This is a genomic window from Ruegeria sp. AL3 (assembly GCF_056536065.1).
This window is the reverse complement of sequence record NZ_JBQFJG010000001.1, coordinates 727711-772500: the sequence shown is the minus strand read 5'-3', so window position 1 is coordinate 772500 and position 44790 is coordinate 727711. Positions and strand designations below refer to the sequence as shown.

The 44790-nt window shown below is 56.0% G+C and carries 36 protein-coding genes, 2 tRNA genes and 2 rRNA genes (1 of these 40 only partly in view); 21 read left to right on the top strand and 19 right to left on the bottom strand.

All coding sequences use genetic code 11. From position 1 onward, the window contains the following. Positions 1-18: 18 nt before the first annotated feature. The 3 genes from ACR3E6_RS03895 to ACR3E6_RS03885 all read left to right on the top strand — a co-directional run bounded on the left by ACR3E6_RS03895 (position 19) and on the right by ACR3E6_RS03885 (position 3378). Positions 19-2883 (top strand): 23S ribosomal RNA (locus tag ACR3E6_RS03895). 188 nt (positions 2884-3071) lie between these two features. Next, positions 3072-3186: ribosomal RNA gene (gene rrf, locus ACR3E6_RS03890) — 5S ribosomal RNA — on the top strand. 115 nt (positions 3187-3301) lie between these two features. Next, positions 3302-3378 (top strand) — tRNA-Met (locus ACR3E6_RS03885). A gap of 369 nt (positions 3379-3747) precedes the next feature. Here ACR3E6_RS03885 and ACR3E6_RS03880 read toward each other — a convergent pair. Next, complete coding sequence (locus tag ACR3E6_RS03880) at positions 3748-4233, bottom strand: hypothetical protein (RefSeq protein WP_480485942.1); 486 nt, start codon at positions 4231-4233, stop codon at positions 3748-3750. A 404-nt stretch (positions 4234-4637) separates the two neighbouring features. On the opposite strand from ACR3E6_RS03880, the gene ACR3E6_RS03875 reads away from it, so the two are divergent. After that, positions 4638-4727: transfer RNA gene (locus ACR3E6_RS03875), tRNA-Ser, on the top strand. Positions 4728-5233: 506 nt separating this feature from the next. On the opposite strand, the gene ACR3E6_RS03870 is transcribed toward ACR3E6_RS03875, so the two are convergent. From ACR3E6_RS03870 to mgtE, 10 genes are all read right to left on the bottom strand, one after another. Further along, positions 5234-5488 carry a hypothetical protein gene (locus tag ACR3E6_RS03870; RefSeq protein ID WP_480485940.1) on the bottom strand — a complete coding sequence of 85 codons (255 nt, stop codon included), beginning with the start codon at positions 5486-5488 and terminating at the stop codon, positions 5234-5236. A 137-nt stretch (positions 5489-5625) separates the two neighbouring features. Then, entirely contained in the window at positions 5626-8772 is a 3147-nt protein-coding gene (locus ACR3E6_RS03865; RefSeq protein ID WP_480485939.1) for a type I restriction endonuclease subunit R, read from the bottom strand. Beyond that, a complete protein-coding gene (locus ACR3E6_RS03860; RefSeq protein WP_480485937.1) occupies positions 8769-10052 on the bottom strand; it encodes an anti-phage deoxyguanosine triphosphatase in 1284 nt (427 codons plus the stop codon). The genes ACR3E6_RS03865 and ACR3E6_RS03860 overlap by 4 nt, the downstream gene beginning before the upstream one ends. A 15-nt stretch (positions 10053-10067) precedes the next feature. Next, complete coding sequence (locus ACR3E6_RS03855; protein ID WP_480485935.1) at positions 10068-10958, bottom strand: DUF6615 family protein; 891 nt, start codon at positions 10956-10958, stop codon at positions 10068-10070. Beyond that, the gene (locus ACR3E6_RS03850) at positions 10955-12268 is read right to left on the bottom strand and encodes a restriction endonuclease subunit S (protein ID WP_480485933.1); all 1314 of its coding nucleotides are present in this window, start codon (positions 12266-12268) and stop codon (positions 10955-10957) included. Before ACR3E6_RS03850 ends, ACR3E6_RS03855 begins: the two co-directional genes overlap by 4 nt. Further along, a complete protein-coding gene (locus ACR3E6_RS03845; protein WP_480485931.1) occupies positions 12261-13826 on the bottom strand; it encodes a class I SAM-dependent DNA methyltransferase in 1566 nt (521 codons plus the stop codon). Before ACR3E6_RS03845 ends, ACR3E6_RS03850 begins: the two co-directional genes overlap by 8 nt. A gap of 365 nt (positions 13827-14191) precedes the next feature. Beyond that, positions 14192-15370, bottom strand: coding sequence for an AAA family ATPase (locus tag ACR3E6_RS03840; RefSeq protein ID WP_480485929.1), 1179 nt, complete (start codon positions 15368-15370; stop codon positions 14192-14194). Between the two features lie 1565 nt (positions 15371-16935). After that, positions 16936-17595 carry a hypothetical protein gene (locus ACR3E6_RS03835; RefSeq protein ID WP_480485927.1) on the bottom strand — a complete coding sequence of 220 codons (660 nt, stop codon included), beginning with the start codon at positions 17593-17595 and terminating at the stop codon, positions 16936-16938. Positions 17596-17692: 97 nt separating this feature from the next. Beyond that, the gene (locus ACR3E6_RS03830; RefSeq protein ID WP_480485925.1) at positions 17693-18991 is read right to left on the bottom strand and encodes a tyrosine-type recombinase/integrase; all 1299 of its coding nucleotides are present in this window, start codon (positions 18989-18991) and stop codon (positions 17693-17695) included. Positions 18992-19454: 463 nt separating this feature from the next. After that, the gene (gene mgtE / locus ACR3E6_RS03825; protein ID WP_480485923.1) at positions 19455-20819 is read right to left on the bottom strand and encodes a magnesium transporter; all 1365 of its coding nucleotides are present in this window, start codon (positions 20817-20819) and stop codon (positions 19455-19457) included. Between the two features lie 95 nt (positions 20820-20914). Here mgtE and ACR3E6_RS03820 point away from each other — a divergent pair, with 95 nt between their 5' ends. The 4 genes from ACR3E6_RS03820 to ACR3E6_RS03805 are packed head-to-tail and all read left to right on the top strand — an operon-like array spanning position 20915 to position 23641. Next, positions 20915-21193, top strand: coding sequence for a hypothetical protein (locus ACR3E6_RS03820; RefSeq protein ID WP_480485921.1), 279 nt, complete (start codon positions 20915-20917; stop codon positions 21191-21193). A 5-nt stretch (positions 21194-21198) separates the two neighbouring features. After that, a complete protein-coding gene (locus tag ACR3E6_RS03815; protein WP_480485919.1) occupies positions 21199-21699 on the top strand; it encodes an ATP-dependent zinc protease family protein in 501 nt (166 codons plus the stop codon). Further along, positions 21696-22601 carry a 30S ribosomal protein S6--L-glutamate ligase gene (gene rimK / locus ACR3E6_RS03810; protein ID WP_480485917.1) on the top strand — a complete coding sequence of 302 codons (906 nt, stop codon included), beginning with the start codon at positions 21696-21698 and terminating at the stop codon, positions 22599-22601. Before ACR3E6_RS03815 ends, rimK begins: the two co-directional genes overlap by 4 nt. A 5-nt stretch (positions 22602-22606) precedes the next feature. Further along, positions 22607-23641: a succinylglutamate desuccinylase/aspartoacylase family protein gene (locus ACR3E6_RS03805; protein ID WP_480485915.1), complete on the top strand. Its 1035-nt coding sequence runs from the start codon at positions 22607-22609 to the stop codon at positions 23639-23641. Positions 23642-23688: 47 nt separating this feature from the next. Here the strand turns inward: ACR3E6_RS03805 and ACR3E6_RS03800 are convergent, their stop codons facing one another. Together ACR3E6_RS03800 and ACR3E6_RS03795 are read right to left on the bottom strand one after the other, a co-directional pair. Continuing rightward, entirely contained in the window at positions 23689-24054 is a 366-nt protein-coding gene (locus ACR3E6_RS03800; RefSeq protein WP_171638642.1) for an SPW repeat domain-containing protein, read from the bottom strand. An 18-nt stretch (positions 24055-24072) separates the two neighbouring features. Next, entirely contained in the window at positions 24073-24321 is a 249-nt protein-coding gene (locus tag ACR3E6_RS03795; protein ID WP_171169366.1) for an EF-hand domain-containing protein, read from the bottom strand. A 255-nt stretch (positions 24322-24576) separates the two neighbouring features. Between ACR3E6_RS03795 and ACR3E6_RS03790 the strand changes: the two genes are divergently transcribed. The 4 genes from ACR3E6_RS03790 (at position 24577) to ACR3E6_RS03775 (ending at position 30105) form a co-directional block, all read left to right on the top strand. After that, the gene (locus ACR3E6_RS03790; RefSeq protein ID WP_171638643.1) at positions 24577-25428 is read left to right on the top strand and encodes a LysR family transcriptional regulator; all 852 of its coding nucleotides are present in this window, start codon (positions 24577-24579) and stop codon (positions 25426-25428) included. Between the two features lie 139 nt (positions 25429-25567). Next, on the top strand, positions 25568-26182 hold the full coding sequence (locus ACR3E6_RS03785) for a methyltransferase domain-containing protein (RefSeq protein ID WP_480485913.1): 615 nt from the start codon (positions 25568-25570) through the stop codon (positions 26180-26182). Between the two features lie 547 nt (positions 26183-26729). Next, positions 26730-28709 (top strand): phosphatase PAP2 family protein, encoded by a 1980-nt coding sequence (locus ACR3E6_RS03780; protein WP_480485911.1) that lies wholly within the window; start codon positions 26730-26732, stop codon positions 28707-28709. Positions 28710-28857: 148 nt separating this feature from the next. Further along, positions 28858-30105, top strand: coding sequence for a hypothetical protein (locus tag ACR3E6_RS03775; RefSeq protein ID WP_480485909.1), 1248 nt, complete (start codon positions 28858-28860; stop codon positions 30103-30105). Between the two features lie 7 nt (positions 30106-30112). Here the strand turns inward: ACR3E6_RS03775 and ACR3E6_RS03770 are convergent, their stop codons facing one another. Further along, positions 30113-31054, bottom strand: coding sequence for a YcaO-like family protein (locus tag ACR3E6_RS03770; RefSeq protein ID WP_480485907.1), 942 nt, complete (start codon positions 31052-31054; stop codon positions 30113-30115). Between the two features lie 68 nt (positions 31055-31122). Here ACR3E6_RS03770 and ACR3E6_RS03765 point away from each other — a divergent pair, with 68 nt between their 5' ends. Together ACR3E6_RS03765 and ACR3E6_RS03760 are read left to right on the top strand one after the other, a co-directional pair. Further along, entirely contained in the window at positions 31123-31434 is a 312-nt protein-coding gene (locus tag ACR3E6_RS03765) for a hypothetical protein (protein ID WP_480485905.1), read from the top strand. A 33-nt stretch (positions 31435-31467) separates the two neighbouring features. Next, positions 31468-33087 (top strand): hypothetical protein, encoded by a 1620-nt coding sequence (locus tag ACR3E6_RS03760; RefSeq protein WP_480485903.1) that lies wholly within the window; start codon positions 31468-31470, stop codon positions 33085-33087. A 7-nt stretch (positions 33088-33094) separates the two neighbouring features. Here the strand turns inward: ACR3E6_RS03760 and ACR3E6_RS03755 are convergent, their stop codons facing one another. Genes ACR3E6_RS03755 through ACR3E6_RS03735 form a run of 5 tightly spaced genes read right to left on the bottom strand, consistent with a single transcriptional unit; the run spans position 33095 to position 37067 of the window. Then, positions 33095-33478 carry a carboxymuconolactone decarboxylase family protein gene (locus ACR3E6_RS03755; RefSeq protein ID WP_152456719.1) on the bottom strand — a complete coding sequence of 128 codons (384 nt, stop codon included), beginning with the start codon at positions 33476-33478 and terminating at the stop codon, positions 33095-33097. Positions 33479-33495: 17 nt separating this feature from the next. Then, the gene (locus tag ACR3E6_RS03750) at positions 33496-34242 is read right to left on the bottom strand and encodes a sulfotransferase-like domain-containing protein (RefSeq protein WP_480485901.1); all 747 of its coding nucleotides are present in this window, start codon (positions 34240-34242) and stop codon (positions 33496-33498) included. Next, complete coding sequence (locus tag ACR3E6_RS03745) at positions 34239-35075, bottom strand: aspartate racemase/maleate isomerase family protein (RefSeq protein ID WP_480485899.1); 837 nt, start codon at positions 35073-35075, stop codon at positions 34239-34241. Before ACR3E6_RS03745 ends, ACR3E6_RS03750 begins: the two co-directional genes overlap by 4 nt. 19 nt (positions 35076-35094) lie before the next feature. Then, complete coding sequence (locus ACR3E6_RS03740; protein WP_480485897.1) at positions 35095-36183, bottom strand: aromatic ring-hydroxylating oxygenase subunit alpha; 1089 nt, start codon at positions 36181-36183, stop codon at positions 35095-35097. After that, on the bottom strand, positions 36180-37067 hold the full coding sequence (locus ACR3E6_RS03735; protein WP_171635121.1) for a MurR/RpiR family transcriptional regulator: 888 nt from the start codon (positions 37065-37067) through the stop codon (positions 36180-36182). Before ACR3E6_RS03735 ends, ACR3E6_RS03740 begins: the two co-directional genes overlap by 4 nt. 68 nt (positions 37068-37135) lie before the next feature. Between ACR3E6_RS03735 and ACR3E6_RS03730 the strand changes: the two genes are divergently transcribed. The 7 genes in view from ACR3E6_RS03730 to ACR3E6_RS03700 are tightly spaced (at most 1 nt apart) and all read left to right on the top strand, a layout consistent with a single transcriptional unit that may run on beyond the window. Then, positions 37136-39589: an FAD-dependent oxidoreductase gene (locus ACR3E6_RS03730; protein ID WP_480485894.1), complete on the top strand. Its 2454-nt coding sequence runs from the start codon at positions 37136-37138 to the stop codon at positions 39587-39589. Then, positions 39589-40671, top strand: coding sequence for an alcohol dehydrogenase family protein (locus ACR3E6_RS03725; protein WP_480485892.1), 1083 nt, complete (start codon positions 39589-39591; stop codon positions 40669-40671). Before ACR3E6_RS03730 ends, ACR3E6_RS03725 begins: the two co-directional genes overlap by 1 nt. After that, positions 40668-41246, top strand: coding sequence for a dimethylsulfonioproprionate lyase family protein (locus ACR3E6_RS03720; RefSeq protein ID WP_480485890.1), 579 nt, complete (start codon positions 40668-40670; stop codon positions 41244-41246). Before ACR3E6_RS03725 ends, ACR3E6_RS03720 begins: the two co-directional genes overlap by 4 nt. Beyond that, positions 41243-41545 carry a hypothetical protein gene (locus ACR3E6_RS03715; protein ID WP_480485888.1) on the top strand — a complete coding sequence of 101 codons (303 nt, stop codon included), beginning with the start codon at positions 41243-41245 and terminating at the stop codon, positions 41543-41545. Before ACR3E6_RS03720 ends, ACR3E6_RS03715 begins: the two co-directional genes overlap by 4 nt. Further along, the gene (locus ACR3E6_RS03710; RefSeq protein ID WP_480485886.1) at positions 41542-42648 is read left to right on the top strand and encodes a mandelate racemase/muconate lactonizing enzyme family protein; all 1107 of its coding nucleotides are present in this window, start codon (positions 41542-41544) and stop codon (positions 42646-42648) included. Before ACR3E6_RS03715 ends, ACR3E6_RS03710 begins: the two co-directional genes overlap by 4 nt. Further along, positions 42645-43748, top strand: coding sequence for a mandelate racemase/muconate lactonizing enzyme family protein (locus ACR3E6_RS03705; RefSeq protein WP_480485884.1), 1104 nt, complete (start codon positions 42645-42647; stop codon positions 43746-43748). Before ACR3E6_RS03710 ends, ACR3E6_RS03705 begins: the two co-directional genes overlap by 4 nt. Before the next feature lies 1 nt (position 43749). After that, on the top strand, positions 43750-44790 hold the 5' portion of the coding sequence (locus ACR3E6_RS03700; RefSeq protein ID WP_480485882.1) for an aspartate aminotransferase family protein. Its footprint extends 231 nt past the window's final position; the window shows 1041 of its 1272 coding nt (coding positions 1-1041); the start codon lies at positions 43750-43752; its stop codon lies off the right edge, out of view.

The following is a 44790-nucleotide window of genomic DNA, read 5'->3' as shown; positions in this document are numbered from 1 at the left end:
CTTTCTTTTTCTGGATCAAATCAAGCGCGAGAAGGGCGTTTGGTGAATGCCTTGGCAGCAAGAGGCGATGAAAGACGTGATACTCTGCGATAAGCCATGGGGAGCTGAGAATAAGCTTTGATCCATGGATCTCTGAATGGGGCAACCCACCTGAATGTTTGTTATTGTTAGCTGTGCTAATCAATAATGAGCATGAACAGGTACTTAAGACCTGAATACATAGGGTTTTAAGAGCAAACCCGGGGAACTGAAACATCTAAGTACCCGGAGGAAAGGAAATCAATTGATACTCCCCTAGTAGCGGCGAGCGAACGGGGACCAGCCGAGCCGGATAAGTGACTAGAACACGTTGGGAAGCGTGGCCATAGCGGGTGACAGCCCCGTATAGGAAGCTTTGACGGACGTATTAAGTAGGGCGGAACACGTGAAATTCTGTCTGAAGATCGGAGGACCACCTTCGAAGGCTAAGTACTCCTTGCTGACCGATAGCGAACCAGTACCGTGAGGGAAAGGTGAAAAGCACCCCGACGAGGGGAGTGAAACAGTACCTGAAACCGAACGCCTACAATCAGTCGGAGGCTCCTTGCGAGCTGACGGCGTACCTTTTGTATAATGGGTCATCGACTTGGTCTCACGAGCAAGCTTAAGCCGTTAGGTGTAGGCGTAGCGAAAGCGAGTCTTAATAGGGCGAATGAGTTCGTGGGATCAGACCCGAAACCGAGTGATCTAGGCATGGCCAGGTTGAAGGTAAGGTAACACTTACTGGAGGACCGAACCCACATCCGTTGAAAAGGATCGGGATGAGCTGTGCCTAGGGGTGAAAGGCCAATCAAACTCGGAGATAGCTGGTTCTCTGCGAAATCTATTTAGGTAGAGCGTCATCCGAATACCCCGGGGGGTAGAGCACTGGATGGGTAATGGGGCCCCACAGGCTTACTGATCCTAACCAAACTCCGAATACCCGGGAGTACTAGATGGCAGACACACTGCGGATGCTAACGTCCGTAGTGGAGAGGGAAACAACCCTGACCTACAGCTAAGGCCCCCAATTCATGGCTAAGTGGGAAAGCAGGTGGGACGACCAAAACAACCAGGAGGTTGGCTTAGAAGCAGCCATCCTTTAAAGATAGCGTAACAGCTCACTGGTCTAAACAAGTTGTCCTGCGGCGAAGATGTAACGGGGCTCAAGCCATGAGCCGAAGCTTAGGATGCCGTAAGGCATGGTAGCAGAGCGTAGTGTGACATAGAACTCATCCTGTATTGCCGCCGGTTATGTGGCGCGAGTAATCGCGCTCAAGTAGCCGAATAGGCGGTAGCGCAGGATAGAGTTCTTTCGATGAAGCCGGCCTGTGAGGGATCCGGTGGAGAGATCACTAGTGAGAATGATGACATGAGTAGCGACAAAGAGTGTGAGAGACACTCTCGCCGAAAGTCCAAGGGTTCCTGCTTAAAGCTAATCTGAGCAGGGTAAGCCGGCCCCTAAGCCGAGGCCGAAAGGCGTAGGCGATGGGAACTAGGTTAATATTCCTAGGCCAGGAGGATGTGACGGATCACAGGTGTAGTTCAATCTTATCGGATTGATTGGGCTGCTGAGTGGTTCCTGGAAATAGCCCTCCATCAGACCGTACCCTAAACCGACACAGGTGGACTGGTAGAGCATACCAAGGCGCTTGAGAGAACGATGTTGAAGGAACTCGGCAAAATACCTCCGTAAGTTCGCGAGAAGGAGGCCCGGTTCCTAGGCAACTAGGGGCTGGGGGCACAAACCAGGGGGTGGCGACTGTTTATTAAAAACACAGGGCTCTGCGAAGTCGCAAGACGACGTATAGGGTCTGACGCCTGCCCGGTGCCTGAAGGTTAAAAGGAGAGGTGAGAGCCTTGAATTGAAGCCAGGTAAACGGCGGCCGTAACTATAACGGTCCTAAGGTAGCGAAATTCCTTGTCGGGTAAGTTCCGACCTGCACGAATGGCGTAACGACTTCCCCGCTGTCTCCAACATCGACTCAGCGAAATTGAATTGCCTGTCAAGATGCAGGCTTCCCGCGGTTAGACGGAAAGACCCCGTGCACCTTTACTACAGCTTCGCACTGGCATCAGGATTGTGATGTGCAGGATAGGTGGTAGGCTTTGAAGCAGGAACGCAAGTACCTGTGGAGCCTCCCTTGAGATACCACCCTTCGCACTCTTGATGTCTAACCGCGGTCCGTTATCCGGATCCGGGACCCTGCGTGGCGGGTAGTTTGACTGGGGCGGTCGCCTCCTAAAGCGTAACGGAGGCGCGCGAAGGTTGGCTCAGAGCGGTCGGAAATCGCTCGTTGAGTGCAATGGCAGAAGCCAGCCTGACTGCAAGACTGACAAGTCGAGCAGAGTCGAAAGACGGCCATAGTGATCCGGTGGTCCCGAGTGGAAGGGCCATCGCTCAACGGATAAAAGGTACGCCGGGGATAACAGGCTGATACTGCCCAAGAGTCCATATCGACGGCAGTGTTTGGCACCTCGATGTCGGCTCATCTCATCCTGGGGCTGGAGCAGGTCCCAAGGGTACGGCTGTTCGCCGTTTAAAGAGGTACGTGAGCTGGGTTTAGAACGTCGTGAGACAGTTCGGTCCCTATCTGCCGTGGGTGTAGGAGACTTGAGAGGAGTTGCCCCTAGTACGAGAGGACCGGGGTGAACGATCCACTGGTGGACCAGTTGTCGTGCCAACGGCAGTGCTGGGTAGCTATGATCGGACAGGATAACCGCTGAAGGCATCTAAGCGGGAAGCCCCCCTCAAAACAAGGTCTCCCTGAGGGCCGTGGAAGACCACCACGTCAATAGGCCGGAGATGTAAGCGCAGCAATGCGTTCAGTTGACCGGTACTAATCGCCCGATAGGCTTGATTTGATCCAGTAATGGAAAGACAAATCACCAAAAGCATACACTGACCTTGATTATGGACAGCGTCGCAGCGCCAAGCCGCGATGTTGGTTGATTATATAACCGAGTGGCACCGCGCATTCGCAAGCGAATACGCTGCCTGCCAACCGTCGCTTTCTTGCTCCGCAAAAAAGTCGACATGGGCTTTTCCTCGGTTTGGTGGTCATAGCGCAAGTGAAACACCCGGTCCCATCCCGAACCCGGAAGTTAAGCACTGCCGCGCCAATGGTACTTGGGCTTAAGCCCCGGGAGAGTAGGTCACCGCCAAACCTAGAAAAAGCCCATATCTCTCTAACACGATGACACAATACCCGGCCTCAAATAGCGCAAGCGATAGGCCAACCAAAGACCTCAACTAGCGTAAGCGCTAGGTCACAAAAACTGTCGCGGGATGGAGCAGCCCGGTAGCTCGTCAGGCTCATAACCTGAAGGTCGTAGGTTCAAATCCTACTCCCGCAACCAATATTACCTACATAAAACAGTATGTTACGCACCGCCTCAAGGCGATGTTGCAATTTGTGCCAACCCCACTGGAAGCACTGTGGAAGCAAGCGGGCGTAATTAAGGTTGTGCTTTCGGGGTACGCTGTAACCGTCGCGTCATAGGGACCATCGGAGCTGTGCCAGAGCTCCTTCACCGGACGGTCACGTTCTTATTGATGGATTGCGCCAAACATAATCGAGACCCCGATCACATAACGAGGCGTTCTGAGGAGCCCGCTCCGACCGGTTTTGAGATCAAAAAGCAGTTCATAGCAGAGGCGGAAGAGGTCAGGTCAGCCGGTCTAGTATGCCAGCTGACTTTGAGAACAAATCAATCAACTTCCGGCAGCTAGAACCCACCACGTTCCCAACGGTAGACGCGGTCAACCAATTTCGACGGGCAACAATTTGGATCACCGTCAGCGAAGTCTTTTCCGACGATATGCATTCGGTTAGACGCGAGCGCTTCTATTGATATCAATCCGCGCGCAGGTATACCTACAAATTCAATTTCCGCCGTTGCCCACATGTCGACATGGGCCGCCGAAGGCCGGTATTCCGGAACACGTACTACGACCGGCGTGAATGCGCTTGTTCCAGCCCCACCTGCGCATCCGACATCTACAACCGGAAACGCAATATATGTAGTGACGTCAAAATCGTCAGTGCCAAGTTCCGCAAGCAAAGATTGTGCGGCTTCTGGATCCGCGCAGCCTACAGCGTCAACAAAACTACCTACTTTCTCGTTAATAATAGCCTCTCTGTCAGCATCCATTGCCATCGCATTCGACATGACCAATGCCATCGCTCCAGCGGATGCGAGAAATTTCTTCATTCTGTGCCCTTCTTGGATTTATTAACCACACCGCTCTTAATAAAGGCGAGGGTGGTCGTAAAGTGAGCCATTATTCGTTTGCATTGCCCTGCGCTGCCGCCGCTGCCCGGAGGAAATGTAATCTAATCGAAACAAGAGAGCTTCTTCGCTTTCAGAATGCGATCTCTCAATCGGCGCAGCAATGCAGAATGGGGATTCGATGTGCCCTGTCGTTTCGAACCAGGCGGTTCGGTGGTTTAACGTTGGAGAACGCCCCGGAAAAATTCTCCAATTCTGGCCGATGATTCATTTAAGTTGGCGCCTTTTACCGTGATTTCAACGGGTTCAGCAATTTTGTCAGAGAGAGGCACAAATCATATTTTTCGCCTTGTATTCCCGTCGCTTGCAAGGATATACCCGTCAGCGGAGACGTGGCCGAGTGGTCGAAGGCGCTCCCCTGCTAAGGGAGTAGGCGGGAAACCGTCTCGAGGGTTCGAATCCCTTCGTCTCCGCCACATATCATTGATTTTAAATGATATTTTTTCGATTAATCACAGATACCCGCCAAAAAGCCCGCCATCCTGAAGGCGCTTGGTTGCCGCTGTATGCGACGGGTGAATCAGCTAAGGCCAACATCATTAAGTTGGCCACTTCACGCATCGGATCTGAATCGCAAAAGCCGAATTTTGAGACAGACTCCATTGGACCGAAAATGGGAACAGCAGCAGTCGATTTGTAAGCGAGTAAAGAAGGAATATTCTATTTAACGGCTTGAAAAATATGGGAAAGGGAGAGCGAAATGGAGATCGCACGTTATCGAACCCATAGATGTCAGAATCGTCGGAGAAAAGCTTGGTTCGAGACTACGCTCTTGTTTGAGAAGAGATTTGCGACTCTGCGCTTAATCTAGAAAGCTCGCGCAACAAGGTACAGGAACTAAGGTGCGAAAGCTAAATTGACCCTCGATAAAGTGGATCCGCTGAAGTGGTCTTAAAAGACCTAACCTTCCTCTCCGAAGTGATTACCCAGAACGAAGCGTTAATTTGATACCAGTTGGCGCGGTAGAACTTGCCCCTTTGAATTGCACTGGGGTTGCATCGATGCCACGCTCGAAGAGTGCCGCGATAAGATCTCCTTCTTTAAACATTTCGACCGCTTGATCGCCGTATTTACGTTTAAATTCTACTTCCTGGTTAAAGGTTTGGGCACCGTCTTTGGCAATTCTTTCTGCCATTCTTTGGACCGCAGGGCTGTCCGCTTTCATATCCTCACGCATGTCTGCCTCTCCAAAATTCTTCTAATAAGTGCAATAAGTTAGTTTGTTGACGATTAAAATACTCCAGACGGGAAAATTGCCAACTTTTTCGGCGTCGCCGCTTGCGGGAAGATCAACTGATTCTCCTCGGCAGCCGTTTATCGAACGGCCTTCCAATGCAATAGCGTCTCGGCTTGACTCAACACGGTACTGATCGCGACAGGCGCCAAGTCAGGTGGATATCCATATTTCTTCAAGACTCTTCGGACGAGTACTCGAAGTTTTGCTCGTGCGCTTTCTTTTAGGTGCCAGTCAACAGTGACGTTCTTTTGAAGCTGTTCGACCAGCACATGAGCGATCTTGCGTAACTCTTCGCTACCTAGCATCTCTACTGCGCTCTGGTTTTGCGCCAGAGCGTCGTAGAAGGCCAGTTCCTCTTCGCCCAAGCCCAGGTCTTCTCCGCGTTCGACAGACGCCTTCAATTCTTTGGCCATGTCTATAAGCTCTTGGATCATCTCTAGGCTCGTGAGGGCGTTGGCGTGATAGCGTGCGACAGCGGCCTCCAGGCGCTCCGAAAAGGCTTTGGCCTCGACCACGTTCCGTTTCTGCCGGGCTTTAATCTCGCCAGCCAAAAGCTTCTTGAGAGCCTCCAGCGCAAGATTCTTTTGCTCCAGGTTCTGAATTTCAGATAAGAACTCTTCAGATAGCACTGAGATTTCCGGACTATCCATGCCTGCTGCTGCCAACACGTCGATGATACTGGCATCTGCAATGGCGTCTGAGATTAGTTGGCCAATGGCGAACTCTTTTTCGCGCTTGCTCATCCCGGTCTTTGGCGACGACTTGGATAAAGCCGCGCGAACAGCTTGGAAAAAGCCAACCTCTTCCTTGACCGATTGTGCGTAGTCGCTTGCGGATGCCAAAGCGAAGGCTTTGGACAAATTGGCCACTAGATCGGCATAGTAATTCAGCTCTGCTTTCTTAGCCTTTTCACCGCTCACTTTGTCTGCTCGGGTCTTTTGCTTCTCCAATGTCCATTCAATGGCACCAGCAAGCGCCTGAAGGCGATCTTGAGGCTCGCCGGCGATCCCAGCCCGGTAATTGAAACCAGAGAAAAAGTCTTGGCATCTCTCGACAAGCTCCTGAAGCGTAGCCACGGCTTCCTCCTCGTCGATTCCGGTTTGCTCGCGATCGGTTGCTGTGTAGTTCTGAAGGGCTTTCTTCAGGTTTTGCCCAATTCCGATGTAGTCAACTACCAGACCACCGGGTTTGTCTTTGAACACTCGGTTTACGCGAGCAATCGCCTGCATCAGACCGTGACCGCGCATTGGCTTGTCAATGTACATTGTGTGCATGCTGGGCGCGTCAAATCCCGTTAACCACATGTCGCGTACGATCACCATTTTGAGCGGGTCGTATGGATCACGTGCCCGCTTGGCTAGCAGATCACGGCGCATTTTGCTGCCGATGTGCTGCTGCCAGTCCAGCGGATCTGAAGCGGAACCGGTCATCACAACTTTGACCGCTCCTTCTTTATCGTCGTCAGAATGCCATTCTGGACGCAGCGCAGTGATCCGGTTGTAGAGGTCCACGCAGATTGCTCGGCTCATGCAGACGATCATACCTTTGCCCGCCATTGCCTCGATGCGGTCCTCAAAGTGCGTGACAATGTCTTGTGCGACCTTCTCCAACCTCGGAGGAGCACCGACAAGACGCTCAACGCTACTCCAGTTGGACTTAGCTTTTTCTTGCTCAGAAAGCGTTTCATCGTCGAAAAGAGCATCTACGGCCGCGTCGATCTCGGGCAGTTTTTCCTGCTCCAGCTCAACACGAGCGAGGCGGCTTTCGTAGTAGATTGGGACAGTCGCTTTGTCCTCAACCGCGCGACTGATGTCATAGATATCGACATATTCGCCAAAGACTGCGGGTGTATTAACATCAGCCGCTTCGATTGGAGTGCCCGTGAAGCCGGCAAAGGAGGCATTGGGCAGGGCTTGGCGAAGATAGTGGGCGTAGCCATATCGCCGCTTACCCGTCGTGCGATCCAGCTTAGCGTCAAAGCCATACTGGCTACGGTGAGCCTCATCTGCAATAACAATGATGTTGCGCCTGTCGGACAGCATGGGGAAGTCTTCTTCACCTGCCATCGGAGCGAACTTTTGCAGTGTCGAGAAGATCACGCCACCTGATTGCCGATCGAGCTTTTGACGAAGGTCGTCGCGATCTTCGATCTGCTCTGGTGTTTGGCGAATCAAGTCACGGCAGAGTGAAAATGTCCCATATAGCTGATCATCGAGATCGTTGCGGTCGGTTACGACAAGGATCGTTGGGTTTTGAAGCTCCGGCGCTCGCACCAACAGTCCGGCAAAAAAAGCCATCAGAAAGCTCTTACCAGAACCCTGAGTATGCCAGATCACGCCTACTTTGCGGTCGCCTTCAGCGCCAACCGCATCAACGGCACAACGCAGCGCTTTCCGCGCACCGTGGAACTGGTGGTAGCCGCCAATGACCTTAAAGACGCCATCACCCTTGTCACCAAATACAGTGAAATCGCGCATCAATTGTAAGAGCCGATCAGGCTGCATCACGCCTCGCAAAAGCGTGTCCATCTCCTTCGGACCTTCTGGTGTGAAATCGTCGTGGGCACCGGTGACCGTACGCCAGGGCATGAAGCGGTCTTCTCCCGCACTGAGCGAACCTATTCGCGCCAAAAGCCCATCTGACGTGATAAGGGCGGCGTTTGTTCGAAAGAGAGAAGGGATTTGATGCTTGTAGGTCTGTAGCTGATTGAACGCGTCTTCAATCGTGGCGTTCTCACTAGCGGCATTCTTCAGCTCGATCACCACCAGAGGCAAACCATTCACGAACGCCACCATGTCGGGACGACGGTTGTGCCCTGCCTCAACGACGGTGAATTGGTTCGTGACCATCAGGTCGTTGTTTAATGGATTGGCAAAGTCGATCAACCGAACTTTGTCACCTTTGATCGATCCATCGGGGCGGCGGTATTCGACGTCGATCCCGTCAACCAACAGCTTGTGAATGCGCCGGTTCTCTTCGATAAGCGAGGGAGTCTCAGAGACCGCCACCTGTCTGACAGCGGCATGCAGAGCCTCACCCGGGATGTCCGGATTCAACCGCTTTGCCGCGACTTGCAGCAACTCGTACAAGACCACCTCGCCATAAGATCCTCGCCGTTTCGCAGCCCCATCGGGCGCAATCGCCAAGGGGTCTTCGTATCGCCAGCCAAGGTCTTTCAGGATGCCAACAGCGGCTTGTTCGACCAGATCTTCATTAATGCTCACAACTCATCCCCACTGCTCCCAAACCCCGGTTGATAAAGCCGTTTGTAGAGTTTTTCGGCGTAGGCATCCGTCATTCCTGCGATGTAGTCGCAGACCCTGCGTTCTGTTGAGCTATCTGTGCAGCCGTCTTCCCATGAACTCTGAGGAATCAGCCCATTGGGGTTTGAAATTAGAACGTCGAATAGACGCTCAACTATCATCTGCCCCCGCCATTCAAGCTGCTGCAGCTTCGCCTTTTTGACAATCAAGTCGTAGGCCAAGCCTTTGAGCGCCTTTAAGAGATCGCGATGCTCGGCGGGAAGAGATGCATTGAACCTCAAAAGCGGGTGCTGGAACTCACTATGAGTGGATAACCTCACGTTCGTGATGAACAGATTTACAAGGCTCGCAACCATCTGTTTGCGTTCAAAACTTGATCCGAGGAGTCCGCGACAGACCATGGCGCTGTTAAACTCAGTTTGCTCATGTGTCAGTGAGCCGTTGACCCGATCAAAAGCTTTTGTGACTTCTTGCTGGACCTCTTCATGCGTAGCCAGACCGCGTGCGACAATGTCTTCAATGTCATGGATGCCATAGGCAATGTCGTCTGCCAGTTCCAAGATACTACAGTCGAAACTGTGATGCGCACTTTTTCCGTTGGCCGAACCAACGAGATTGGCAACGTCTTCCTGTGAGAAGCCAGACAGCGCCCAATTCACTACGTCTCTTTCTTCGTCGTGATAGGATTTCGGAGGCTTCGTATCAAATTTGCTGAGTTCGAAGTCTGCCATGGACTTCGGATACTTTAACACGCCCAAGATTAAGCGCCGCGTAGGATATATGCCGTAGCCGCGTTCCTTGTACTTTTCGAGCTTAGTGAGGATACGTAGTGTTTGGCCGTTTCCCTCGAATCCGCCGCTTTTCAACATCGATTTGTGAAGTGCCTGTTCGCCTTTGTGTCCAAACGGCGGGTGGCCTAAGTCATGCGCAAAGCAGGCGGCCTCAATCAGGTCTCTGTCCGGCAACCAATTCACAACATCCGCAGGAATGTCCTTCCTGGCCTTAAGCGCCTCTAAAATGCCGTAGCCGATCTGGGCGACCTCAATTGAGTGCGTGAGACGAGTTCTGTGGAAGTCGCCCTCACCAGTGCCCATGACCTGAGTTTTACCTTGTAAACGCCGGAAAGCAGCAGAGTGCATTATTCGCGCACGATCGCGCTGAAATTGGCTGCGAATGTCCCCTGGTCTCAAATCCTGATCGCCATGCTGGCGTTGCTCAAAGTGTTCTTTGTTGAATATCACGTAATTTTCCTAATGCTACTCATCTGGTGTATCCCGAAATACCGGACGGTCGGGAAATTCGCGTACATCAATTTCAACAAGCCGCCCGATACCGCGCTCACGATAATCTGACACGCTTCCTCGGCGCTCATATTCCGGCTCACCAACTTCAGCTAGGCCTTCAATTTCACGCTTTGGGGGATCTTGGTCATTCAACTCATCAAGTGTGGGAAAGTTGAGTAGGGACTCGCTATCCCTCGTCTTATTAGGGTCCATCGCAAGCCGTACGTCCTCGGACATGACCAGAAATTGCAGAATGGTACCTTCAACGTCAAAAACGTTTATTGCACGGTTCGTCACATAGTCCCGGCGCTCGACCAAATAATGCCAGGGCACACAATCTTTTTCGATGTCAGTAAGGCAAGTGGGCATCTCGTTCTTCACCGCCTCAGCAGGAGCCAAAAGGCATCCCGCCTCAAAGGCCTCAAAGTTGCCGCCTATGTTTTCCTTTTTCCAGTGATCGCGCTGTCTTTCGGCTGAATAAAAGCAATATACAGGCTTCAGTTGATTAGCTTGTGCATCTTTGATGAGAAGTTCGATCTGCTCTTCACCAGATGACTTCACCTTATGCGTGATCTTCAGTTTGTCATCTTTTTGCAATCGCTTGGCCTGCACCCGCATCCCGAATTTCCGTCCGCGACCAATGATGTGCCACTCCCAATCCGCCCCGTTCTTGGCCTCCTTCTTCTTGCCAAAGGTGTTCAGGGTAATGATACCGGGATGGCGACGGCGAAGCTCCAACAAGTTGGTTTCGGTGATCGTCTCCTCACCGTAACTGACATTGACATCATCGAGATGGGCAAACCCGAGGTTCTGCGAGGTGGAATGGGCTAACTCCAACAAGCTTTGAAGCAAAGATCCTCTCATACCAGCGTCTCCGCGTCTTTCAGGCGGATTTCGCCAGATATGAGCTGCGGGAGGAGGAGGTCGCGCATCTCGGCGAGGGTTTGGTTTTCTTGTTCGTTTGCAAGAATTTTGCTGAACAATGGTCCGATCACCCCGTCAAACTCGTTGATGAGTTGATCTGGTGGAAAGACAAATTCTTGACGCTTCAAGACTTCGGTCTTCAGGTTGTTGAACACGCTTCCCGTGGCTTGCGAGACGATGGCGTCTTTAAAGTGTAGAAAGGCGAGGTAGAGAAACTCGTTGGACAAGCCGCCGGTGTTCGGAAAGTACAGCCAGCCGTCGTGGATGCAGGCTCGAAGCCTTAGGAATTTTGGTAAACCCGGTGTGGCGCTGTTCGACAAGATCAATGATCCGGGCTGTAACTCAACCGTCTTTTTGAGCCCCTCTTTCTTAATGAACTCCCGGGTGACGAATAGGTTAGGGCCATTACATCTAGTCGCATCGGCAATCTTTACCCATGGAATGCCTGTGGGACGAATAAAGTCCTTGATCGGGCGAGGAGACCCACCTCGTTTGACCGTAACTCGGTCACCTAGCGCTCGCGAAACCCACCCTTCAGGCAAACCATCATTCCCCAACGTTGCAGGGAACATGGGGGCGAGGGCGGAGGCTATTTCGGCAGGGAAGGCGTGGCCCATGATGGCAGTGGGGTCGGTTGCTCTGTCCGCCTGACGGCGGGTGGGGCCGAAATCGACGAACCAATCCCGAAACAGCGCCCGCGCCATCTCTTCCAACGTCTCATTCATCCGCCGGTTCAGCTCGATTTTGTCCGCGATGGGACGCAGGATTGAATTGATTTTCTGTTGCTCGGCAATTGGGGGAACTGTCAGCTCGAACTTCGGAACATCCCTGCACTTTAGGCTGGAGAACACAGCCCCGACATTCAGGTATTTGTCGATTTGTTCCCACCATTGAGGCGTATGGACCATCCAACGCAAGAAGTCAGGCCGAACGCGTGATCCGTCCGCTCGGAGCAGGACCAAATTCTGCCCTAATGCGAAGTCGGTTCCAGTATCATCAACCGCCGTTACACCGGGGTTTGTACGGCGAGACAGGATGACATCATCGGTTTGGTATTTCGTCTTTCGCGTCCAGTGGACATAGTCTTCTTCACTGATCTTTCGGGCTGTTTCAAAAACCACGCGGCCCGTCGTCATCTGCGGAATGCCGACGTAAGGACGCCCCGCCTCGCGAGCGGCTGGTGTTTTGTGGTCGCAATCAAGCAGCGTAACACCTGCCTGTTCTAGTGTAAGGACTTCCCAATCAGTCATTGCCGCTCTCAACGCTCTTCAGACCCTCGACAATCTGGCCTTGCAAGTCCGACGAAAGGTCAAATTGTTGGGTGAGTTGGGCCGCTAGACCCGCAAACTTGTCAGAAAAGGAAACTCCATCATCCAACGCATCAGCCGCCCCGACATAGCGTCCCGGAGTCAGCACATGGTCAAACTTGCGGATGGTCTCCAGCCCTTCGGATTTGCAGAAGCCCGGCGCGTCAGCGTAGGCCTCCCAGCCATTCTCCTCCAAGGTCTCGGGCTTGGCGCGCCAGCGGCGGTAGGTGCCTGCGATGGTCTCGATGTCCTCGTCCGAGAACTCACGCCGGACCCGGTCCACCATATGGCCCATGTTGCGAGCGTCGATGAACAGCACCTCTCCGCGCCGATCTCTTAGCCCGTTGGCTGATTTGTCCCGGCTCAGAATCCAAAGGCAGACGGGAATTTGCGTGGAATAGAAAAGCTGCCCCGGCAGAGCGACCATGCAATCAACGCGATCTTCCTCAATCAGGCGCTTTCTGATCTCACCCTCGCCGCTGGTTTGCGAGGACATGGAGCCATTGGCAAGTACAACGCCCGCATGACCGCGCGGAGCAAGGTGGTGGATGATGTGCTGTATCCACGCAAAGTTGGCGTTGCCCTTGGGCGGGATGCCATATTGCCAGCGGTCATCCTCGGTCAGCCGATCACCGCCCCAATCAGAAATATTGAATGGCGGGTTGGCTAGGATGTAGTCGGCCTTCAGCCCCGGATGCGCGTCTTTGTGAAAACTACCTGCGCTGTCCCACGCAATGTCGGCATCAATGCCATGCACGGCAAGGTTCATTTTAGCCAGCCGCCACGTGGTGTGATTGATCTCCTGCCCATAGACAGCAAGGTTCAGAGGGTTGCCACCATGCTCTTCGATGAAGTTCTCAGACTGAATGAACATGCCACCTGAGCCGCAGCACGGGTCATAAACTCGGCCTTGATAGGGTTCGAGCATTTCAACCAGCGTTCGGACGACAGAGCGAGGTGTGAAGAACTCGCCGCCGCGCTTGCCTTCGGCGCTGGCAAAGCCTGAGATGAAATATTCATAGACCCGGCCCAGCAGGTCACGCGCCCGATCGGCGCTGTCGTGCATCTTGATGTTGGAGAAGAGGTCTACCAACTCACCCAGCATTGTTTTGTCGAGCGTGGGGCGAGCATAATTCTTGGGCAAGACGCCCTTTAGCGTTTCGTTGGTCGGTTCGGCCTCGATTGCCTCCATCGCGTCGTCGATGATCTTGCCTATATTCTCTGAGCGGGCGTTTTTCTGAATGTGCGACCAGCGTGCCTTTTCAGGAACCCAGAAGACATTCTCTGCAAGGTATTCTTCCGGGTCTTCTGGATCAGCGAGTTCGTCTTCAGAAAGCTGATCATGCATCGCCTGAAAGGCTTCAGAGATGTGTTTCAGGAAGATCAGGCCCAGCGCGACATGTTTGTATTCAGACGGCTCAAGCCCCCCGCGCATCTTGTCAGCGGCTTTGAAGAGGTCGGCGGCAAAGTCGAGATCAGCTTTGCGAGTGTCTGTTTTCATTCAATCGATACTTTCAAATTCTCGGTTTTGCACCGATCTGTAACAGACCAATTCTTGTTTTAACAATAGATGCTGACGCGATGGTCGCCCTTTGGTTGTTCATGCCGGCAATTGGTCGCAGGGTTGCTGCCGTGATGATGGCTGGCTTCATGCTTTATTGAATGCCATCCAAAATTCTGCACTTCTTGATCGGTTGTCATTTAATTTAAAAACACCGAGTGTTCAGCGTTATCCTCTCCCCAAATTAACAGGGCAAGTTGCGCCACCACCCCCCTACCCCAATAGGGGGTAGGGGGGTGGTGCAACCAGTTTGAACGTATCTGCGCCACTGCGCGCGCCCTAGGTTTTCGAGGTAGTGGCGCACTTTAATCCGATGCCCATTCGCCTACCTCCAAAGTCGGCACCTCCTTGCGCTGGGCGCTCATTTTGTGTCCCTTTTTCAATGCTCCGGATTTCAGCCAGGACTCGATCATCTTCTTAATTCGCTTTCGATGACACGAGGCGTCCAAGCCCAAAACATTGGCCACAGTTACGCCAGCCCAATCGTCGCCGGTCTGATCCGAATATCGTCGTCCTTTTCCATCCAGGGCGTTTTGCACTGCCAATAGATCTGCAACGCTAACCCCATCGAACGTATCCGGCCATTTCCACGCTTCAGCGACGCCCACACTATCACCGTTCGATAGAAGTACCGATGCCATCCGTCGCCAAACACGGTCACCAACTGGCGCTAAATTGGCTTTATCGCGGGTCACAGAGAAATAGGTAGCAGGGTCGTCTTTTACGCCCGCCTCAGCCTTCATATTGTCCGACATTTTGTTCAAAACCCGCCCGGATCGTGCCGCAGCCAGAAGCGCCGTTGCACCACGGCCGCTTTCGGTTGTCGCAGTTTCGCCATTGGTTTTTCGGGTGTGGTGCACAAGTTCTATTGCGCAATTGCACCGATCCGCGAGACGCGCCCACTCCTTTGCAACTAAATCGATGGCCCCGTTGTCGTTCTCGCCAACTTGATGCGACGAAACGAATGGGTCGATTACTATGACATCAATCCCGCACGTATTGATCTCATTTGCTAAGGCGTCCACTTCTGGCGTGACGATCTTAACACCCCGTGGAGTTTGAATTGCCGTAGTCAGTTCGCGTTCCCGCCCAGTATCAACAAACAATCTGCCGGATATTTCCCTGGGGGTCACATTGTAATGTTGCATGGCTCCGCTTATCCGGCGGTCCATCTCATCACGGGGATCTTCAAGGTTATACAGCCACACCTTAAGGTCTGGTGCGGTCCAATCACCCAATAGCTTACGCCCAGAAGCCATTGCCAGCCCTTCACAAATCGTGAGAGACGACTTACCGACACCACCAGGCGCCACTGTTACGGAAACCTGTTTTCGGATCAGATGTTGTCCGTAAAGCCACGGGCGAGGGGCAATGGTGGACGGATCACGCCAGACAAACTCTGTTGGTAGGCGAAGATTCCCGCCGCTGGTGCTTTCGATTTGATTTCCAAGTAGCTGAGCAGGAATTTCAGAATAGTCCCGCATTACACGCCACTCCCAACAGCCAAATAGGTAATTGCGGTCACGTGCGCTTCAGTGAGGCTATGCAGCCGTAGTAGGATTGAAAACGGCAGGTGCTTCATGCGGCCGGCCTCCTAGTCACATGCTCCAGAAACGCTGTTTGTCGCGCTGGGCGCATCTGAGCAAAACTGGCTAAGCAATAAGCATCCAATTCTTCAGATGCTGCGCTACCGGCCCAAAATGCTGCTTCATCCATAAGGCTGATCAGTGGAGGGATAGGTGGCCCAGCGTAGCTGTGGGCCTGCGTAAGCGCGAGCAAAGCATCGTCACGATCTAGAGTGCACAGGACGTTAGAGGCCAATAGCATTCGGCACGCTGTGCTAAGCCTAGCAGTCAGAACTGTTTGGAATCCGATCCACGCACGCGGGGAGCTGATCCAGAGGGCGTATCCTAAAGTGCGCCCGACGCTCTTTATGGGTTGGGGAATGCATTTCGATATTGATGCGTCCGTGGTTTTCACGATAGCCTCGTTGCGAAGAAGATTGAATTTTCCACGGTTAGTGGGTGCGCCGTCTCCTGTTCCAGCAGGGGCGGCGCTTTCTTTTATGCGAATGCAGGTCATGACATCTGCTCAGACTGAGACTTTTCCCAAGCCTCCAGATCTGACAGCTTCCAACGCGAGCACTGAGGTGACAATTTCACTGGTTTGGGAAATTCTTGATTGGAATTGACCCAACGCCACGGCGTCGATCGATGCACATCATAGCGAGCGCCTACCTGTTTGTCGGATAAGTATGTTTCGGCCATTTTGATTGTCTCTTTTAGTTGCTTGTGATGGCAACTTGACGAAATATGATTGGGACAGTGGCCTGCAGTGTCCCAACTTTCTTGATGGGCTGTCGGAAATCTCCCCTTGTAGCGGTTGCGAAATCGGAAAGGGATGGGCTGGAGAAGGTTGCATGCCATCCATGCTCCCCAATTCAGATGTGGTCGATACGCTCGGTACTGCTTAGATGTCGCAGCGCTGGGCGACATGTCCAATTTCATGCCGAAAAACGACACATGAGGATATCTTTAGTTAACTCGCCTCACTGGAGAAACGCTGATACTCTTTGTTTCTTGGCAGCTCCAAAGAGACGTTCTGGCATAAAGCGAGTAGAAGCCAAGGTACGTATATATATTTATTAGACAATGACTTAACGGATCTACAGGGTGGTGGGGCTTGCTTCAAAGATAAGGATCGTTGACCTATGGAATATCAGAGTGCAATTTTAAGTAGAGTGTTGTTGATTTCGGCAAGGAGATATGATGCTAACAATTGTTAACATTTCATAACGTTTTTCTTAGAAGGCTTTGAGCCATGCTTTCACTTCTAAAAGCCGTCTATTTGAGGTTTCTACCTGTCCCACATCGGCCTCAAAAAAGGCGGCAAGTATTTTTGTGTGGCACACCCTACGTTCGAAAATACAACATGACGCGCCCTCCAAACCCGCGCACGCGTATTCGGAACGGAAAAATTGAAGAAGAACTCCTTCGCGGCGATGGCGGTCGGGCAATTTGGGGCGTTAGGCCGACTGAACAAGACTGAGCTATCTGTTTCGAATCCAACGCTTTCGGTTGGCTTCGGCAGAAGTTCCCAGACCAGCATTGAACGCGTGCTTCGCAGCGGCCGAATCAGAGTGACCTTTTTCAATGCTCGCCTGCATGTGCGCCAGGATCTTTTCCCTTTCCGGTTTTCCTTCGCGGTTTTTTGACTTACCTCCCGCCGAGGCGCTCCTTGCAATTTTTTGTCCCCGAAGTGCGTGTACTTCAATTTCCTTTCCCGCTGCGGCAAATGCGTGAACGCCTGCAGAAAAGGCATTGTGCGCAGTATGTGCTACTACTTCCAAAAGCCATTCACGTTCATTTGGGTCCACTTCGTGGCTCATCCACTCACAACCGAGTTCGATTTGCTTTAAGAAATCAAGAGCTTTATCAGCGTGCGAGCGGCGCGACAATTCCGGGTCGCCATCTGTAACTTCCTCCAAAGCAGTGAATTTTTCGAGCTGTCCGACCACCTTATCGCGTTCTCTTTGCCACTCCTGACTGGCCAGTTCAGGTTCGCCTTCGACCAATGCCTCCAGCTCGCCCAGGTACAGGATCTTTGCCGCACCCTTCCACTCCTTTGGAGCTTCGTCGGGACGTGCGTAATCTGGTTTTCTTCTATACCGTTTTGGCGGGTAACTTTTGGTACGTCGCGCTTCAGCCATTCCAACAGCTCTTTTAACTGAGCGGTATCGTCTGAACTGCACCACCAATTCTCAACGGCAATCCAATCGCGTCGTTGGTAGAGATCGCGCCAATCAATCATTGGATCAACAATCTGGAGACTTTGCTATCCACGGCCGTTTCTCCATTCAGGAAATTTGACCATTCGGTCATTAGCTTGCGCCGTTTCTCAACCATGTCGCCGCGGCGGTATGAAGCCTCCACAGCGCTCCCTATCTTGTGAGCCAGCGCCATTTCAGCCATGTCGCTGGGAAAATGCGTGCGTTCGGCGACCCAATCACGGAACGTGCTGCGCAGACCATGCGGTACTGCTGGTCGTTTGCTGTTCCTATCTATGAAACCGAGCCTGCCATTGGCGACTTCGCTTGTGTGTATTCGTTTCATTGTTGCACTCAACGTCATATCTGACATTTCGCCTCCACGCGGCGCTGGAAAAACCAAAGAGTTGCCCTCAAACCGGGGCAATGCTTCCAGAAGTGCGGTCGCTTCGTCTGACAAGGGTACACGATGTTCCCGATCCATTTTCATCCGCTCCGCTGGAATGACCCAGAGCTTCGTTTCAAAACTGATTTCTTCCCAACGTGCGCCACGAACCTCTTGGGAGCGGGCAGCGGTCAACGCCACAAATTCGAGCGCGCGAGCACCCATTCCATCTCTCTCACGAAGAGCTGCAAACCAATTGGGTGTGTCGTCTATTTGCACAGCGGGCTGGTTGCTCTGTTTTGCGATTTTAGACTTAGCGGGCAGAAGCTCTTTCAAATTTCCTCCCCAGCGGGCTGGGTTATCACCGGTTCGGTGCCCAGCCACTGTGGCCCAAGATAGAACTGTTTCAATACGCCCGCGCAGCCGAGAGGCAGTTTCAGTTTTTGTTTTCCAAATTGGTTCAAGAACGCGAAGAACATCCTGGACAGTGATTTCGTCGACAAGTAACTTTCCAAGTTCAGGCATCGCATAGGTGTTAATGGTGTTGCGCCATTGATCTCGGTGTTTTTCGTTTTTTAAGGCGTCCAGTTTTGCCGCAAGGCATCTCTCGGTTGCTTCAGCAAAGGACAGCCCGCGTCTTTGGGCCATGACGAGCGCTTTTTTAGCAGACTTACGTTCTTCTACAGGGTCAATCCCTCGCCGGATTTGATCCTTCGCTTCCCTGGCACGTTCTCTCGCTTGGGCTAATGAAGTATCAGGATAGCCGCCTAAGCCAATTTCTCGCCTTTTACCTGCTACAGAAACCCTCAAAAGCCATGTACGTCCACCATTGGGAGTGATTTGCATCAAGAGACCTGACACTCCGCCCACCGCGAAAGTCGAGTTTCCAACACAGCCCGGATGCTCCAACCTCTTCACATCAAGCGCAGACAGTTTTTTCGCTACTTTCGGCATACTTACCCCGCAACTTACCCGCCAAAACTACTGACAGCAGTTGCGACGAGGTGCAATGGGTTGCAGCAGGAAATTCTGTAATATTGTTTATTATTAATTGGTTGCAACTAGAGTCGTCATCTGTTGCAACGACAGGATGGCTGCCTTCGTCTCCGCCATCAACCTATTTTAGACAATTGACGTGGTGCGTATAACGTTCCATTTAGTTTTTATTAATAGGCGTTTACCGACTCACAGCATCATCGTGAATTTTACTGGTTACACCTAGTGTTATTCAATAAGTGGCATTTAAATGTCTGCGCTAAGCGCAAAGCTGACAAAGAAGCTGGTAGAGAATCTGGGTCCGGGTCGGCATAGCGACGGCTCTGGTTTGCACCTTGTTGTTGATCCATCGCGTGCGCGGCGTTGGATAGTACGCGTACCAGTCACCCGACCGAACTGATGGTTCGGGTGCGGGAAAGCGTCAAACCAGAAGTGGCATCATTGCGGTTGCAAGGCTCAGGACGAGGAAGAACCCCGCCATGTCAGTTATAGTCGTCAGTAAAGGGCCGCTGGCGACAGCTGGGTCCTGACCGATGCGCTTCAATAGCAATGGCAGAACACCGCCAATGGACACGGCGACGACGGTGTTGAGCCCAAGCGCTCCACCAATCACCAGCCCCAGAAACGGGTTGCCTTTCCACATCCAGGCAACGACGCCAATCAGAAGTCCCAGAACGAACCCGTTGATCACCCCGACTGACACTTCTTTGAGCAAAACCCGCATGGCGTCGATGGGCCGGACAAGGCCGAGGGACAATTCGCGCATGCTGACGGCGACGGCCTGATTGCCGGAACAGCCGCTCATGTCGGACACCATTGGCAGGAACACAGCCAGCGCGATAACAGCCGCGAGGGTTTGTTCATAGGCGGCAATCACACTGGCGGCAATCACATTGAGAACAATGTTTGCCGAGAGCCATTGAAGCCGACGCCGCGCCCGAAGCGGCAGGGGCATCGACCGAAGTTCGTCGCCGAAAACACCCTGACGTTTCAGGCTGGACGATTCCGCGCGTTTCAGCAGAGCATCATCGACGGCAGACCTAGAGACGACACCCACCAGATGCCCGTTCGCCTCGACGACCGGCAATCCAAGAAACGGGTTTTCATCGAACAGGTCTTCCAGTTTCTCCAACTGCATCGTGGCCGGGACGACGATTGGTGGGACCATGATATCGGTCAAACGCGCGCTTCGGCGTGTCGACACGAGGCTACGTAATGAGACCACGCCAATAGGGGCACCATTTGAATCCAGCACATAGGGATGCTGACCCCGATAACGTTCGAGGTCATATTCTTCGTTGGCGAACCGCCGCAACACCTTTCCGACTGTGTCGGTCTCAGAAAATGTGAAGGCCTCAGCAACCATAAGCCCGCCTGCGACATCGTCCTCGTACTCCACCAAGCGGCGAACGTCGGCAGCATCCTCGGGGTCCATCCGGGTAAGGATTGCTTCCGCGTCCGCGTCTTCAAGCTCTCCGATGACATCAGCCTGAACATCCGAATCCAGTTCTTCGATAACTTCTGCGGCCTGCTCCGATTCCATGCGCTCGACAAGATCGACCGCCATCGCATTCGGTGCCTCTTCGATAAGTTCGGCAGCCAGTTCCGGTGGCAGCAAAGACAGTGCGACGCTCCGTTGTTCCACCGGCAGATTGAGTAACTCACGCAATGCATCGCTCAATGGAAGAGGATCAAGCAGGTTTGCGAGTTCGGCCCCGTCACGCCCAGACAAAGCCTGCTGCAGCTGCATTTCCAGTTCCCTTGGGAAAGTATCTGTATCGCTCATATTCGTTTCTTCGGTGGGGTTTCCGGTCAATACAGGCCTTATAACAGATTTTTTTTGCCTATAGACAAATAATCATTGTCATAATAGGAAAAGTCATGCGTAAAAATGACTGGATATCTATGACCGCTGAACGCTTGGCGGAACTTTACGATCAGGACTTTGGCGGTAAGGCAAATGGACGTTATCGAATCCCGGACAAGCTCGTGCGTCGGATCGCAGGGCGTAGACGTTTATACGAAACGGACATCCGCGGATTGTCAGTCGCGCTTTTTGAACTTGGGTACGTGCTAATCGATATGGACACGTTTTATGTCGTGATGAGCGCCAATTCGTTTGTAAATTACAGGCGTGCCAACGATGAATGCATAGAGTAGGTGCCATGGTGAAGCGTGCTGTACACCCAGAAATCATAGGTTGGCGTGAACGCATCAGTCTGCCCGACTTCGGAATAAAGAATATCCCGGCCAAGATAGACACGGGCGCAAGGACCGCAGCACTCCATGCAGTGGACCAGACCGTGTTCGAGATTGACGGCGAGCGATGGGTCGAGTTCATGATACCAGTCCAAAACCGCCGTTCGCCAAACCGGGTTCGAACCAGGGTTGTCGACGAACGCGAGATCAAGAACACGGGTGGTGTTCCCGAACGTCGACTGATCGTGAGAACCCAGCTTTTGCTTGGACGGCATCGCTGGCAGATCGACGTCTCTCTGGCCAACCGTGCGAAGATGGAATTTGATCTGATCCTCGGCCGCACCGCCATTCGCAGGCGGGGGATTCTTGTCGATCCGGGTCACTCCTATCTGCTGGGTTCCGGAAAAGCTCCAGCAGGGATCAAAAAGAAAGCCAGAAGCAAGGACCCGGAGGGACAACGCCAATGAAATTTGTCATGCTGGCCCGGAACCCGGACCTTTATTCGCACCGCCGTCTGAAAGAAGCCGCCGAGCAGCGCGGTCACGAGCTTGATATCGTGAACACGTTGCGCTGCTACATGAACATCGCTTCACGCCGACCCGAAGTCTATTATGATGGTAAGAAGCTCGGGCGTTATGACGCTGTGATCCCCCGGATCGGAGCATCGGTCACTTTTTATGGATTGGCCGTGCTGCGGCAATTCGAAATCATGGGGGTCTTTCCACTCAACGAGTCAGTGGCGATTGGCAGATCGCGCGACAAGCTGCGCTCCATGCAGCTCATGGCGCGGGACGGCATTGGCCTGCCGGTCACCACCTTCGCTCATGACCCGAAGCAAACCGGCGAAGTTCTCAAACTCGCGGGCGACGCGCCACTGGTGGTCAAGCTGCTGGAGGGCACGCAGGGTATCGGGGTGGTTCTTGCCGATTCAAACCGGTCCGCAAAATCCGTGGTCGAGGCATTTCGCGGCGCGAAAGTTAACATCATGGTACAGGAGTTCATCAAGGAAGCGGGCGGCACAGATATTCGTGCGCTTGTGGTTGGTGGCCGCGTTATCGCGGCGATGCAGCGGAAGGGAGCCGAAGGAGAATTTCGGTCCAACCTGCACCGGGGCGGAAGCGCCCAGCCTATCAAGATCTCACCCGAGGAACGCTCTACCGCTGTGCGTGCAGCCAAGACGATGGGGCTGAATGTCTGCGGCGTAGATATGCTGCGCGCCAATCATGGGGCGGTTGTCATGGAGGTGAATTCCTCACCCGGACTTGAAGGGGTGGAAAAGGCAACGGGCATTGATGTTGCAGGCAAGATCATCGAGTTTCTGGAAAAGAACGCCACCAAGGGAAATACCAAGACCAGAGGGCGCGGATAACAGCCATGCGCGAGCCATTTGAAATCGGCGGTTTCACCGTCCCGGCAGGCACGCGGACTACGCTGGACCTGCCGGTGAGCGTGATGTCCGATCATACGCCGGTCAGCATGTCAGTGCATGTGGTTCATGGCCGCCGCCCAGGACCGGTCCTGTTTGTCAGCGCGGCGATTCATGGCGATGAAGTGATTGGCGTCGAAATCGCACGGCGATTGCTACGGGCCCCTCAACTCGACAAGATCGCGGGCACGTTGCTGGTTGTGCCAATCGTGAACGCGTTCGGCTTCATGACACAATCGAGATACCTTCCGGACAGGCGCGACCTGAACCGGTCGTTTCCCGGCAGCGAGGGCGGATCATTGGCGGGCCGCCTCGCACATATCTTTATGACCGAAATTGTTGCGCGTTCCGACCTCGGTATCGATCTTCATTCTGCCGCGATCCACCGCACCAACCTGCCTCAAATTCGAGTTTCCCCGGCCTCGGATGCGACGATTAGATACGCCGATGCGTTCGGTGCACCGGTCGTCATGATTTCCAAGCTGCGCGACGGGTCCCTGCGAAAAGCGGCACAAGAGCGAGGTGTCGATGTGCTGCTGTTCGAAGGGGGAGAAGGGCTGCGTTTCGACGAACTTTCGGCCCGGGCGGGTCTTGCAGGTATTCTTCGGGTTATGAACGCGATGGGCATGGTCGCCAGGCGTGGCATCGCTACCGTGCGTGAGGCGCCGGTTCACGCACGGACGAGTTCCTGGGTGCGCGCTCCGGTCGGCGGTTTGCTTAGAACGTTCAAGGCAGCGGGCGAATATGTGGAGGTCGGCGACTTGCTTGGCCGGATCTCGGACCCGTTTGGCGAAGTAAGAAAGGACGTTCTTGGAGAAACGGACGGCATCATTGTGGGCCGTACCAATTTGCCATTTGTGCACGAGGGCGACGCGTTGTTTCATATCGCCAAAACGACGAGCGCAGATGTTGAAATGCGGATCGACATGATCGCCAATCAGCTCGACGGTGATCCAATGTTCGATGAGGACGAGATCATTTAGGTGGCCTGAATGTGGGGGCGCGGGGCAGTTTCCCACCCCGCGCCGGTTTACGAGATTGCACGCAATCCGCGGCTTGCCATTACCTCCCATGCGGCGAGCGCGATCAGCGCCGATCCCGTTAGCCATGCATTGGCCGTTGCCACAATATGGCCAGTGAAATTCAGCGCTGTTGGTGCGACGATCAGCGAAATCCCCAGTGCCGATACCGGAGTCACCCGTGCGAGAAGGTGGCTCCGACCGTCAGCGCCGGACATGACCAGAACACCAATGCCAATTGCCATGAAGGCGAGAGCTTCAAGTTCAGCCATGCCCTGCAAAAGAGTTTCCTCACGAAACAGGACAAAGGGGGACAAAACCAACCAGATACCCATCGCGGCAAGCAGCCATTTTTGAGGCAGGATTGGCTTCCTCATAACCGTGACAACCTTTGCTTACTGATCCCCTGTGGGACCAGGGAGAAGCTCTGCATCAACGGCGGCAACCAATTCGTCGTCATTGATGAAACCATCGGCATTTGCGTCGATCTCCAGGAAGAGATCATCCGAGACTTCAGGATACTTGGTCTGAAGCTCTGCCAGCGACGCCAGGCCATCCCCGTCCATGTCAAGATCAGCGGGCATGGCGAATGCCGGAACAGCAAACAGTGAAGAGAGCAGAGCAACAACAGAAACTCGACTCATTTTGTTATCTCCATGAGAAAATGGGCTTCTTGCCCATTGTGGGGTTGGTGCAGCGCTCCGGTGTCGTTGGCGTTTCTACAGGTTTCAGATTGCAACGGTTCCTCAGATCGAGATCTCCACTACAAACGAGAATTTTGATTGGCGTTCCGATCTGGCGGGGCACCTTCGCGCTACTTAGAGAATATGGCACACACGTATCTTATTGAATAACGAATTTTTTGCGCAGATAATATCGGATATTCGAATAGGTGACCGATGGATATTGAACTTGCTCGAACTTTCCTCGCCGTGGTGGAAACTGGAACCTTTCTCGACGCAGCCAACAAGGTTCACGTCACACAATCGACAGTGAGCATGAGAATCAGAACTCTCGAGCAACAGCTTGGTCAGCCGGTGTTCCAACGTGGTAAGTCGGGTGCAACCTTGACCATTGCCGGGCGACATTTCCTCAAACACGCTCAGGTTCTGGTGCGCACCTGGACACAGGCAAAGCTGGACGCTGGTCTTCCCGCTTCCATGGCCGCAGCGCTGGAAATCGGCGCGGCGCCGAGCCTTTGGGACGGGTATCTCATAAACGCCTTACCAGAGTTGATGGCAGCGTTGCCGAACGTTGCCGTCAGAGCCTCGGCGGCCTCCTCCGAAGCGATGGCTCGAGAGATCGAGGAGGGCAGCCTCGACCTCGCCGTCATGTACCGTCCGCGGAACGCCTCGGGCTTGTCCGCACTTCAACTTTTTGAGGATGAGTTTGTACTTGTCAGCAGCGGCCCTGACGCCGAACCCGCCGCACTGGGCAGCTCTTACATCCTGATAGATTGGGGCCCGGAGTTCCGCGCCGACCATTTGCTGAACTTTCCAGAGCTTGACGCACCGCGCCTTCAGCTGGGCATCGGAACCTTGGGCCTGCAGTATCTGAAATCTGTTCCCGCAGCTGGCTACTTCCCCAGGCGCGTGATCGAAACGGAACTTCAGGACGGGTGGCTCACGCTGATCGAGGCAGCACCAAGGTTTGCTTACGCGGCCTATGCGGTGTTTGATGAGAGCGAGGTGGATGGATTCCCGGGTCAGGCCGCGCGACGGCTTCGAAGCTTCGCGGACTCCATGGGTTGAATTGCCAACTGGTCAGAAACGACGTTTCACGAACTCGATTCCGGGAGAGATTTACTCAACAAACCAGTCCAGACTGAGATCACACATTGCAGGAGAGTTAGCAAGGAAGGGGCGGCAACTCGTCTCTAGTGGAAACCCTGTGGAGGAAATCGTCGGCTTCAGCCGGGCGGTTCGGGTTGGATCGTTCATCGCTGTCGGGGGCACCGCGCCAGTAGATGTGAACGGCAAGACGCTAGGCATCGGTGACGTCTATGCCCAGCCCAAGCAGTGTTTCGAGATCATCAAGGCCGCTCTCGAACATGTCGGGTCCGGCCTGCAGGACATCGAGCTAACCCGTGTTATCCTGACGGACATCAACAACTGGAAGGACGCGATCGAGGCCCGCAAACTGTACTGCCGCGACGCTCGACGCGATCTCGCTGCCAGCGCCCGCGCCCCGGGCATGCACTGCTATGAGTGGATCGAAGCGTCGGCGCAATCCATGCCCCTCGACGACGGCGAGTTCGATCTGGCTTTCTGCCATCACGGCCTGCAGTTCTTTCCGGACAAGACAGCGACCCTCAGCGAAATCCGCAGAGCGCTGAAGCCCGGTGCATTGTTGGTTGTGACGTGCTGGAAAGCCATCACACCCCTTTTCGCGCCAAACCAGTTAGATCATGCTCATGCTGCGAAGGGAAAAGCAGATGAGAAACACCATCACAGGGTCGGTCGAAGAGAAAGATCCAGATTTGCGACCGAATGTCCGCTTCTGTAACGCTTGAGTGGTGACCCTGCGGTCGCATCGAACTTCCGCTTCCCGCCAAAAACGACAATTGTTGCGCTCGTTACCTAAGTCGTCTTTGGGGCTTGGAGCCGTCGTTTGCTGAACTCTGCTTGAGTGTCTGCTTTAGTGTTTTACCGACATCCTGTGATATGACACTGTGCGCGATGCTTGGCTAGAAATCGAACTTAGTGTGGTATGTATGGCGGTATTATTTCTTTTTACCTAAATTTAACAGTATCTTGCAGGCTTAGTTATACTGACTTCGTCCCCGCCATCCAACTTTCTTTATCTTTCTGTCCGGTGGAATGCGGCTCGAAGCTGGCTGGGCCCGTGATATCCTGTCTTGCATTGGATTCCGAAATTTCTTGAAAGATCGGAATGCAGCGGCGGGGCCTGGTGTCCAGCGCGATCGAAGCCTTTTCTACCCTGGACATTCTCAAAGTGTTGCAGAACAGGGCAAAAAGCCTGTCGGAATGACCGGTCACGATCCGGTAACGGCGCTGTGCGAATCGTTGTCCCCGTCGATCGGGAGAGCAACATGCCGCAACATATCATTCCGTCTGAACCCTGGCAGGACCTGGAAAAGCCCAATCGTGGATTGAACCGGGATCAGTGTCTTTCGAACGCGCCGATTGGTGCCAGAGTCAGGGCAGCCGCCGAACATAACGGCGAAGCAGACCTGTTTGCCGGGACTTGGCCCACGAGCTTTTCGAAGGGCTTGCGGCATGACGAAAATGGTATTGTCGACGCGCAGGTTTATACCGAGTTTCTGGAAGAAGTGGCTGACCCAACCGGCACCGACAATCATGGAAACAGGCTGACGCTGTTTGACACGCCAGCCTATTCCGGGCCCTTCCGCACCGCGCCATCAGAGGGTGGTGAATTTAGATGGCGTGCGTGGGAAGGGCCGATCCTGGGTCATCGGTTGGGGTTCAATGGATTGGATGCCGGCGGTTTAGGTATCGCTCCGGCGCCCAGGCTTGGGTCAGATGAACTGGCGGCAGAGATGGCCGAACTCTATGCGATGGCCTGTCTGCGGGATGTGCCCTTCGAAACCATTCGGGATGGTGCCGAGGGAACCGACAAGGTGCTTGGCGCCCTGGGCCGGTTGGAGTGGTTCCGCAAAGACGGTTGCCCAAAGGATGCCAGCGGTGCCGAGATCGGGAAAGTACCGGCGGCGCGCCAGGTTCGAGATGGCGAAGGTCTGTCTTCGCGAACTTTGTTCCGCGGCTCGAGCCAAGGCTGTTCGGAAGGGCCTTACATGTCGCAGTTCCTTTTGCAGGGGTACGGCCCGCTGACGTCAGACGCGGCGCATGTGCAAGGGCGGTGGTTGGAAAAAACAACAACACCAGGGACAATGCCGTTTGGTTCATTTCGGCTTGACCAAAGGGTTGTACCTCAGGCTGTTGGCGTGGACTATTTGCGGGACTGGGCCGAGTGGCTGGACGTTCAAAACGGGGCGGACGCAACCGGCGAACAAGCCTTTGAGGCCTGTGGCCCGAAGTTTATTGAAACACCTCGCGACCTTGCTACCTATGTGCATTTCGACTCGATCTATCAGGCTTTTTTCAATGCCTGCCTGTTGATGTTGGGCAGAGGGTTTCAAGCAGATGACGGTCTGCCCGATGTCTGGAATTCCCGTGCGGGGGATAGTGGGGCCCATTGGGGCGGATCACACGCGCTGTCAATGCTGGCAGAAACCGCGACCAGGGCAATGCGGGCCGTGCGACGCCAGACCTTTCAGGTGCACAACCGCGCCCGCCCTGAAAAGCTGGGCAGCGTTGCAACTTTGGTGGCGAATGGTCATGGCGCGGTGCTTGGGGCAGCGGAACCGTTTGCCGCAGCCCATCTTGAGAAATTGGAAAGCGCCGCCTGCGAAGATTTCAGTCTTGTGGAAGCCATTGCCGCCGCGCCGGCCACCAAGCGGTTCGCCCACAACGCGGTTTCTCATAAAGGGCTGCCACAAATCGATCGCAACCTGCTTTTGCCTGTTGCTTATCCCGAGGGCTCGCCAATGCAGCCGTCCTACGGGGCGGCGCATGGCGCAGTTGCCGGGGCGTGCGCGACGCTGCTCAAGGCGTTCTTCAGAACACATGCGCTGGACGGGTCCAGGGTAACTTTGGCAGAGGCGGGTATGCCGCGCGTCTTTGTTCCGGCTCCGGGTGGCAGGACACTGGTTGAGTCCGTGCAGCCAGAGGACAACGCAGCGAAGCTTACGCTGAATGGCGAGCTGAACAAGTTGGCTGCGAATATCGCGATCGGGCGCAATTTTGCAGGGGTACATTTCTACAGCGACTATTTCGACAGTATCCGAATGGGTGAACGCGTTGCGGTGGGCATTCTGGCCGAACAGATGGCGAATTTCCGGGGGGCCGCGAAAATGTCGCTTGAAACATTTGATGGAGATCGCCTCAACATCATTGGCGGTCGTTCTTGCGGTAGCGAAATCCACATTGTGAACAGTACGCCCGAATTGTGGTGGACCCGTCATTTGCCTGAACAGGCGGGGTGGGCATGATGAAGCTATCAGGCCCCATGACAGGTCGATTTCCATGATGCTTCCTTGTTCGTCACCGGTGGCGATCGCCCTGTCGGAATTGAAACCCTGCGGGCATCGACCTCTGACTTTCCATTCTAGTGTCTCTGAAGCCCAACGGTGTTCTTTGATGTCTGTATTCCAATCGCCGGGACTTGCTGATCAAGGCGTGAACGAAGCCACCCGGTCAGCGTGGAATTCAAGCATTCAGAACATATTCGACGTGCAAGGTGTCAGCCCGTTTCTGGTCATGGATCCGCGTGACATAGAGGCGGGCCAGCCTTCGAATGGGTTCAGATGGCGCGCCGATCCCCGGGAACCGCGGGACTGTCTGGGCGATGAGCTGGCGGCGCGCGTGTGTGACCAAGGCTGGCCCGGCAGGGTTGAGCTGCACAATGAATATCTTGAATACACGTTGGTAATGCGACCCGATGCCGGTGGCAGACTGCGCCCGAAGCGTTTTGTGGCCACTACCGAGTTTGTGGAGTGGTGGCAGTTCATGGCGGTGTTCGATCTCGATCACTTCCTGTCGGTGGTCGCATCGGTGACCGGGCGCTTCTACTCCTGCACGGACCTGCTTGAAGTCTCACGGTCGGTATGGACATCGATGGATGTGTCCGAGCGTGCGGCCCGCTTTCACAAAAGGCTGGTGGGCAATGATGACGCGCATCCGCCGGAACATCCGTTGAATATCCAGCATGCCCTGTTTCTGGCCAAGGGCACGAACCGTTTGACCGATCTGATCCAGACCATGCATTTTTCTTCCTTCCCGTATCTCGTGAAGGACGGCGAGAGCAGGCGGCGCGCCCGGCTTGAAGAAGTTCTTGATTTCGCGAACCGGCAGGATCTGTACTGCGGGCATGCAGGGATCCGCCTGGTGAGCGATACGCTTGAACTGGCCGCGGGGAACTGTGGCAAGTCACCTGCGGGCCGGGCGATGGCATTCTCAGATCCGCTTGGGCTGTATATTCAGGCATTCCATACATCAGAACTGTTTGTGGGTGCGGGCGGGGTGCCTCGGGGCTGGGTCCGGTTCAGGCGCGGTGCGCCGGGAATGCACATGCGACTTGAATTCGGACCTGCCGATGACGATCCCCGGTTTCTGGATGATATCACGCTGGGAACAGGCCCTTCGGCGCGCCCTGTCTCGGGCTATGCTCTGGCCAGCCTGATCGAGGTCGGACCGATGATCACAGTTGCCGCCAGGCCGCGCGTGATCACCCGTGTCGAATTTGTTGAAATTCCGCATGTTGATCCGGGGCGGGTTGTCCGCAGCCTGCCCGAGACCGAACGTTGCAGGCAGCTTTTGGAATTCGCGGACCGTTGCAAGGCAAAGACCAACGGCGACACGACACGCTTTCGCAGAGACGGATCCTGACAGGTGCTCAAACTGCTACGGCTTTGACCACCGGAAGGGGAATTTCAGGTGCCGTCATGTCAAAAACCGCAACCGGACGACCGAGGGCGCGGCTTGCCGCTGTCAATACCGTCGTCAGCGACGGGTTCGGGCTGTCCCACGCCTGCACGTCGTACAACCGCGTCGGAGCAACAGGCCGGTCATTCTGCGCGCCACGATAAAGCCGGAGCAGACGGGCCTGTTCGGCATCCATGCCGTGATCCGTTACACCGTTGTGTTCAAGCATCACCATGTTGCGCCAGGACACCACCGCCTCGGATGCTGCGTGCCAGACGCCCTGCGCCAGATTTGCGGAAAGCGCCGATCCGTAGGTCGGCCTGCCGCCATCCGCATCTGCGCAGACCGCGCGCAGCAGAAGGCCGATGCCCGGAACTTCGAGGATGTGAAGGCTCAGTTGCCGCAGCTGGACGTGCAGCCACTGCGTCAAATCACGGGGCAGGACCGTGTCCGGCGCCAGGTGGTCAAACCCCTGCGATCCAAGAGCGTGTTCCAAACACTCCAGCGCCGCCCACAGCGCAGCGGCTTCATGTGTCGGGCCAGCCGCGGCACCTTTCGAAGTGACCTTTCCGTCACTGCCCGGAACACCCAGTGCAAGCGCGTCGTTTGGCATCACATGGGATGCGCCATCCGACGCGATCAGGCTTTCGCGGGTTTGTGGTGCTTCGGCACTGTATTGCAAGGCATAGCGCTCAATCGCCTCGAACCCGGCCAGCCGCGCCGCCTCTTCCGGTGTACGGCCGGTGCCGAAAGACACGCGATGGCCCATCCCGCCCTTGGGCGGCAGAGCGCCGTCGCGCAGCTCGATCAAGCGAAAAGCCGCGTGGATCGGCGCAGCTTTGGGGAATTCGGCAAACGAGGGTTTGGAAATTAGCCGAGCAGTTTCAGCGCGTTCAATCAACGTGTCGGTCATTTTCATTTCCGGATAAGCATATAACGGGGTATACAAGCGGGCATTGTTGTTTGAGAAGGAGATTTTACATGGCTCGTTTGACAATCAACCCGAATTATTCGTTGAAAGACTTGGGGTGCGAAGTTCTGAATGCCGCGCGCGGCCGTGCGCTGGGGTCGCAAGATGATCAGGACGCGGCGGAACGCAAAATTCAAGAAATCCTCGCGGACAGTGGTAACCCTGAGGTCAGGTTTGTCTATGATAACAAGGATCTGGTTCATATCGTTGTTCCGGACCTGAGTGACAAAAAGCCGGATCCGAACCCCGATCACGAGTCATGGTGCTGCAAACTGGCCTATGAAGCGATGGGTGGTATCGTCATATTTGGATGCAGCGGTTAACGACAACCCCCGAACGTTTCTTGAGGGCTGTAAGTGACTGAGGCAATAACCAAGGTTTTTTTGACCGGACCGTTTCAGATTATCCGTGACGACGGTCAGGATGTGACGCCTCGGGGCACCAAAGCGAAAGCTCTTCTTGCTTTGGTGCTTCTGTCAAAAAACGCGATACGCAGCAGGGCTTGGTTGCAGGACAAGCTCTGGAGCGAGAGTTCGCCCGCACAAGGCGCGGCGTCGCTGCGCAAAGAGCTGAGTGTTCTCAGCAAGCACTTTTCCAAGCACAAACTTGATTTTCTTGAAGTCACACGTGAAACGGTGTCGATCAATCTGACAGCTGTCGAGGTTGATCTGTTTGACGAGCAGCTTAGTTCCGATCGGGCTGAATTGCTTGAAGGGTTGGACGTTGCCGACCCCGAGTTCGAGGCGTGGCTGACGGTTGAACGGCAGGCCTATTGGGACATCGATACAGACTCAGACGGACCGGTTCTGGTTGGCCGCGGTTTGCCGGTGCATTGGGGGCGCTTGCGTCCAGCGGTTGTGGTTGAGCCTTTTGAGGTTGTCGGGGAAACGCCGGATATCAGCATTGCTGCCTCCTCCATACGAGACGAACTCATGTTTCTTCTGGGCACAATGTCCGACGTGATCGAACTGCGTGACGCGCGCAGGCAGGAAGGCGCGGTTGAAGGTTATGTTCTCAGCGGCAGCGTGGTTGGCGCGGAAGGTCTGCGGGTGGCCGCTCAATTGACGTCAACCGCGGATCAGGTGTGCCTTTGGACACAGCGGTTCCGCTTTCGTGCGAAGGAAACATTCGACGCGGTCGAAGAAATCGCCATGAAGGTTGTCGAGGCGCTCCAACTGCGATTGCGTGACGGGTATTGGTCAGAAATCTGGTCTGGTCGTGCCACTTCGACCGAGGCCTGGTCTGCGTTCCAGAAAGCGCGCATATTGGAAAGTCAGGCAACGGAAGACGGGTTGCAGGATGCCATCCGTCAATACCGCGCCTGTCTCGAGTTTGACCCCGGATACCTGCCGGCCCGTGTGGCGATCGGTTTCTGTCATTTGGACATGATCCGCCTGGGCATGGATGCAAACCCGGCCGAGACGCTGGCAATGGTCGAGGCCGAATGCAAACAGTTGCGCACTCTGAACCCGACTGACCCGTATTGCTCGGCCCTCCATGCTTTTACCCACAGTGTTGCCGGCAACACGTCAGAGGCTTGCAGCTTGATGCTTGCCGTCGTGGAACGTTTCAGCGGAAGCCCGGAACTGTTGGGATATTACGGCATCCTGTTGGTGTATGATGACCGGGCCGAAGAAGGCGTTTTGGTCTGCAAGAAAGCGTTGGCGTTGACGCCGCATCCGCCCATTTGGATCGAAGCAAATCTGGCAATCGCAATGATGATAATCGGGGACAAGGCCGCGTGGCAGCATGCCCATAACGTGTTGCGGGTTGACCCCGGACGCGTTCGCCCCAGGGTCGTGCTGTGCATGCTGTCCGCCGCCGCCGGGAACCATTCCCTGGCGCGTCGACATGCCCGGCAGATTCTGGAATTGCAGCCGGGCTTTACGGCCGAACGCTGGGCCTGGCCCGGCTGTTTCAAGAACCGGCAACACTACGAGAAAGGCGTGCGGCTGTTGTCGGCGGCTGGTCTGTGACGGGTCGTCAGGTTTCTTCCAGCACCTTGCGGGCCACGCGAAAACACTCCAGCGCCTGAGGAACACCGCAATATATCCCGACCACGTGGATGATGGCGCGGATTTCTTCCTTTGAAACCCCGTTGTTGATAGCGCCCCGGCAGTGGATTTCCCATTCATGCATCTTGCCCAGCGCACCGATCATCGACAGGTTCATCATCGACCGGGTCTTGGCGTCGATCACGTCGTCGCCCCAGCCAAACCCCCAGCACCAGGCCGTCATGGCTTCTTGAAACGGGCGGGTGAAGTCGTCGGCGGCAGCAAGGTTTTTTTCCACATACTCTGCGCCCAGCGTGTTCTTCCTTTGCTCCAGTCCTTTCAGAAACAGGTCTTCGTCGAAAATGTCGGCCATTGCGGGTCTCCGGTGTGTCAGTGTGTCAGGCGGTGTTTGTAAAGGTGATCGTAATGCGGTTTTATCCTGCGGTGCACCTGTTTCACACGGTCTGGCGCGTCCGCGATGTCGATATGCGTGCGTGTCTGCGGCGCAAGCCCGGTCGATTTCGCCAGGTTGCCATGGAACGACCCGCCGTCCCACCAGCTGAGGGCGGACGGATCACCGCCCGGTTCCCATGTCAGCGCCTCCTGGATGAATGGGATTCCCACCGCGTCACAGAAGGCCCGGGTCATGCCGTGTGGGTCTTCCAGCAGGTCATCGCTGTCAATGACTGGCGGCGGAGTTCCGTTCAACGCCGTCAACAGATCGAACAGCGCGCGCTGTTCGGGAAAGCCAACCTCGCCTTCGGCAAAGTCCGGCCATTGTTTGTACATCGAAGTGATGGTCTTGGCCGGGTCCCGGATCAGGAAGGCGTGGGTGAAATACGACAGAAACTCGGCATCCCACATGTGGTTGATGTAATGCGGAAAATCCTTGAGAAAGACCGGCCCCCGTTTCGCCCGCTGCTGAATGTCCAGCCACACGCTGTCCAGTGTCAGGCCCGGCGTTGTCACATCACCCGGTTGGAACCGATGCCAAAGCGGGTCTTCACCCTGATACCACGCCTCGCCAAAGGGCTCGTGCAGGCAGTCGAGATCACCGCGTTGCCGCATCATCCACTCGAACGCGGTTGACGTGGACCTGGGCACGGCCCAGAGCGCGAGGATTTTGTGCATGGTCATGGCCTCTCGAACAACTCAAGACGTTTCAGCAATTTCCCGTGCGGTTTGTCGGGTGCGATACCGAGGGATTTGAAGATGCGCCAGTAAAGCGCGATGTCGTGGCCGATCACCGGTTTGCCCAGCGTGTCTTCAAGCGTATCGGCCAGATGCAGCGGGCGCTGGGGCAAGCCACCGGGACCGGTGCGGAAATTGCACATGCCATTGATCAGGATCGCTTCGGCCCGAGGTGCCTTGTCGGCCACATATTCAAAGCTTTTCAGTGCCAGATCGCCGTCAAAGACCCAGCGACAGGAATTGACGTCTTCCTGACTGTCGAACCAGCCCTGATCGTGGAAATTCCCGGCCCAGACCACATCAAACCCGGCTTCTTTCAAGAAGCCGACCGTGCCCTGCCACCATTCCGGCCAATGATAGGCGGCGTTCAGGGCAACCTTTTCGACATTCAGGTCACGCAATGCCTCGACCATGGCATATCCCGCCATGTGAAAGCGGGTGCCATATTTGTCTGACAGGCCTTCGCAGTGTTGCCGAACGCCTTCCACGCCCAGCCCGCAGGCATGGACCCAATTCGAACCGACCTGACCGCAGACATCCACACCGTTGCGAGACATACAGTGCACGAAGTCTTCGAGCATGCCAAAGTTCTGTCTCCGCTGATCCAACCCGTGCACGTAGTCTGGCACATGCAGCATCCACCCGTGAACGCCCACCGTTTCGGGGCACATGCGCAGGAAATCCGAGGGCGCGGCGTCAAAATCGAACGGCGGGCAGGTGAACCCGACCTGATGGGGGAACAGTTTGTGTTCCGGGCGCCAGACTTCAGGCATCAGCATCAGCGTGCTACCTCGGCCACTAATCCACAGCCTCGCGCATCCATTGCTGAAGCCGCGCGATGGAATGTTCCGACATCACCCCGCAGCCCGGATCCAGAACAAGCGGTCCGGGGCGATAGCCCCGCGACTTGAGCCCGCGATGAACGGATTCCACAAGGCGGATGTCTTCCTCGACCGTCGTTTCGCGGTCTTGGACCGCCAGTTGCCGGATAACCGCACTGTCCGAGTCTCCCTCGGTGTACCAGCCGCGCCAGACGGTGCAGTGATCGGCATCAACCGCGCGCCAGTGATAGGTGTTCAGCACGTTGCCGGGATAACACTGAAACGAGAACATCGGCCACAGGAACCACGATTGGTAATCGCCCGCGTGCGGTACCGACAGGTCGATGGGATAGGTCATCTTGTCGAGGCTCTGGCATTCCGTTGTGTGACGCAGGACGTAGCCGCCGCCCGCGTCCGGCTGAATGTCATAGGTTTCGGGCTTGACCACACCTTCGGCAAAGGTCGGGTGGTTGGTCGGGCAATGGTAGCATTCCGAGTAGTTCTCGACACTGACCTTCCAGTTGCAGTTTTCGGGGATCTCGACCCATTCCAGCGGTTCCAGATCGTCGATATGCGGGACGAATGCGCGGATTTCCTCGCGCACGCCGGGGTACCATTCGTCCATCGGCGCGGCGTTGTCGTCGAGGTTGACGAAAATGAAACCGTTGAACAATTCGGTGCGCACCGAGGTCAGGCAAATAGCGCTGCGGTCGAACCCGGGGACGGATTTGATATTGGGTCCGGCACGCAGTTGGCCGGTCAGCTCGTAAGTCCATGCGTGGTAGGGGCAGACGACGACACGCGTGTTGCCCGCGCCGGTGACCATTTCATGCGCGCGATGCTGGCAGACGTTATAGAAGGTGCGGATTTCGCCGTCGCGGCCGCGAATGCAGAACAGGTTCTGGCCGGCGATCTCAAACGCAAAGTAATCCCCCGTTTCCCGGACCTGCGCGACATGGCCCGCAAACTGCCACGTTCGGGCCAGAAGCCCCTGCATTTCCTGCTCGAAAATCGCAGGGTCGGTATAGTATCGCGCGTCCAGTGAGTGGGTCAGGGGTGCGTTCATTCGGGCTCCTCCGCGTAGAGGCCAAGTTGGTGTCTGCGTTGGTGAAACCGTTCCACCCGCTCGACGATCTCATCGCTGGACACTGCGATCACGAAGGACAGCAGCGTTTCCAGCAAGGCAATCGTCGAAACGGATGACGGAAAGAACTGCGGCGTGTCGGCGGCGACGACAAAGCCGTGGTGGGCGTTCAGGATCACCGGGCTTGCCGGGCTGTCGGAAATACCGATGACGGTCAGACCCTGTTGCCGAGCCAGCTTGATCGCCTCGATGACTTCGGTGCGATAGGGGTGGCAGGTGATCGCGATCAGTACGTCCTGCTCATCGGCCCAGGCCAGATCATCGACCGGGTTCGAGCCGGGGCGGGGAATGGCGTGAAACTGCTTCATCCCGGTCGACGCAAGATAGGTGAAATTGCGCGCGTTCGCGTTGTTGACGCCAACGCCCAGCGTGAAGATCTGGCGGCAGTTCCAGATAACCTCGGCGGCGGCCTTCAGGGTCGCAGCGTCGATTCCGGCAAAGGTTTCTTCGATATTGCGGATCGCCGCGCCCACCATATCGGCATAAAGCCCACCCAGTTCCCCTGACTTGCCAATGTCCTGCAACCAACGCGCGCGGTCTGGAAACGACACGTTGCCCCGTCGAATCGATTCGCGGAAGGGGGCCCGGAAATCTTCGTACCCTTCGAAGCCCACCTGCCGGGCCATGCGCACGAAAGTATTGGGTTTCACCTTGGCCGCCTCGGCAATCTCGCGCACGGTTGAAACCCCAACATCCGTTGGGTTTTCCAGAACGTAACGCGCGGCTTTCTGCGCCTCGGGGGTAAGGGCTTCCCACTCCTGGCTCAGGCGGTCCAGAACGGTTGATGATACATTTGTGTCATTCATGATTGACGATGGTACATTTGTGGAATTAGCCTGTCGAGCAGAAACGCGACTCGGGAAGAGGAAAAATCATGTCCGGGAACGAACTGCCGTCACACGCCCGTGTGGTCATTGTCGGAGGCGGCGTGATGGGGGTCGGTCTGGCCTATCATCTGGCGCATGAAGGCTGGGGCGCTGATACCGTCCTGCTGGAGAAGGCCGAGCTGACCAGCGGCAGCACTTGGCATGCAGCGGGGCAGATCACGCATTCGACGTCCAGCTTTGGACTGGGCAAATGCGTGGATTACAATATTGGCCTGTACTCTGGTCAGTTGGAGGCCGAAACCGACCAGCCCGTCACATGGCATGGCTGCGGTTCGTTCCGTCTGGCCTATACCGAGGATGAGATGGACTGGCTGCGCCACACCCTGTCGGTTGGTCGGTCGCTGGGTTTCAATATCGAGCTTGTCGGTCCCGAAAAGGTGGCCGAACTGCACCCGTTCTACAACCTCGAAGGTGTTTTAGGCGCGTTGCACACACCGGATGACGGACATGTCGATCCAACCAACGTGACCATGGCGATGGCGACCGGTGCGCGTCAGAAAGGCGTACGTATCTTCCGCAACTGCCGCGCGACCAACATCACGCAGGCCGAGAATGGCGAGTGGGCGGTTGAGACCGAGCAGGGCACCATCACCTGCGAGCATGTGGTGAATGCAGGCGGCACTTATGCCCGTCAGATGGGCGAATGGTCGGGGCTGCAACTGCCGATGACCTCGATGACGCACCATTACTTCGTGACCGAGCCGGTGCCTGAATTCCAGAACCTGGACACCGAACTGCCGGTGATCCGTGATGACCGCAAGGTCTCGGGCTATATCCGGATGGAGCAGCAGCGCGGTCTGATCGGGATTTACGAAAAAGAGAACCCGAACTCGGTCTGGCATGATCACTGCCCGTGGGAATACGAAAACTGGTTGTTCGACGCGGATTACGACCGGGTGATGCCGTGGCTTGAGGAAAGCCTGAACCGGATGCCGATCTTTGCCGAACTCGGTATTCAGCGCGACGTGCACGGGGCGATCTCGCACCCGCCGGATGGCAATCCGCTGATCGGACCAGCGCCGGGGGTTCGGAACTATTGGTGCTGTTGCGGGACCCAGATCGGCATCGGCTGGGGGCCGGGTCTGACCCGCGAACTGGCGCGGTGGATGGTGCATGGTGCCGCCGATATCTCGATGCGCGAATTCGATCCGCGCCGGTTCGGCAGCTATGCGACCAAGGATTGGCAGGTGATCAAGGCCGAAGAAGACTACTGCCTGCGCCATGAAATCCCCTTTCCACATTTCAACCGTCTGGCCGGGCGACCGATCAAGCCGTCGCCGCTGCATGAGCTGCTGAAATCCAAGGGCGCGGTGCATGAAGAAGTGTATGGTTTCGAACGCCCCCGCTGGTTTGCCCGCGATGGGGTGGAACAGCGCGACCATTATTCCTTCCGCCGCACATCTGCCGACGACATGGTCGCGGCCGAGGTCAAAGCCGTTCGTGAAAGCGTCGGCATCATGGACGTCACCGCTTTCACCAAGGTCGAGGTTTCGGGGCCGGGGGCTTATGCCCTGCTTGACCGGCTGACCGCAAACCGGATGCCGCAGAAGGTCGGCTCGATCACGCTGACCCATATGCTGAACCGTCGCGGCCGTATCGAATTGGAGACCACGATTGTCCGCATGGCCGCTGACCGCTTCTATCTGGTTTGTGCGGCCTTCTTCGAACAGCGCCTGCTGGATCATCTGGCGCAGCAGCGCGCGGATGAGGATGCGCAGGTAACCGCGCTGTCCGCGGACTGGTCGGCCCTGTCGCTGAACGGTCCTCGATCGCGGGATGTGCTGGCGCGCTGTACCGATGCCGATCTGACCAATGCCGGGTTCCGCTGGCTTTCCGCGCAGGAAATCACCATCGCCGGTCACAAGGTCTGGGCCTTCCGCATGTCCTATGCCGGAGAGCTGGGCTGGGAAGTGCACATGCCCAACGCTGCCTGCCTCGACGTCTACAACGCGCTTTGGGCGGCAGGTGAGGCGTATGGCATCACCGACTACGGCAGCTTTGCCATGAACGTGATGCGAATGGAGAAGGGCTTCAAAGGCGCGGGCGAGTTGACCAACGAGGTCACTCTGGCCGAGGCCGACGTGCAGCGTTTTGCGCGCACCGACAAGGATTATCTGGGCAAGGACAAGACCCTCAACACCGATCTGCCCTGGATCTGTGCCTATCTTTCAATTGAACCGGATGGAGAGATTGATGGGCATGGCGGAGAAGCGGTGCTGCTGGACGGGCGCGTCGTCGGGTCCACGGCGTCGGTCGCGTATGGCCACACCGTCGGCAAGATTCTGGCCTTTGCATACCTCAAGCCCGAAGCGGCCAAGGCCGGGACACAGCTGGAGGTCGTGATTCACGGCCAACCCCGTGCCACCCGTGTTCTGGACAAACCTGCTTACGACCCCGACAGTTTGCTGCCCCGCAGTGACGCCATACTGGAGACCGCTTGATGAGCCTGCCCGATACGATGAGAGCCATGGTCACAATGGGCCATGGTGGTCTGGAACAGATGGTGATGCAGGAAGACTGGCCGCGCCCAGAACCCGCGGCCGGTGAAGTTCTGATCAGGGTCGCAGCCTGCGGCCTGAACAATACCGACGTCAATACGCGGTCCGGCTGGTATTCCAAGACCGTAACGGATGCGACCACCGGTGGCGCATTCGAGGAAGTCGGTGAAGAAGACCCGACATGGGGCGGCAACCCGATTACCTTCCCGCGCATTCAGGGCGCAGATGTCTGCGGCCGTATCGTTGCCGTTGGCGAGGGCGTGGACAGCGCTCGTATCGGCGAGCGTGTCATCACGGATGGCTGGCTGCGAGATCCGGCTGATCCCGGCAATATGAACAAGACAGGGTACTTCGGTTCGGAACGCGATGGCGGGTTCGCCGAATATACTACGACTCTGGCGGTCAATGCGGTGCCGATCACTTCGGACCTGTCGGATGCCGAACTGGCCACATTCTCCTGTTCCTATTCTACCGCTGAAGGGATGCTGTCCTGTGCCAACGTGACGGAAAAAGACACCGTTCTTGTACCCGGTGCCTCTGGCGGGGTGGGTGGTGCATTGGTTCAATTGGCCAAACGCCGTGGCGCGCGTGTGATTGCGATGGCATCCGAATCCAAACACGCCGACGTGGCCGATCTTGGCCCAGATGTGATATTGCCCCGCACACCTGAAGATCTGCGGTCAGCGCTGGGCGACGAGAAGATCACCGTGGTCGCCGATGTGGTAGGTGGCCCTTACTGGCCGAACCTGATCGACGTACTGGAGCGCGGCGGGCGCTACACCTGTTCGGGGGCCATTGCAGGTCCGATGGTCGAACTTGACCTGCGGACGTTCTATCTGCGCGATCTGACCTTCACCGGTTCGACCGTGATCGGACCCGAGGTCATGAAGAACCTCGTGACATATATTGAAGCCGGTGAAATCAAGCCGGCTCTGGCCGCAACCTATCCTTTGGAGGAGTTGCGGGACGCGCAAGCGGCGTTCATCGCCAAACAGCATACCGGCAACATCGTGGTGGTACCATGACGTTGGATGATGTTCTCGAGGCGGCCCGCCAATTGCATCAGGCGCATCCTGACCTTGCCGCGTTTGCATCATGGCCGGACGATCTGACACCGACGGGTTTGCAGCCTGCTCACATTCCGGCGACCGATCTGGTGGGCGATTTTGGCCTTGATGGCGTGGCGCCAACCCGTGATCTGGTCGCGGCGATCAAGGCCAGCGCGCATCTGGCGCAATGGAAACACACATACACCGAAGAGGAAGTCGGTGCGGATTTCCTGAATCGGTACGGGTATTACGAACTGTTCGGACCGACCGGGCATTTCCACTCGACCCAATTGCGCGGCTACGTTGGATATTGGGGCGCTGGTCTGGACTATGACTGGCACAGCCATCAGGCGGAAGAGCTGTATCTGACCCTTGCGGGCGGAGCAGTTTTTCGCAGCAACGAGGATGAAACCTTCGTCGGCCCGCACCAGACACGACAGCACAAAAGCTGGCAAAGCCACGCCATGACAACGATGAACCAACCGATCCTGACCTTTGTCCTGTGGCGAGGCGAAGGGATGGGCGACCTGCCCAGAATGGACGCCGCATGAAAATCACCCGCATCCGAATTTACCAGACCGGGCTTCCCTATGTCGGCGGCACCTATGCCTGGGGTGCGGGAAACGCGATTGAAACGGCCATCGCATCGGTTGTCGCCCATTTTGCGGCGTCGACCCCGCCTGAATACCTGCAGAACACCACGGATCTGATGAACTACAACACGCGATCTACGGGCGTCGGAGGTCCTGTCGTTAAAGACGGAAAGCTTTATACAACCAATACGCCGGGATTGGGTGTAACCCCCGATTTTGAATGCCTCGGCGCACCCGTGGCGGAGTATGCTCTATGAAGATTGAAACGATTACCGTTTTTCAGGTCGATTTGCCGCTCGAGCATCCCTATTGGCTTTCCGGGGGGCGCATGAAGTTCGAAACGCTTGATGCGACGCTGGTCAGGCTCGAAACCGACACCGGTCTGGTTGGCTGGGGCGAGGGCACGCCCTGGGGGCACACCTATGTACCCGCGCACGGGCCGGGCATCCGGGCCGGGATCGAAACGATGGCCCCCTTCATCCTGGGGCTTGATCCGCGGCGCGTGCTGGACGTGGAACGGGCCATGGATCTAGCCTTGCCCGGACATCTCTATGCTAAAAGCCCCATAGACATGGCCTGCTGGGATATTACCGGTCAGGCGGCGGGCTTGCCGATTGCCGATCTGATGGGCGGCGGATCGCGTACACCGCGCCCGATTGCGTCCTCGGTCGGGGCAAAAACCGTCGAGGAAACACGCGAGGTCATGGAGCGATATCGCGAGCGCGGCTATGTCGCGCATTCGGTGAAGATCGGCGGTGACGTCGAGCGGGACATTGCGCGTGTGCGGGATGTGGAAAGCATCCGGCAGCCCGGAGAGATTGTTCTGTATGATGTCAACCGTGGCTGGACGCGCCAGCAGGCCTTGCGGGTGATGAGCACCTGCGAGGACCTGAACGTGATGTTCGAGCAACCCTGCGAAACACTGGATGATATCGCGGCGATCTCAAGGCTTCATGCATCCCCAGTATCTGTGGACGAGTCCCTTGTGACCTTGCAGGATGCCGTCCGGATTGCCCACGATGGTCTGGCCCAGATATTCGGGATCAAGCTGAATCGCGTGGGTGGTCTGACCAAGGCCGCGCGGATGCGCGATATCGCGCTGGCCCATGGGATAGACATGTTCGTGATGGCCACCGGTGGAACGGTTCTGGCCGATACCGAAGCGCTGCATCTGGCCGCCACGATCCCGGATGACCATTGCCACGCGGTTTGGGCCTGTCAGGACATGATCACGGTTGATGTTGCAGGTGGTCGAGGGCCCCGCAACGTCGATGGCCATCTGCATCTGCCCGAAGCGCCGGGGCTGGGCGTGCATCCGGACGAAGCTGCATTGGGTGATCCAGTAGGAGAATATGCTTGAGAATTGACAAGATAACGCTCTGGTCCGTCGATCTGACCAGCTATGAAACCTATCACATGGCCGGCGGCAAGACCTGCGCGACCGTGACGTCTCATATCCTGCGCCTTGAGACGGATACAGGTCTGACAGGTTGGGGTGAGGTCTGCCCGATCCCGCATTATCTGCCCGCCTTTGCAAATGGAGTACCGGGGGCAATCGCTGAAATGGGTTCCGAGATTCTCGGGGTTTCACCAATTGGGGTCGACGCACCGATGCGAAAGCTGGACGGGTTTCTGCAAGGCCACAGCTATGCGAAATCGATCGTCGACATTGCACTGTGGGATCTGTTCGGCCGCGCGGCGGGGGTGCCGGTTTACGCGTTGCTGGGCGGGCGGACACGGGCAGATATGCCGCTTTATCATTCGATCACATGCATCGCGCCGGATGAAATGGCGCGCATCGCCAAGGCAGCCTTCCAGACGGGCATTCGGCAATTCCAGGTGAAGCTGGGTGTCGAGGGTGATTGGCAAGCCGATGCCGAGCGGCTGATCAAAGTGCGCGAAGCCGTGGGAACCGGACCGCTTGTGTATGGCGACTGGAACTGCGGCGCATCGCGCCTTCAGGCAACGCGAACCGGGCGCGCGGTGGCGCATCTGGATGTGATGCTGGAACAGCCCTGCAAGACGCTGGAAGACTGCGCCGCTGTTCGTCAGTCGACGGGTCTGCCAATGAAGATCGACGAAAGCGCCTTTGATCTTGCATCGCTGATGCGGGCGCATGAGTTGGGTTGCATGGACGCGGTGGCGCTGAAACTGTCGAAATTCGGCGGTCTTTCGGCAATGCGCCGTGCACGCGATCTGACCGTGCAGCTGGGTGCCGAGATTTGTGCAGAATGCACCTGGGGATCGGATATCGTAACGGCGGCCTCGCTGCATTTTGCGGCTTCGACCCCGCATGGATCGCTGATGAACACTTGCGACTTGTCCTCTTACGTTGCTCCGCGCCTGTGCCCCGACGCACCAAACCGTGAAAACGGCCGGATTGCACCGCCTGAAGGCCCGGGTTTAGGTGTGACACCTGACCTCGAAATCCTTGGCGCCCCGATTTTGGAGATTGATTGAGATGCTGAAGATCCAGACACAGTCCGAGTGGATAGCACGCGCAAAAGAGGTTCTGCCAGCTGGCGGTTTCGGCAACTTCGATCCGGGCATCATCATCGCCCGTGGCGAGGGCAGCCATGTCTGGGACGAGGACGGGAACGAATATATCGACTATCTGATAGGGTCCGGTCCGATGCTGCTGGGCCATGGCCACCCCGAAGTGATGGAAGCGGTGCTGGAGCAACTGCCCAAAGGCATGACCTTCTTCGCCAACAACAGCAAGGGCATCGAACTGGCCGAGGCCATCATCGAAGCCGTCCCCTGTTGCGAGCAGGTGCGTTTCGTTGCCTCTGGGGGCGAGGCAGACATGTACGCCATGCGGCTGGCGCGCGCCTATACCGGGCGCGACAAGATCCTCAAGTTCGAAGGGGGATATCACGGAATGAGCGCCGAGGCGCAGATGAGCCTGGCCCCCAGCCGCCGGGTCAATTTCCCGCAGGCCGTTCCCGACAGTGCCGGTATCCCCCAAAGCGTGGCCGAGCAGATGCTGATCGCGCCTTTCAATGATCTTGACGCGGTGGCGGCGCTGCTGGACGAACATGATGATGTCGCTGCGATCATGGTCGAACCCTTGCAGCGGATCATCCCGCCCGAGCCAGGGTTTTTGCAGGGCTTGCGGACCTTGTGCGACAAATTTGGTGTGCTGCTGATTTTTGATGAGATCGTCACCGGGTTCCGTCTGGCTTATGGCGGCGCACAAGAGCGATATGGCGTGACCCCGGATATCTGTACGCTTGGCAAGATCACCGGTGGTGGCTTCCCTCTGGCGGCACTGGGTGCCAGCACCGAGATCATGAAGCATTTTGACAAATCGAAGGTCGGAGACCAGGGCTGGCTGATGCAGTTGGGCACTTTGTCCGGCAACCCCATAGCCTCAGCGGCGGGGCTGAAGACGATGGAGGTTTTGCGGCGCGACGGCACCTATGAACACCTGCGCTCGATTGGGAGGCAGTTGCAGCAGATGCAATCGGACGCTTTGAATGAGGCGGGCATCGCCCATCGC

Coding starts and splice junctions, on each gene's coding strand:
- ACR3E6_RS03735 (WP_171635121.1), bottom strand. CDS start 37,067: ATGAATGACACAAATGTATCATCAACCGTTCTGGACCGCCTGAGCCAG.
- ACR3E6_RS03720 (WP_480485890.1), top strand. CDS start 40,668: ATGACGTTGGATGATGTTCTCGAGGCGGCCCGCCAATTGCATCAGGCG.
- ACR3E6_RS03795 (WP_171169366.1), bottom strand. CDS start 24,321: ATGAGTCGAGTTTCTGTTGTTGCTCTGCTCTCTTCACTGTTTGCTGTT.
- ACR3E6_RS03850 (WP_480485933.1), bottom strand. CDS start 12,268: ATGACTGATTGGGAAGTCCTTACACTAGAACAGGCAGGTGTTACGCTG.
- ACR3E6_RS03790 (WP_171638643.1), top strand. CDS start 24,577: ATGGATATTGAACTTGCTCGAACTTTCCTCGCCGTGGTGGAAACTGGA.
- ACR3E6_RS03815 (WP_480485919.1), top strand. CDS start 21,199: ATGGTGAAGCGTGCTGTACACCCAGAAATCATAGGTTGGCGTGAACGC.
- ACR3E6_RS03855 (WP_480485935.1), bottom strand. CDS start 10,958: ATGAGAGGATCTTTGCTTCAAAGCTTGTTGGAGTTAGCCCATTCCACC.
- ACR3E6_RS03755 (WP_152456719.1), bottom strand. CDS start 33,478: ATGGCCGACATTTTCGACGAAGACCTGTTTCTGAAAGGACTGGAGCAA.
- ACR3E6_RS03800 (WP_171638642.1), bottom strand. CDS start 24,054: ATGAGGAAGCCAATCCTGCCTCAAAAATGGCTGCTTGCCGCGATGGGT.
- ACR3E6_RS03775 (WP_480485909.1), top strand. CDS start 28,858: ATGTCTGTATTCCAATCGCCGGGACTTGCTGATCAAGGCGTGAACGAA.
- ACR3E6_RS03710 (WP_480485886.1), top strand. CDS start 41,542: ATGAAGATTGAAACGATTACCGTTTTTCAGGTCGATTTGCCGCTCGAG.
- rimK (WP_480485917.1), top strand. CDS start 21,696: ATGAAATTTGTCATGCTGGCCCGGAACCCGGACCTTTATTCGCACCGC.
- ACR3E6_RS03740 (WP_480485897.1), bottom strand. CDS start 36,183: ATGAACGCACCCCTGACCCACTCACTGGACGCGCGATACTATACCGAC.
- ACR3E6_RS03725 (WP_480485892.1), top strand. CDS start 39,589: ATGAGCCTGCCCGATACGATGAGAGCCATGGTCACAATGGGCCATGGT.
- mgtE (WP_480485923.1), bottom strand. CDS start 20,819: ATGAGCGATACAGATACTTTCCCAAGGGAACTGGAAATGCAGCTGCAG.
- ACR3E6_RS03830 (WP_480485925.1), bottom strand. CDS start 18,991: ATGCCGAAAGTAGCGAAAAAACTGTCTGCGCTTGATGTGAAGAGGTTG.
- ACR3E6_RS03820 (WP_480485921.1), top strand. CDS start 20,915: ATGCGTAAAAATGACTGGATATCTATGACCGCTGAACGCTTGGCGGAA.
- ACR3E6_RS03835 (WP_480485927.1), bottom strand. CDS start 17,595: ATGGCTGAAGCGCGACGTACCAAAAGTTACCCGCCAAAACGGTATAGA.
- ACR3E6_RS03730 (WP_480485894.1), top strand. CDS start 37,136: ATGTCCGGGAACGAACTGCCGTCACACGCCCGTGTGGTCATTGTCGGA.
- ACR3E6_RS03750 (WP_480485901.1), bottom strand. CDS start 34,242: ATGACCATGCACAAAATCCTCGCGCTCTGGGCCGTGCCCAGGTCCACG.
- ACR3E6_RS03845 (WP_480485931.1), bottom strand. CDS start 13,826: ATGAAAACAGACACTCGCAAAGCTGATCTCGACTTTGCCGCCGACCTC.
- ACR3E6_RS03840 (WP_480485929.1), bottom strand. CDS start 15,370: ATGCGGGACTATTCTGAAATTCCTGCTCAGCTACTTGGAAATCAAATC.
- ACR3E6_RS03770 (WP_480485907.1), bottom strand. CDS start 31,054: ATGACCGACACGTTGATTGAACGCGCTGAAACTGCTCGGCTAATTTCC.
- ACR3E6_RS03765 (WP_480485905.1), top strand. CDS start 31,123: ATGGCTCGTTTGACAATCAACCCGAATTATTCGTTGAAAGACTTGGGG.
- ACR3E6_RS03805 (WP_480485915.1), top strand. CDS start 22,607: ATGCGCGAGCCATTTGAAATCGGCGGTTTCACCGTCCCGGCAGGCACG.
- ACR3E6_RS03715 (WP_480485888.1), top strand. CDS start 41,243: ATGAAAATCACCCGCATCCGAATTTACCAGACCGGGCTTCCCTATGTC.
- ACR3E6_RS03780 (WP_480485911.1), top strand. CDS start 26,730: ATGCCGCAACATATCATTCCGTCTGAACCCTGGCAGGACCTGGAAAAG.
- ACR3E6_RS03745 (WP_480485899.1), bottom strand. CDS start 35,075: ATGCTGATGCCTGAAGTCTGGCGCCCGGAACACAAACTGTTCCCCCAT.
- ACR3E6_RS03870 (WP_480485940.1), bottom strand. CDS start 5,488: ATGCGTGAGGATATGAAAGCGGACAGCCCTGCGGTCCAAAGAATGGCA.
- ACR3E6_RS03880 (WP_480485942.1), bottom strand. CDS start 4,233: ATGAAGAAATTTCTCGCATCCGCTGGAGCGATGGCATTGGTCATGTCG.